Origin of the sequence: Candidatus Kaelpia aquatica (assembly GCA_030765335.1) — a bacterium.
GTDB classification, from domain to species: Bacteria; Omnitrophota; Gorgyraeia; order Kaelpiales; family Kaelpiaceae; genus Kaelpia; species Kaelpia aquatica.
In genome coordinates this window covers 1-53,877 of the sequence record JAVCCU010000038.1, presented here as the reverse complement: position 1 = coordinate 53,877, position 53,877 = coordinate 1, and the positions used below count along the sequence as shown (strand labels likewise).

At 37.2% G+C, this 53,877-nt stretch carries 51 protein-coding genes and 2 tRNA genes; 50 read left to right on the top strand and 3 right to left on the bottom strand.

All coding sequences use genetic code 11. The annotated features are described in order from the left end of the window. From P9X27_06545 to accD, 10 genes are all read left to right on the top strand, one after another. On the top strand, nucleotides 1-440 hold a 440-nt coding region (locus P9X27_06545; GenBank protein ID MDP8254035.1), incomplete at its 5' end, for an ABC transporter ATP-binding protein. A 35-nt stretch (nucleotides 441-475) separates the two neighbouring features. After that, the gene (locus P9X27_06540; protein ID MDP8254034.1) at nucleotides 476-1,591 is read left to right on the top strand and encodes an NAD-dependent epimerase/dehydratase family protein; all 1,116 of its coding nucleotides are present in this window, start codon (nucleotides 476-478) and stop codon (nucleotides 1,589-1,591) included. 11 nt (nucleotides 1,592-1,602) lie between these two features. After that, on the top strand, nucleotides 1,603-2,547 hold the full coding sequence (rfbB, locus tag P9X27_06535) for a dTDP-glucose 4,6-dehydratase (GenBank protein ID MDP8254033.1): 945 nt from the start codon (nucleotides 1,603-1,605) through the stop codon (nucleotides 2,545-2,547). Next, nucleotides 2,519-3,199, top strand: a complete 681-nt coding sequence (locus tag P9X27_06530; protein MDP8254032.1) for an HAD-IA family hydrolase — start codon at nucleotides 2,519-2,521, stop codon at nucleotides 3,197-3,199. The genes rfbB and P9X27_06530 overlap by 29 nt, the downstream gene beginning before the upstream one ends. Nucleotides 3,200-3,263: 64 nt before the next feature. Beyond that, the gene (hrcA, locus tag P9X27_06525) at nucleotides 3,264-4,310 is read left to right on the top strand and encodes a heat-inducible transcriptional repressor HrcA (protein MDP8254031.1); all 1,047 of its coding nucleotides are present in this window, start codon (nucleotides 3,264-3,266) and stop codon (nucleotides 4,308-4,310) included. Nucleotides 4,311-4,324: 14 nt separating this feature from the next. Further along, nucleotides 4,325-4,891 (top strand): nucleotide exchange factor GrpE, encoded by a 567-nt coding sequence (locus tag P9X27_06520; protein ID MDP8254030.1) that lies wholly within the window; start codon nucleotides 4,325-4,327, stop codon nucleotides 4,889-4,891. Continuing rightward, the gene (dnaK, locus tag P9X27_06515; GenBank protein MDP8254029.1) at nucleotides 4,884-6,803 is read left to right on the top strand and encodes a molecular chaperone DnaK; all 1,920 of its coding nucleotides are present in this window, start codon (nucleotides 4,884-4,886) and stop codon (nucleotides 6,801-6,803) included. The genes P9X27_06520 and dnaK overlap by 8 nt, the downstream gene beginning before the upstream one ends. A 97-nt stretch (nucleotides 6,804-6,900) precedes the next feature. Beyond that, complete coding sequence (gene dnaJ / locus P9X27_06510; protein ID MDP8254028.1) at nucleotides 6,901-8,043, top strand: molecular chaperone DnaJ; 1,143 nt, start codon at nucleotides 6,901-6,903, stop codon at nucleotides 8,041-8,043. Nucleotides 8,044-8,168: 125 nt separating this feature from the next. Continuing rightward, nucleotides 8,169-9,392, top strand: coding sequence for a DUF1015 domain-containing protein (locus P9X27_06505; protein ID MDP8254027.1), 1,224 nt, complete (start codon nucleotides 8,169-8,171; stop codon nucleotides 9,390-9,392). Nucleotides 9,393-9,472: 80 nt separating this feature from the next. Further along, a complete protein-coding gene (gene accD, locus P9X27_06500) occupies nucleotides 9,473-10,321 on the top strand; it encodes an acetyl-CoA carboxylase, carboxyltransferase subunit beta (protein MDP8254026.1) in 849 nt (282 codons plus the stop codon). Here accD and thpR read toward each other — a convergent pair. Both thpR and P9X27_06490 read right to left on the bottom strand, forming a co-directional pair. Continuing rightward, entirely contained in the window at nucleotides 10,308-10,883 is a 576-nt protein-coding gene (thpR, locus tag P9X27_06495) for an RNA 2',3'-cyclic phosphodiesterase (GenBank protein MDP8254025.1), read from the bottom strand. The two genes, accD and thpR, sit on opposite strands and share 14 nt — an antisense overlap. Next, a complete protein-coding gene (locus P9X27_06490) occupies nucleotides 10,871-11,404 on the bottom strand; it encodes a nicotinamide-nucleotide amidohydrolase family protein (GenBank protein ID MDP8254024.1) in 534 nt (177 codons plus the stop codon). Before P9X27_06490 ends, thpR begins: the two co-directional genes overlap by 13 nt. Before the next feature lie 16 nt (nucleotides 11,405-11,420). Between P9X27_06490 and P9X27_06485 the strand changes: the two genes are divergently transcribed. The 35 genes from P9X27_06485 (at nucleotide 11,421) to P9X27_06315 (ending at nucleotide 47,724) form a co-directional block, all read left to right on the top strand. Beyond that, complete coding sequence (locus P9X27_06485; GenBank protein ID MDP8254023.1) at nucleotides 11,421-11,903, top strand: 3-isopropylmalate dehydratase small subunit; 483 nt, start codon at nucleotides 11,421-11,423, stop codon at nucleotides 11,901-11,903. After that, entirely contained in the window at nucleotides 11,885-12,973 is a 1,089-nt protein-coding gene (locus tag P9X27_06480; GenBank protein MDP8254022.1) for a 3-isopropylmalate dehydrogenase, read from the top strand. Before P9X27_06485 ends, P9X27_06480 begins: the two co-directional genes overlap by 19 nt. A 12-nt stretch (nucleotides 12,974-12,985) precedes the next feature. Beyond that, on the top strand, nucleotides 12,986-14,005 hold the full coding sequence (locus tag P9X27_06475; protein MDP8254021.1) for an aspartate-semialdehyde dehydrogenase: 1,020 nt from the start codon (nucleotides 12,986-12,988) through the stop codon (nucleotides 14,003-14,005). Between the two features lie 26 nt (nucleotides 14,006-14,031). Continuing rightward, nucleotides 14,032-15,543: a sodium-dependent transporter gene (locus P9X27_06470; GenBank protein MDP8254020.1), complete on the top strand. Its 1,512-nt coding sequence runs from the start codon at nucleotides 14,032-14,034 to the stop codon at nucleotides 15,541-15,543. A 17-nt stretch (nucleotides 15,544-15,560) separates the two neighbouring features. Further along, the gene (truA, locus tag P9X27_06465; GenBank protein MDP8254019.1) at nucleotides 15,561-16,280 is read left to right on the top strand and encodes a tRNA pseudouridine(38-40) synthase TruA; all 720 of its coding nucleotides are present in this window, start codon (nucleotides 15,561-15,563) and stop codon (nucleotides 16,278-16,280) included. Further along, nucleotides 16,277-17,062, top strand: a complete 786-nt coding sequence (locus P9X27_06460) for a methyltransferase domain-containing protein (protein MDP8254018.1) — start codon at nucleotides 16,277-16,279, stop codon at nucleotides 17,060-17,062. Before truA ends, P9X27_06460 begins: the two co-directional genes overlap by 4 nt. After that, nucleotides 17,059-18,000 (top strand): glycosyltransferase family 2 protein, encoded by a 942-nt coding sequence (locus P9X27_06455; protein ID MDP8254017.1) that lies wholly within the window; start codon nucleotides 17,059-17,061, stop codon nucleotides 17,998-18,000. The genes P9X27_06460 and P9X27_06455 overlap by 4 nt, the downstream gene beginning before the upstream one ends. A gap of 2 nt (nucleotides 18,001-18,002) precedes the next feature. Next, nucleotides 18,003-19,868 (top strand): asparagine synthase (glutamine-hydrolyzing), encoded by a 1,866-nt coding sequence (gene asnB / locus P9X27_06450; protein MDP8254016.1) that lies wholly within the window; start codon nucleotides 18,003-18,005, stop codon nucleotides 19,866-19,868. After that, nucleotides 19,855-21,579, top strand: coding sequence for a glycosyltransferase family 39 protein (locus P9X27_06445; GenBank protein MDP8254015.1), 1,725 nt, complete (start codon nucleotides 19,855-19,857; stop codon nucleotides 21,577-21,579). The genes asnB and P9X27_06445 overlap by 14 nt, the downstream gene beginning before the upstream one ends. Beyond that, entirely contained in the window at nucleotides 21,554-24,481 is a 2,928-nt protein-coding gene (locus P9X27_06440; protein ID MDP8254014.1) for a radical SAM protein, read from the top strand. Before P9X27_06445 ends, P9X27_06440 begins: the two co-directional genes overlap by 26 nt. Further along, nucleotides 24,478-25,635, top strand: a complete 1,158-nt coding sequence (locus tag P9X27_06435) for a glycosyltransferase family 87 protein (protein MDP8254013.1) — start codon at nucleotides 24,478-24,480, stop codon at nucleotides 25,633-25,635. The genes P9X27_06440 and P9X27_06435 overlap by 4 nt, the downstream gene beginning before the upstream one ends. A 111-nt stretch (nucleotides 25,636-25,746) precedes the next feature. Then, nucleotides 25,747-25,820 (top strand) — tRNA-Arg (locus tag P9X27_06430). 15 nt (nucleotides 25,821-25,835) lie between these two features. Then, entirely contained in the window at nucleotides 25,836-26,291 is a 456-nt protein-coding gene (tadA, locus tag P9X27_06425) for a tRNA adenosine(34) deaminase TadA (GenBank protein ID MDP8254012.1), read from the top strand. 7 nt (nucleotides 26,292-26,298) lie between these two features. Continuing rightward, nucleotides 26,299-26,390 (top strand) — tRNA-Ser (locus tag P9X27_06420). A 48-nt stretch (nucleotides 26,391-26,438) separates the two neighbouring features. Beyond that, complete coding sequence (gene dnaX, locus P9X27_06415) at nucleotides 26,439-28,100, top strand: DNA polymerase III subunit gamma/tau (protein MDP8254011.1); 1,662 nt, start codon at nucleotides 26,439-26,441, stop codon at nucleotides 28,098-28,100. Then, nucleotides 28,090-28,689 carry a recombination mediator RecR gene (gene recR / locus P9X27_06410; GenBank protein ID MDP8254010.1) on the top strand — a complete coding sequence of 200 codons (600 nt, stop codon included), beginning with the start codon at nucleotides 28,090-28,092 and terminating at the stop codon, nucleotides 28,687-28,689. The genes dnaX and recR overlap by 11 nt, the downstream gene beginning before the upstream one ends. 189 nt (nucleotides 28,690-28,878) lie before the next feature. Then, a complete protein-coding gene (locus P9X27_06405) occupies nucleotides 28,879-29,181 on the top strand; it encodes a hypothetical protein (GenBank protein MDP8254009.1) in 303 nt (100 codons plus the stop codon). A gap of 3 nt (nucleotides 29,182-29,184) precedes the next feature. Beyond that, entirely contained in the window at nucleotides 29,185-29,511 is a 327-nt protein-coding gene (locus P9X27_06400; GenBank protein ID MDP8254008.1) for a hypothetical protein, read from the top strand. 89 nt (nucleotides 29,512-29,600) lie between these two features. Next, the gene (locus P9X27_06395) at nucleotides 29,601-30,788 is read left to right on the top strand and encodes an aspartate aminotransferase family protein (protein ID MDP8254007.1); all 1,188 of its coding nucleotides are present in this window, start codon (nucleotides 29,601-29,603) and stop codon (nucleotides 30,786-30,788) included. Continuing rightward, on the top strand, nucleotides 30,785-31,699 hold the full coding sequence (gene argF / locus P9X27_06390; protein ID MDP8254006.1) for an ornithine carbamoyltransferase: 915 nt from the start codon (nucleotides 30,785-30,787) through the stop codon (nucleotides 31,697-31,699). Before P9X27_06395 ends, argF begins: the two co-directional genes overlap by 4 nt. Nucleotides 31,700-32,239: 540 nt before the next feature. Further along, entirely contained in the window at nucleotides 32,240-33,412 is a 1,173-nt protein-coding gene (locus tag P9X27_06385; protein ID MDP8254005.1) for an argininosuccinate synthase, read from the top strand. 4 nt (nucleotides 33,413-33,416) lie between these two features. Beyond that, nucleotides 33,417-34,802 carry an argininosuccinate lyase gene (argH, locus tag P9X27_06380; GenBank protein ID MDP8254004.1) on the top strand — a complete coding sequence of 462 codons (1,386 nt, stop codon included), beginning with the start codon at nucleotides 33,417-33,419 and terminating at the stop codon, nucleotides 34,800-34,802. Between the two features lie 3 nt (nucleotides 34,803-34,805). Beyond that, entirely contained in the window at nucleotides 34,806-36,053 is a 1,248-nt protein-coding gene (gene lysA, locus P9X27_06375) for a diaminopimelate decarboxylase (GenBank protein ID MDP8254003.1), read from the top strand. Beyond that, nucleotides 36,050-36,862: a diaminopimelate epimerase gene (dapF, locus tag P9X27_06370; protein ID MDP8254002.1), complete on the top strand. Its 813-nt coding sequence runs from the start codon at nucleotides 36,050-36,052 to the stop codon at nucleotides 36,860-36,862. The genes lysA and dapF overlap by 4 nt, the downstream gene beginning before the upstream one ends. Nucleotides 36,863-36,874: 12 nt before the next feature. Continuing rightward, on the top strand, nucleotides 36,875-37,750 hold the full coding sequence (gene dapA, locus P9X27_06365; protein ID MDP8254001.1) for a 4-hydroxy-tetrahydrodipicolinate synthase: 876 nt from the start codon (nucleotides 36,875-36,877) through the stop codon (nucleotides 37,748-37,750). After that, a complete protein-coding gene (dapB, locus tag P9X27_06360) occupies nucleotides 37,750-38,556 on the top strand; it encodes a 4-hydroxy-tetrahydrodipicolinate reductase (GenBank protein MDP8254000.1) in 807 nt (268 codons plus the stop codon). The genes dapA and dapB overlap by 1 nt, the downstream gene beginning before the upstream one ends. Next, the gene (locus P9X27_06355) at nucleotides 38,556-40,238 is read left to right on the top strand and encodes a PP2C family protein-serine/threonine phosphatase (protein ID MDP8253999.1); all 1,683 of its coding nucleotides are present in this window, start codon (nucleotides 38,556-38,558) and stop codon (nucleotides 40,236-40,238) included. Before dapB ends, P9X27_06355 begins: the two co-directional genes overlap by 1 nt. Continuing rightward, nucleotides 40,205-41,029, top strand: a complete 825-nt coding sequence (locus tag P9X27_06350; protein MDP8253998.1) for a hypothetical protein — start codon at nucleotides 40,205-40,207, stop codon at nucleotides 41,027-41,029. The genes P9X27_06355 and P9X27_06350 overlap by 34 nt, the downstream gene beginning before the upstream one ends. Nucleotides 41,030-41,032: 3 nt before the next feature. Beyond that, the gene (locus P9X27_06345; GenBank protein ID MDP8253997.1) at nucleotides 41,033-42,199 is read left to right on the top strand and encodes an LL-diaminopimelate aminotransferase; all 1,167 of its coding nucleotides are present in this window, start codon (nucleotides 41,033-41,035) and stop codon (nucleotides 42,197-42,199) included. After that, nucleotides 42,196-42,717 (top strand): 2-amino-4-hydroxy-6-hydroxymethyldihydropteridine diphosphokinase, encoded by a 522-nt coding sequence (gene folK, locus P9X27_06340; protein ID MDP8253996.1) that lies wholly within the window; start codon nucleotides 42,196-42,198, stop codon nucleotides 42,715-42,717. Before P9X27_06345 ends, folK begins: the two co-directional genes overlap by 4 nt. Further along, nucleotides 42,704-43,543 carry a pantoate--beta-alanine ligase gene (panC, locus tag P9X27_06335; GenBank protein MDP8253995.1) on the top strand — a complete coding sequence of 280 codons (840 nt, stop codon included), beginning with the start codon at nucleotides 42,704-42,706 and terminating at the stop codon, nucleotides 43,541-43,543. The genes folK and panC overlap by 14 nt, the downstream gene beginning before the upstream one ends. 2 nt (nucleotides 43,544-43,545) lie before the next feature. Then, nucleotides 43,546-44,337: a DUF108 domain-containing protein gene (locus P9X27_06330; protein ID MDP8253994.1), complete on the top strand. Its 792-nt coding sequence runs from the start codon at nucleotides 43,546-43,548 to the stop codon at nucleotides 44,335-44,337. Nucleotides 44,338-44,460: 123 nt separating this feature from the next. Continuing rightward, nucleotides 44,461-45,471: a type I glyceraldehyde-3-phosphate dehydrogenase gene (gap, locus tag P9X27_06325; protein ID MDP8253993.1), complete on the top strand. Its 1,011-nt coding sequence runs from the start codon at nucleotides 44,461-44,463 to the stop codon at nucleotides 45,469-45,471. Between the two features lie 74 nt (nucleotides 45,472-45,545). Continuing rightward, nucleotides 45,546-46,631, top strand: coding sequence for a glycosyltransferase family 9 protein (locus P9X27_06320; GenBank protein MDP8253992.1), 1,086 nt, complete (start codon nucleotides 45,546-45,548; stop codon nucleotides 46,629-46,631). Continuing rightward, complete coding sequence (locus tag P9X27_06315) at nucleotides 46,612-47,724, top strand: DegT/DnrJ/EryC1/StrS family aminotransferase (protein MDP8253991.1); 1,113 nt, start codon at nucleotides 46,612-46,614, stop codon at nucleotides 47,722-47,724. The genes P9X27_06320 and P9X27_06315 overlap by 20 nt, the downstream gene beginning before the upstream one ends. Here P9X27_06315 and mgtE read toward each other — a convergent pair. Next, the gene (gene mgtE / locus P9X27_06310; GenBank protein MDP8253990.1) at nucleotides 47,718-49,073 is read right to left on the bottom strand and encodes a magnesium transporter; all 1,356 of its coding nucleotides are present in this window, start codon (nucleotides 49,071-49,073) and stop codon (nucleotides 47,718-47,720) included. The genes P9X27_06315 and mgtE overlap by 7 nt on opposite strands. Before the next feature lie 141 nt (nucleotides 49,074-49,214). Here mgtE and P9X27_06305 point away from each other — a divergent pair, with 141 nt between their 5' ends. The 5 genes from P9X27_06305 to P9X27_06285 form a co-directional block, all read left to right on the top strand. Then, nucleotides 49,215-52,154, top strand: a complete 2,940-nt coding sequence (locus P9X27_06305; protein ID MDP8253989.1) for an ATP-dependent DNA helicase — start codon at nucleotides 49,215-49,217, stop codon at nucleotides 52,152-52,154. A 2-nt stretch (nucleotides 52,155-52,156) separates the two neighbouring features. Further along, nucleotides 52,157-52,636, top strand: coding sequence for an NYN domain-containing protein (locus tag P9X27_06300; GenBank protein ID MDP8253988.1), 480 nt, complete (start codon nucleotides 52,157-52,159; stop codon nucleotides 52,634-52,636). Continuing rightward, nucleotides 52,606-53,151 carry a signal peptidase I gene (gene lepB, locus P9X27_06295; protein MDP8253987.1) on the top strand — a complete coding sequence of 182 codons (546 nt, stop codon included), beginning with the start codon at nucleotides 52,606-52,608 and terminating at the stop codon, nucleotides 53,149-53,151. The genes P9X27_06300 and lepB overlap by 31 nt, the downstream gene beginning before the upstream one ends. A 52-nt stretch (nucleotides 53,152-53,203) precedes the next feature. Next, nucleotides 53,204-53,503, top strand: a complete 300-nt coding sequence (locus P9X27_06290) for a glycine zipper domain-containing protein (GenBank protein MDP8253986.1) — start codon at nucleotides 53,204-53,206, stop codon at nucleotides 53,501-53,503. A gap of 13 nt (nucleotides 53,504-53,516) precedes the next feature. After that, nucleotides 53,517-53,877 (top strand): CDP-alcohol phosphatidyltransferase family protein (locus P9X27_06285; GenBank protein MDP8253985.1); only part of this gene is annotated, 361 nt, incomplete at its 3' end.

The window sequence follows — 53,877 nt, the reverse complement described above, 5'->3', positions numbered from 1 at the left end:
GAGATTTAGAGAGAGTTAAAGATGTTATTGAGAGATTCTCATTGACTGAAATACAGGGCCGCAGGATAGATGAGATCTCAGGCGGTGAACTTCAAAGGGTGTTATTTGCTCAGAGTATTGCCCAGGATCCGGAATTATTGCTTTTGGATGAACCTACAACCCATCTTGATATAGGACATCAGCTTGATATTATGAATGCTCTAAGCGATCTTAACAGAGAAGGTCTTACTGTGATTACAATATTACATGATTTAAATATCTCTGCAGAGTTTTGCGATCGACTTATTCTTATGGATAAAGGTAGGGTAGTCAGAGACGGAGAACCATCTTCTGTTATGGACTACAGTATAATAGAAGAGGTCTACAATGCAAAAGTTGTGATAAAAGAGAATCCTTATTCCGGGAAACCATTTTTAATATTGTATCGAAATAAAGCATAGGTTAAGATGTCTTTTTATTATAAAGGAGGCAGTCGATGAAAGCAGTTATTAGCGGTGGATGCGGTTTTATAGGTTCTCATTTAGTGGATGCTCTTCTTAGAGAAGGGTATGAGGTCCTAGTTTACGATAATCTAGAAGAACAGGTTCATCAAGGCAAGAAGCCTTCTTATTTAAATGATGCTGCTGAGTATATATATGGAGATATCAGAGACTATGATTCTTTTAAGAGTGTTCTTATGGATTGTGACTATCTTTTTCATTTTGCTTCTATGGTAGGTGTAGGGCAGTCTCAGTATCAAGTTAGGAAGTATATGGAGGTTAATGACCTTGGAGCAGCAAACCTTTGGGATATTTTAGTAAATAGTAAAAATAGAGTTAAGAAGGTTATAGTCAGCGCTTCAATGTCGAGCTATGGAGAGGGGCTGTATAATTGCGATAGCTGTGGTAAGGTAAAACCATCTTTAAGAGAAGAGTCTCAGCTTCAAGATAAAGATTGGCAGCTGCGCTGCCCCAATTGTTCATCCAGTCTGACTCCTATAGCTACAACAGAAGATACCTCTTTAGTTCCTAATTCTATCTATGCCTTAGGTAAGAAAGTTCAGGAAGAGATGTCTCTTATAGTGGGTAAGACCTATGGCATACCAGTTACATCTCTCAGGTTCTTCAATGTCTATGGTTCCAGGCAATCGTTGTCCAATCCTTATACAGGTGTCTGTGCTATATTTATGTCCCGAATTAAAAATGATAAATCTCCTTTTGTTTTTGAGGATGGCAAGCAGAGCAGAGATTTTATATCGGTTAAGGATGTAGTGAGAGCGGCTATTAGAGCGATTGAAAAGAGTGAGTCAGATTATAAGATTTGTAACCTTGGCAATGGAAAGCCTTATAGTATAGAATCTGTTGCGCTTGAGCTTGCTAAATTGTTTGGCAAAAATATAACACCCCATATACCTGGTGGTTACAGGAAGGGCGATGTAAGGCATTGTTATGCAAGTATAGAGAATGCTAAAGAGTATCTTGATTGGGAGCCTGAGATTGATTTTGTAACTGGGTTGGGGGAGTTGATTGAATGGGCTAAAAATGAACCTGCTTTCGATAGGTTTGATAAAGCATTTGATGAGCTTATAAAGAAAAATCTAATTAAAGAGTGATTCATAAGAAGATGCAGAGGGTTTTGGTAACCGGCGGCGCTGGTTTTATCGGGTCAAATTTCGTACGCTTTTTAATTAAAAAAGGATATTGCGTAACTGTTCTGGATAATTTAAGCTATGCTGGCCGTAGAGAAAATCTAGGAGAAGTTATCTCAGATATTGATTTTATAAAAGGGGATATAACTGAAGCGAGAGATGTTAGAAAGGCTATTAAAGGGGTTAGAGTAATTGTTAACTTTGCAGCTCATACTCATGTCGATAGAAGTATAGATGATGCTGCCCCCTTCTTTAAGACAAACTTTTACGGGACATATAATTTGTTAAACCTGGCTCTTAAAAGTAGAGTAGAATTGTTTCTGCAAATATCAACCGATGAGGTTTATGGCAGCATCTTACGGGGAAGTTGCGGGGAAGATGCATGCTTAAATCCCAGCTCTCCATATGCAGTTACAAAGGCTTTAGCCGATAGGGCGGTAGAGGAGTTTCATGGGAGCCATAATTTCCCGGTTATCATAGTGAGGTCTTGCAACAATTATGGGCCTTACCAATATCCTGAGAAATTTATACCCCTAGCTATAACCAGCTTACTTAGAGGCGGTGAGATACCTATGTATGGAGAAGGATTTAATGTAAGAGACTGGATCTATGTCGATGATACTTGCTTTGCAATTGAATTGATCTTGAGAAAAGGTAGAGCGGGATCTGTGTATAATATCTCTGCTGGAGTCAGGAGGAGGAACATTGAGCTGGCAAAAATAATCTTAAAAAAGATGGGCAAGACCTCCAGCTCCATTAAGTATGTTAAGGATAGAGCTGATCATGATTTTAGATATGCTATGGACAGCTCTAAACTCTTAAGTCTTGGCTGGAAAGATAGTTTTAGTTTGAGCAGAGGTTTAGATAACACAATAGATTGGTATCGTAAGAATGAAAAATGGTGGCAGAAAATTGTCTAATATTAAGCTTGTAATGTTTGATCTCGACGGCACTCTCTTAGACGCATATCTTGCAATTGAAAAAGCCCTAAATGCAGTAAGGGCAAAGTTTAATTTAGAGGCTCTATCTCTTGCTGAGGTCAAAAGAGCTGTAGGTAAAGGGGATAAGAGTCTTATGGAGGATTATTTTTCAGACGATATTGCTATAGAAGCTCTAACGCTTTATCGCCAAATGCATAGAGATACACTCCTTAAATATGCAAAACTTTTGCCTCATGCAAAGGAGATATTAAGTTATCTTAAAGAGAGAGATTATTTCTTAGCCCTTGGAACCAATAGGCCGGCTATATTTACCAGGCTTATCATAGAGCATCTTGATATTGATAGATTCTTCGATTATATAATTTGCGGGGATGAGCTGGATGCTTTTAAGCCGAAGCCGGACATGATTTTAGAGGCTATGAAGAAGTTTGATTTAAAGCCCGAAGAGGTTGTGTATGTAGGTGATATGGTTATCGACGTTGAAACTGCAAATAACGCTGGAGTAAGATCAATTGCCCTTACAACAGGCTCTAGCAGCAGAGAAGAGTTGATTATTAGGAATCCTTTTGCGATTATAGGTAGCCTAGGTCAGCTCAAAGATTTTTTTAAACTTCTTAATATTATTCCTTGACAAGGGCTATCTTGTATTGTAATATTTAGCACTCAGTGTTAAAGAGTGCTAAAGAGGTAAGAATATGGTAAGAAATAATAAAGAAGAGAGAATGGATAGGATATTTACAGGTATAGTTAAAACTTACATAGAGACCGCTATGCCTGTTGCATCCAAAGCCCTTGTCTGTAAATACAGGCTTAAGATTTCTGCTGCTACTGTCAGAAATATTATGGTTGAATTGGAAGAGTTGGGATATCTCAAAAATCTTCACACTTCTTCAGGCAGAGTTCCTACAGATAAAGGGTATAGATATTATGTAAATATGGTAATGGACGAAGAACAACTAACCCCCTCTGAGAAAAAGAAGATCTTAATGCATATTATTAATACTCAATGGGATGAGGTTGAGAGATTATTTACACATGCCCTTCAGGTGGTGACAAAGTATACAAACCAAGTCTCTGTTTTGTTATACCATCGTGTTCGCAATGTCTATGTGGAGAAAATAGATCTAGTTTATATTAACAAGTTTAAAGTTCTGTTTATAATAATAGCTGACAACGGAGACGTGCTACATCTCTTTATAGAAAATGAGAACATCCCCTCCATAGATGAGCTTAGGAGTTTTCTTAAGTTTGTAAATAGAGAACTGCAAGGGCAATCTCTTTATGAGGTAAAGAATTATATAAAGAGAAAACTGGTCTCCTTAGATGATTCTTTTTATCACTTATTTTCTTCACTATTCAATCTCTTAATTAAATCACTGGAGAATATGGATGAGAAAATATTTATGTACTTTGGGGCCAATAGAATAATCCAATATCCGGAATTTAGAAATGTAGATGTTCTGGAGAGAGTTATAAAGCTGCTTGAAGAAGAGTCGGGTTTAACTAAAATTATGGAGAGTGATATCGGAGGTTCAGATGTCAATATTCATATAGGCGGAGAGAGTCTCTCTATGGATATAGAAAATTGCTGCATCTTAACTTCAAAGTATAAAGTTAAAAATAGAGCTTTGGGAACAATAGGTATACTTGGTCCTACCAGGATTCCTTATGCTAGATCTATATCAGTTGTGAAATATGTATCTGATGTTTTAACGCAGGCACTAGATAGTGCTGTATTTTAAAGGGGTAAGTAGATATGAAGAAGAAAAAGGATAGAGAGCTTGAAACTGAAGAGCCTAAGACTGAGGAGCTTGAACTAGAAGAGGTTCTAGAAGACGTGGTTTTGGTTAAGGTAAAGGAAGAGTTAAGTGAAACTAAAGATAGTTGGTTAAGAGCTGTTGCAGAGTTGGATAATGCCAGAAAGAAGTGGGCAAAAGAGAGGCAGGATTTGTTTTCTTATGCTCAGATAGATTTAATTAGAGGTATCATACCTGTTTTAGACCATTTTGAGCATGCTATGCAGTTGTTGCCAGATGTAAAAGATGAGTTTGAACAGGGCATTGAGATGATATATAAAGAGATGAACAATACTCTTGAGAAATACGGTTTGGTGAAAATAAATGATCTTAAGGACAAAGACTTTGATCCTTTTGAGCAGGAAGCTGCATCTCATGAAGAGGATGAAGATGTAGCCGAAGATAAAGTAATAGAGGTATTAAGGTCGGGTTATAAATTTAAAGATGTTTTGATAAGACCGGCTATGGTCAAGGTTTCTAAAGGTAAATTCGAGCAGGATAAAACAGGAGGTGAAGGAAATGGCTAAAGCTATAGGAATTGATTTAGGTACAACAAATTCAGTAATTGCAGTCTACGATGCAGGAGAACCGCAGGTTATTACCAATAAAGAGGGAACGCGTACTACTCCCTCGGTTGTTGCATTCACCAAGACTGGTGAGATTCTTGCTGGAGGTCCGGCTAAGAGGCAAGCGGTTACGAATGCCGAGAACACAGTATTCTCTATCAAGAGGCTTATGGGCAGAAGATACAATGAAGTCAATGAAGAGATGAAGATGGTTCCTTATAAAGTTGTAAAGGAAGCCAATAATGATGCCAGGGTGAAGATAAACGATAAGGTTTACTCTCCGCCTGAGATATCGGCTATGATTTTAAGAAAGTTAAAACAAGATGCAGAAGAGTATTTAGGAGAGAAGATTACTCAGGCGGTAATAACAGTCCCTGCTTATTTTAATGATTCTCAGCGCCAGGCTACAAAAGACGCTGGTTCCATTGCAGGCCTTGAGGTTTTAAGAATTATAAATGAGCCTACAGCCGCGGCCTTAGCATATGGTTTAGATAAGAAGCAGGGCGGTAAGGTTGTTATATATGATTTTGGCGGCGGTACTTTTGATATCTCTATTTTAGAGATTGGAGACGGAGTCTTTGAAGTCAAGTCTACTTCAGGCGATACGCATCTAGGCGGAGATAATATTGACCATAAGATTATTGACTGGATAGCAGATGAATTTAAAAAAGAGCAAGGGATAGATTTAAGAGAGGATAGAATGGCTCTTCAAAGACTTAAGGAAGCTGCAGAAAAGGCTAAATGCGAATTATCTTTTAGTCTTCAGACAGAGATTAATCTTCCCTTTGTTACAGCTGACAGTTCCGGGCCTAAGCATCTCACAATGAATTTAACTAGAGCAAAGTTAGAGGCTATCTGTGAAGACCTTCTAAATAGAACCGTAGGTCCTTGTAAGCAGGCGCTCTCTGATGCAAAACTAAGCCCAGAGGATATAGACGAGGTTATACTTGTAGGTGGTCAGACAAGGATGCCTAAGGTACAAGAGATGGTTAAAGAGATCTTCTCTAAAGAGCCTCATAAGGGTATAAACCCCGATGAGGTTGTTGCTTTAGGGGCTGCTATTCAGGCAGGAGTTTTATTGGGAGATGTCACAGATCTATTACTCTTAGATGTTACGCCTCTCTCTTTTGGGATTGAGACTTTAGGCGGGGTTATGACTACTCTTATTCCAAGAAATACTACTATACCAACAAAGAAGAGCGAGACTTTTACAACAGCGGCGGATAGCCAGACAAACGTTGAGGTGCACGTGCTTCAGGGTGAAAGATCTATGGCTTCTGATAACAGAAGTTTAGGCAAGTTTATTTTGGAAGGTATTCCGGCAGCTCCGCGCGGTGTTCCGCAAATTGAAGTTTCATTTGATATTGATGCCAATGGTATCCTTCATGTTGCCGCAAAGGATAAAGGGACAGGGAAAGAGCGTAAGATAAGGATTGAATCCTCTTCTGGACTTGAAAAGGATGAGGTTGAAAATTTGGTTAAAAATGCAGAGTCCCATGTTGAGGAGGATAAGAAAAAGAAAGAGTTAATAGAGGCTAAGAATGAGCTCGACGGCTTGATCTATTCAACAGAGAAGTCGCTTAAAGAGCATGGAGATAAAGTATCTGAAGAGGAGAGAAAAACGCTTCAGGAGTCTTTAGATGCAGCTAAGGTAAAGATGAACTCTGAAGATGCAGCTGAGATTAAGGAAATAAAAGAGAGCCTGTTAAAATCATCTCATAAATTGGCTGAAGAGATTTATAAAAAGACAACTCAGGATGCAGCTGGAAGTCAGGCTTCTCCTGAAGGCGCATCAGAACCTAATCCGGGAGAGGGAGAAGATAGCCCTAAGAGTAGCGGTGATGATGTTATAGATGCGGAGTATAAAGAATAAGAATAATATAGTATAATTAGACAGGGATTATAATAGAGATAAATATAATCCCTGTCTTTAACCACTCTACTTATCTCTAGATGGATATGTTATTAATATGAAAAGAGATTATTACGAAATATTAGGTCTTACCAAAGGGGTTTCAAAGGATGAGATTAAGAAAACCTATAGGAAGCTTGCTATGGAGCATCATCCTGACAGGGTATCTGCCGATAAAAAAGCAGAGGCTGAGGAGAGATTTAAAGAGATCTCAGAAGCATATGCTGTTCTCTCCGATGATGAGAAAAAATCTCAATATGATGTCTATGGTCATGCTGGGATAAACTCTCATTATTCACAGGAGGATCTGTTTAGAAATGTAGATTTCTCCAGCGTATTTTCAGATCTAGGTTTTGGCGGCTCTATATTCGAAAATCTTTTTGGAGGTTTTGGTTCATCTAGTCATGGTAATCGTTCTGGAGGTGTTAAGAAGGGAAGAGATCTAGAGTTTAAGATGTCTTTGACTTTTCAGGAAGCTGTTAAAGGTGCCGACAAAGAGCTTAGCTTTCCGTCTTATGCAAAATGTTCTAAATGTTCAGGGAGTGGTTCTGTTTCAGGCAATTTAGAAGATTGCCGTCAATGTGGCGGAGCTGGGCGAGTATCGCAGCAAAGAGGTTTTTTTGCAGTGACTACAGCATGTCCTTCTTGTAAAGGTGAGGGCAGGATTGTAAAAGACCCTTGCCCTGATTGTCGCGGTAGAGGAAAGATAAACGAGACAAAAAAACTGGAAGTAAAGATACCCTCTGGAGTTGATAATGGTAGTATTTTACGTCTTTCAGGTAAGGGGGAGATCGGAGATAAGGGAGGCCCTGCTGGAGACCTCTATTTGCATATTGCGGTTAAGCCTCATGAAATATTCAGGAGAGAGGGGAGGGATATTGGAATAGAGCTTCCTATTACTCCTTCAGAGGCTGCTTTGGGTGTAGAGATTCAGGTGCCTACCATTGATGGTGTAGTTAAGATGAAGATTCCAGCCGGAACTCAGAGCGAGAGAGTCTTTAGGCTTAGAGGCAAAGGGGTAGCAGATCCTAGAATCGGCGTTAGAGGGGATGAGCTTGTTAAGGTACTCATAGATACCCCAACAGGGTTAAATAGAAAACAGAGAAAACTTCTAGAGAGTCTTAATAAGGAGATCCCTGACGACTATTATCCTCAGAAGAAGAGGTTCTCTCAGTTAGTAAAAAACATTTTAGTTAAGTAGAGAGATTTTATTTTTTTCGTTTATTTTTTATTCTATTTATGTTATATCAGGTAGAACAATCTTGGTCTTTTTTGTGGCATTTATATCTAATATCTATTATTGAAGGATAAGCATTTATTCAAGAAATGGCAAAGATAAAACCTTTTAAAGGTCTCCTATACAATAGTGACAAAGTAGATCCTGTTAACGTTGTTGCTCCCCCTTACGACGTAATAATGCCGCAGGGGCGAGATGATTATTATGAATCATCTCCCTACAATGTTATTCGCCTGATATTAAATAAATCATCTCAACCTTATAGAGAAGCTGGATTAGTGTTAAATAAATGGATAGAGGAGAATGTTTTAGTCTTTGACAGCAATGATTCAATCTATCTCTATCGTCAGAAGTATAACTATCGCGGAAATAGTTGCTCTCGCTATGGGTTTATCTCTTTACTTAAATTAGAGTCTCCAGGATCTGATGTTCTTCCCCATGAGAAAACCTATGAAGGTCCTAAAAAAGATAGGTTTAGCTTATTGGAGGAGGTTGAGGCGAACCTCTCACCTATATTTGCTACTTTTTCAGATAAAGATAGAGAGTTGTTGAAAATATTTAAAGATATAGAAAAGAGGGCCCCAATCTTTAGTTTCGATTTTGAAGGTGTAGACCATGCTCTTTGGGGAATATCTGAAAAAGAGTCTCTTGATAAGATAGTCTTACTGATGAGCTCAAAATCGATATTGATAGCAGATGGTCATCATAGATATGAGGTTGCTTTAAATTATAGAAACATGAGACACTTAAAGTCTCAATCTTCTAGCGAAGAGAGCTACGATTATCTTATGAGTTATTTTGCTCCAATAGAACAGGACGGTCTAATCGTTCTGCCTACTCACAGGCTGGTGAAATTAGGTCTCTCAGAGGATAATTTTAAAGCCAAACTGTCGGATTACTTTGAAATTGAAGATTTTATAGATTTAGAAGTCATGCTTGCTGCTTTAGAAAAATTGCAGATTCTCGGGTTCGGAGTCTCTACTCAATCTGGGTTTTCTCTATTAAAAATAAGACCCAACACTAAAGAGAGGTTTCAGAAAGAGAATAACCAGCTTTTTAAGTTTGATGTTACTGTGCTCCATGATTTTATACTGGGTGAGATCTTTGATTACAAGGGAGCTATTGTATATAAAAAAGATGAAGAAGAGGCTGTAAGAGAGTTAAAAGAGAGCGGGCTTGACACCGCGTTCTTTCTTAAGCCTATTCCAATAGAGCATATCATAGATGTAGCCGAAAAAAAGCTTCTGATGCCTCAGAAGTCGACCTACTTTTACCCTAAAATATTAACAGGTTTACTCTTCCATAAATTTTAAATTGATAAATATAGCTTGCTGCTGTATAATTTAAAATTACCTATAAATACTTTTAAAAAACAGATTTTGAGGTTAAATTTATGTCATTTTGGGGTAAGCCTAAATATACTTTAGTAAGAATAGCCAGAAAGAAAGATATTCCGGCAGGATTGTGGAGTAAGTGTCCTTCTTGTGGAGAGATCCTGTTTAAAAAAAAGATAGAGGATAATTTAAAAGTCTGCATTCGCTGCGATTACCATTTTACACTCAATGCTGATGAGAGGATAAAACTTATAGCCGACAAGGGAAGCTTTAAAGAGATAGATAGGGCTATCTTTTCAACCGATATTTTAAATTTTCAGGGCCCTAAGTCTTACGAAGATAAATTAAAGAGAGAGAGAGAGAAGACTGGGCTATGCGATGCTGCTGTTACAGGCAGAGCTAAAATTGATGGAATAGATATAATGTTAGGAGTTACCGATTCTCGTTTTATGATGGGCTCCATGGGCTGCGTTTTAGGAGAAAAAATTACTCGCCTTGTTGAAGAGGCTCTGGATTCTAAGATCCCGGCTATTATTATATCAGGTTCCGGCGGAGGGGCCAGGATGCAGGAAGGGCTGTTTTCTTTGATGCAGATGGCTAAGACATCAGCAGCCCTATCGAGATTAAAAGAGTCAAATATTCCCTATATTTCTATTTTGACCAATCCTACTATGGCTGGTGTCCTTGCTAGCTTTGCAACTTTGGGAGACATTTTGATTGCTGAGCCTAAAGCTTTAATAGGTTTTACAGGCCCAAGGGTTATTGAGCAGACCATTAGGCAGAAGCTGCCTGCCGGTTTTCAGACTTCAGAGTTTCTCCTTGAACACGGCTTGATAGATTCAATAGTTCATAGAAAAGATCTGAAGCATACCCTGAGCACTATTCTGGATTATTTTACTTATTCTTAGATAGCTCCCATCTTGTTATTGTTTTATATTGAGGGCCGGCTGGGGTAAGATTACTTTTGATAAGAGAGATCCTCTCTACGGCTATCTGCTGGAAACTTTGTTCGGAAAAATTCAACAGCGTCGCTTTTAAAGCATCTATATTATTGGATGATTTTACTCGTCCGATAGTTATATGAGGGTGAAAATCTCTGTCATCCGTTGTAATTTTGCAGCCATCAAGCAGTAATTTTATTTTTTTGTTTAGTTCTATTAGTTTTTCTGCTCCATCTTTTATACCTATCCATAGTATCTTGGGATTTTTTGTGTTTGGAAAGCACCCTATGTCCTTGGGTAATATTTTAAAAACTTTAGTACTTGAGATAAGATTTTGAAGCTCTTTTCTTATTTCGTCAACCTTGGTTGCTTCGATATTACCTATAAAGATTAGTGTTATATGAATGTTGTCTGGAGCTATGAGCCTAATGTCTGCTTTGGATTTTTTAAAGCTGTTTTGGATATTAGATATTATAGTTCGAGTTTTATCGTCTATCTCAATGGCTATAAAAGTTCTTAAAGCTGACATAGCTCTTGGTATAACAGTTGCAGTGCCTGGGTTACTGCCTCTTTTTTAATTGTAATTCTACTGCCATTTAATCTCAATTTTTTAACGGTGGATTTATTCGGCAGTGATAGCGCTATATATACTTCTCCTTTAGATCTATTTTCCATTGTTTTGGGGCCCAGTATTCCGGTTGTAGCTATGCCTATCTCACTATTCGTCAAAGACTTTACATTATCTGCCATCTCTTTAGCGCATTCCTTACTTACAGATCCGTAGCTGCTGATCGTATTTTTATCTATCTTCAGATATTTTAATTTTGATTCTATATTATAAGTAATAAATCCTGTTTTAAAATAAGAAGAACTGCCGGCTATATTAGTAAGTCTACTTGCTAGAAGACCGCCTGTGCATGATTCAGCAGATGATATAGTAAGATTATTTTTTTTAAGCAGAGAGGATATCTTATGATTTATTCTAACTGTATTGGCCATGTTTTTTATTGTAGCTGTTCTTTTAACTATTGAAAATAAGTTTTTTTTCATTTAGAATAGGCCAATCATGAAGATAAAAGGTCGAGTTTGGAGATTTGGTAACGATATTGATACGGATTTAATAATCCCTGCAAGATATCTTGTTACAACAGATGCAAAAGAGCTAGGGTTGAACTGTCTTGGGGGTATTAAGAAAGGCTTTCCCTCTGAGGTTAAGAGTGGAGATATTATAGTGGGGGGCAAGAACTTTGGTTCTGGGTCATCTCGCGAACACGCACCTCTGGCTATTAAAGGTGCAGGTGTAGCTGCTGTGATTGCCTCTTCTTTTGCCAGAATATTTTATAGGAACTCGATAAATATAGGATTGCCTATAATAGAGATTGATTCTGTAAATAGATTTAAAGACAAAGATTTAATAGAGATAGATTTTTTAGGCGGCAGTATAAGCAATTTAACTACAAGAGAGGATCTCTCTTTTCAGAGTTATCCTGAATTTTTACAGAGAATTATAAAAGCAGGAGGTTTGATGAGATGGGCAGAGAAGATTTAAAGTCATATAATATTGCTGTTATAGCTGGTGATGGAACGGGACCTGAGGTTGTAAGAGAGGGGTTGAAGGTTTTAAAGGCGGTAGGTTCAAAGTATGATATCAAATTCAATTTTAATGATTATGATTTTGGAGGAGATAGGTACTTAAAGACCGGAGAGATACTTCCAGACTCTGCAATTGAAGAGCTGAAAGGCTATGATGCAATCTATTTAGGCGCGATTGGCCATCCTGATGTTGCTCCTGGAATTCTTGAAAAGGGAATTCTATTAAAAGCTAGATTTGCGTTGGATCAATATATTAACTTAAGACCTGTGAAGCTATATCCTGGTGTCTGGACTCCAATTAAAGATAAAGGCCCAGAGGAGATAGACTTTGTTGTTGTGCGGGAGAATACCGAAGGGCTCTATACCGGCTGCGGTGGCTTCTTAAAGAAAGGCACGGATAAAGAGGTAGCAATTCAAGAGTCTGTAAATACTAGATTTGGAGTCGAGAGATGCCTTAGGTATGCATTTGAATATACCAAGAAGAGAAATAAGAATAAAAAGCTTACTCTCTGTGGAAAAACCAATGTTTTAACTTATGCTTTTGATCTCTGGGAGAGAGCTTTTAATGAAGTAGCTAAAGAGTATACTGATATTACTACTGATTATGCTCATGTAGATGCAACTTGCATGTGGATGATCAAGAACCCAGAATGGTTTGATGTCATTGTAACTGATAATATGTTTGGAGATATTATCACTGATTTAGGGGCTATGATTCAGGGTGGTATGGGTATTGCAGCTGGAGGCAATATCAATCCGGAAGGGGTTTCAATGTTTGAACCAATCGGTGGCTCTGCCCCCAAGTATACAGGTCAAAATGTTATTAATCCTCTTGCTGCTATCTCTGCAGGGGCTATGATGCTGGATACCATTGGAGAGGAAGACGCAGCTTTAAAGATTGAAGATGCGGTTATGGATATTACAGCTAACAAATTAAAAAGCCTCTCAGCCGGTAGAATGGGTTACTCTACTACTGAAGTAGGCGATATGGTAGCTGAGCGTATCTTAAACGATAAAATAAGTTAATAAAATTCTATTATGAAAGAATATAATGTAGCTGTATGCGGGGCGACTGGAGTAGTTGGCAGGGAGATGCTTAAAGTCTTAGAGGAGAGGGATTTTCCGATTAAGAAGCTGCTTCCTCTGGCCTCTGAGCGTTCTATTGGTAAAGAGATTGAATTTAAAGGTAGAAAAATAAAAGTCGAGCTTCTTGAACCCGATGTTTTCTCAGATATAGATTATGCTCTCTTCTCTGCTGGTTCATCCGTTAGCTTAGAGATTGCACCTGAAGCTGCTAAGAGGGGAGCGGTTGTTATAGATAATTCCTCAGCTTTTAGAATGGATGACGAGGTTCCTCTAGTTGTGCCCGAGGTAAATCCAGAAGATGCTTTTAGGCATAAAGGTATAATTGCTAACCCTAACTGCTCTACTATACAGATGGTTGTAGTACTTAAGCCAATACACGATAATTTTAAGATTAAAAGAGTTGTTGTCTCTACTTATCAGTCTGTATCTGGATGGGGTAAGGAGGCAGTAGATCAACTCTGGAAAGAGATGGCTAAGATTGCAGAGAGTGGTGAGACCAAGGTGGATTTAGAGAATAGGGTTTTGCCTTCTCAGATTGCATTTAACCTCTTTCCTCATATAGATACTTTCTCAGAAAATGGATATACCAAAGAAGAGCTGAAGATGGTTAATGAGACAAATAAGATTATGCATGGAGATCTCTCTGTAACTGCAACATGCGTAAGAGTCCCTATCTTAATATCTCATAGTGAGGCGATAAATATTGAGTTGGAGAAAAAAGCAGACCCTGATGCGATAAGAGAATTGCTAAGTAATGCTCCAGGGGTAAAGGTTATCGACGATGTATCTAATAATAGCTACCCAATGCCTCTTTATGCAGCGGGTTCAGATGATACCTTTGTAGGTAGGATAAGAAAAGATTCTACAGTTGAGAGCGGAATCTGGCTTTGGGTTGTATCCGACAACCTAAAAAAAGGAGCTGCTTTAAATGCAGTTCAGATCGCTGAGCTTCTTGCGCAAAAGAGTTGCTAGTCATTGCATGATCTTATTTTTTTGGAATGGAAAATGAATATATGCAACCCCATCGCCCTCAGTGGAAGAGCAGAACAGGTTTTCTACTTGCAGCCCTAGGTTCAGCAGTAGGTCTTGGTAATATCTGGAGGTTCTCCTATCTCTGCTACAAGAACGGCGGCGGAGCATTTTTAGTCCCTTACTTCATAGCTCTTTTAGTTGTAGGTATACCGTTGATGATTCTTGAGATTGGGGTCGGGCATAAGATGAGAGGCTCAGCTCCGATGAGCTTGGCAAAGATAAATCGCAGATGGGAATGGTTAGGATGGTGGTCGGTAATATTTGTAATGTTTGGAATAGTTCTCTACTATTCTGTGATAATCTCCTGGTGCTTTAATTATCTTTTGTATTCTTTAGATCTAAAGTGGGGCTCAGATCCTAATAGCTTCTTTTTCAAACAGTTTCTAGGTGTTACCAAAGGTCCGTTTCAGATAGGTAATATCAGATTCGGGATATTGATAGCGCTTGCTTTTGTGTGGTTTATAAATTGGATAATTGTTTTTTTAGGTATCGAGAAGGGAATAGAGAGGGCGAACAAGATATTTATGCCTCTACTATTCTTCTTAACAGCTGTTCTTGTTTTTTGGAGTATAAAGCTGCCCGGTGCTTTAGAAGGTTTAAGGGTATACCTTAAGCCAGATTTCTCTCTTCTTGGAGAACCTCGGGTCTGGATAGAGGCTTTCTCGCAGATATTCTTCACCTTAAGTCTCGGTTTTGGAATAATGATAACGTATGGGTCTTATCTGTCCAAAAAATCTGACATAGTATTAAACTCTTATTGCATAGCCGGATTAAATTCTATCTTTTCTTTTTTTGCTGGTCTCGCTGTTTTTGCCACTATAGGCTATATGGCCAATCAAACCGGAGTAGGATTTAATGAGGTCGTAAAAGAGTCTATAGGGCTGGCATTTGTAGTGTACCCTCAAGCTATAAGTCTATTGCCGTTTCTACCTCAACTATTTGGTTTTCTATTTTTCTTAACACTTTGTGTTGCCGGAATATCGTCTTCTATATCAATTGTTGAGGCTTTTAACTCTGCATTGATAGATAAGTTTCATTTTAATAGAAAGACTGTTACGAGCGTAGTCTGTATTCTAGGTTTTTTCGGTTCTATGATATTTGCCACTGGAGGAGGGTTATTTTGGATAGATATAGTCGATCATTTTCTCTCTCACTATGGGCTGATAATGGTTGGAATACTTCAGACTATTTTAGTAGCTTGGGTGTATAAGGCTAGTAAATTAAGAGAGCATATCAATAATGTGTCCGATCTTAAGATAGGAGCGTGGTGGGATGGAGCAGTAAAATATGTTGTTCCAGGTGTGCTTTTGATTCTCTTCTTCAATGATTTAAGCTATGAAATTTTAAATCCCTATGAAGGCTATTCTTCCGTTGCATTGCTTCTCATAGGCAGGGATTGGCTTCTCTATACTCTATTTGCTGCTCTGATTTTTGCTATGCGGCCCTGGAGAAGAGATATTCATTTTGATAAGGAGTAAGAATTATAAATATTAAATTGGTTCTAGAGTATGACGGTAGTTGTTTTTCTGGTTGGCAGAGACAGAGAGAGGGGACTACTATTCAGGGCGAGGTTGAATCAGGGCTATCTAAGATTCTGTCGAAGGATGTGAATCTAATATCTTCAGGCAGGACAGATGCTGGAGTTCACGCAAGATATCAAGTAGCTAATTTTAAAACAGATAAGACTGTATCTCCTGCTGATATCAAAAAGGCTTTGAACTCGATCTTATCTTCAGATATTAGAATTAAATCTGCACAGAGAGTCAGCTTGGATTTTCATGCACGTTACTCTGTTAAAAGCAAGGTGTATAGGTATAATATATTTACAGGAGAGTTCATCTCTCCGTTTAAAGCTAGATATTTCTGGCATCTGCCTTTAGATTTAGATTTCTATAAGATGAATAAAGAGTTAAAATATATCTTAGGTAAACATGATTTTATAAATTTTCAGGCTAAAGGAAGTAGCGTTAAGGGTACAGAAAGAACAGTCTCTAAAGCTTTTTTAAAAAAAGATGGTAATTATTGCAGTGTTTTTATAGAGGCAGATGGATTTCTTTATAAGATGGTAAGATTCCTGATAGGGACTCTTGTTGAGGTTGGCAGAGGTAAGTTTGAGCCTAAAAGATTAAAAGCTCTCCTTCAATCTGAGAGCGGGTTAAGAAGAGGGCCTACTGCTCCAGCTAGAGGTCTTTTTCTCTGGGAGGTGAAATATTGAATAAGATAGGCATGAAAGAGCTGCAGGATTTTTTGAAGATTTTAGGAGAAGACCATTATAAGGAAGGTCTTTATTACTATAAGCTTTTAGAATACCCTTTGGTTTTAAAAGAGATAGGTTTTGAAAAAGCTGGAAAGATTCTTGATATAGGTTGTGGTAAAAGCTTCTTGCCTCTATATTACCTTTATAGAGGACTTGAAACCTGGATAGTAGATAATGGTGAATTTTATAGTGATTTCGATAGTTTTTATAGGCAAATTCTGGACTCAAGGCATTTTATGGATGATGAGAATATGAATATTATTTGGGGGAATTTTCAGGATATAGATTTTCCTACAGACTATTTTGATTTTATTACAGCTGTTTCAACATTAGAGCATTTCAAGTTTGGCGGTGATATGGAGGCGGTAGCAAAAGCAAGTGTCTTACTTAAAAAAGGTGGACGGCTTATTGTGACTCTGCCTTTCTCTCAGGCTGGTACAAAAGAGAGGTTGCTTGACAATAATGGTCATGCGTATTTTCAGCGTGATTATGAGTTAAATTGTATTTTTAAAAGGATAGTTGAGCCTTCTAAGTTAAGATTGAAATATTTCTATGTTATTGGTGAGAGATGTCCTTCTTTAGGAAAGTTTTTTTTCTTTAAGATGCCTTTTGCAAAACATAAAAATACCTGGGCACGCCTCTTCTCTAAGTTATTTTGGGAGACCTACTATAAGGGAGAGGATGAAGAGCTGCCGCAATTTAAATATCCTGGGGTAATAATTGTAGTATTAGAGAAATGAATTTATATAAGATTTCCGTTGTAATACCGGTTTACGATGAAAAAGAGAGTCTCTCTCAGTTATTTGAGGAGCTGAGGAATGTCTTAATTGAGATGCCTTATGATTACGAGATAGTGGTTGTAGATGATGGTAGTAAGGATGGAAGTTGGGAATTAATATTGAATGCTTCTAGCTCAGATGAAAAAATAAAAGCCATCAGGCTCCTTAAGAACTACGGGCAGACAGCGGCAATTCAGGTTGGTTTTGAGAATATTAGCGGTGATCTTGTCCTGGTTATAGATGGTGATGGACAGAATGATCCTGCTGATATTCCTAAATTAATATCCAAAATTGACGAAGGTTATGACGTTGTAAGCGGTTTTAGATCTAGAAGGAAGGATTCGTTAGTAAGAAGATTCTTTTCTTATTTTGGCAATCTTTTGATTAGAAAAACGACAGGACTTAAGATCCATGATGTAGGCTGTAGTTTGAAAATATACAGAAAGGAATGGATTGAAAATCCCAAGCTCTTAGGTGAGATGCATAGGATATTTGTTGTATATCTTGCTGAGATGGGGGCTAAGGTTGCTGAGATTAAGGTCAATCATCGTAAAAGAATAGGAGGGTATTCTAAATATGGCTTAACTAGGGTTATAAAACTGATAATGGATTTAATATTATATAAGTTTTTTACGAGCTTTGCTTCCAGGCCTATATATGTATTTGGAGGCACAGGATTTGTAAGCATCAGCACCTCTTTCTTTATATTTTTGCTTGTTGTTTATAGAAAGATTGTTTTTGAGGGCCTGTGGTTAAGCCCCCTGTTTTTTATAGCTGTAACATTGCTAACTGTAGGTATTCTTTTTATCATGATTGGTATATTAGCTGAGATTATTGTGCGCATATATTATCAGACTAAGTACGGCTTCCCCTATAAAATCAAAGAAAGGCATAATTAAATATGTGTGGAATTCTTGGCTCACTAGGTTGCGACATCGGTGATAACGGGGAGAGGTTTAAAAGAGCTCTTAGCACTCTTTATAGTCGTGGTCCTGATGAGCTCGGATTTTCTTTAGCAGGAGAGGTTAAGCTAGGCTGCCGTAGACTCAAGATTATAGGGTTAGAAGACGGAAGCCAGCCTATATGCAACGAAGACGGTACTTTAAGCATAGTATTTAACGGGGAGATATATAATTACAGGAATCTAAAAGCCCAGCTTAAATCAAAGGGCCATCTATTTAAAACAGATACTGATACAGAGGTCATTCTTCATTTGTATGAAGATAGAGGTATTGATTGTTTGGGCTATCTTGACGGCATGTTTGCATTCGCTATCTATGATAGTAGGGACAAGAGCTTATTTATTGCAAGAGATAGATTTGGAATTAAACCGCTTTTTTATTTTAATAGCGGTGATGGATTTATATTCTCATCTTCGATTAAAGCTATTGTAAAATTATTAGGATATAGACCTGACATATCCAACAAAGCTTTAAATCTATATTTTTGGTTAGATTATATACCGTCACCCCATACGATATATCAGAGCATATCTTCGCTCTTGCCGGCACACTATCTTACTTTTTCAAAAAGTAAAGGACTTAAATTAAAGAAGTATTATACTTTGAGTATATCTGACTATAGTGTTAAGAGAAAAGGTGATTTAGTCTCTGACATTAAAGATAAGATATCAGAATCGGTTAAAAAACATCTTGTGTCTGACGTTGAGCCGGGCCTTTTATTAAGCGGGGGCCTTGATTCAAGCATCGTAGCCTATCATATGAAAGATCATATAGGAGCTTTTAATACATTTAATATTGGTTTTCAAGATAGTAGTTTTGATGAATCAAAATATGCAGCTTCGGTTACAGGGGAGCTGGGATTGAAAAACAATTTTAAGGAGTTTCATCTAGATTCTTTATTCAGCTATTTAGAGAATATTGTTTCTGAACTAGATCAGCCATTTGCTGATCACTCTCTCTTGCCAACGTATTTTTTATCGGAGTTTACTTCTAAATATTTAAAAGTCTCTCTCTCTGGAGATGGTGGAGATGAATTATTCTGCGGTTATCAGACCTATATTGCCCACAGGATATTCTCTATTTATAAGACCGTACCTTTAAAATTAAGAGAGGGGATATTAAGAACAATGCTGCTTTTTACTCCTGCCTCAGATAGATACTTTAGTTTAAATTTTTGCTTAGATAGATTTAGTCGGTCTCAGAGTATAAACGATTTAATAAGGCATGCTGCTTGGATGGAGAGTTTTGGAAAAGAGAGAAAGCGTCTTCTGTCTGAGCGCCATGAAGATGTAGAGAATGAATATATAGATTTTATTCAGGATAATTTTATTACAAAATCCGAAGGATTGCAGAGAATTCAGCAGTTCGATATCTATAGCTACCTTAGTAATGATATTCTGTATAAGACTGATTTTGCAAGTATGCGTAATTCATTAGAAGTTAGGGTGCCTTATTTGGACAGAGAGTTAGTTGAATTTGCTCTTTCGATTCCTGAAAATTTAAAGCTGCGTAATCTAAAAAACACAAAATATATATTAAGGCATGCTTATGGCGATATGCTTCCTCCTGAGATTATCAAAAAAAGGAAAGCAGGGTTCAGTATACCTGTTGCAAGCATGTTGAGGTTTGATCTGAAAGATGTGCTAAATGATTTTATTCAAAATGATAGCAGCTTAGAATATCTAAATAGAAGTTATATTAAGAGCGTATTGTCAGAACATTTGCAATATAAGAAGAATAATCGTAAAATACTTTGGAATATTTTAATTTTCTTTATATGGTCTATGAAAAATGAAGCAGAATAAATGGTTTGTAATACTGCTCTTTGTTGTCTTAATTTACTCTATTGCAGCTATCTGTATTATTGCCTCTAATCCAAGGTTCTCTACTATAGATGCCCCCAACCATGCTATGTTCTGTGTTCAGTTTTATGGCAATACAATAGATTTATTACATAATTCTGAGTTGTCTATTTTAGATAAAATATTTGAATTTAAGAATGTTTTCTCTGAAGGAACAGTCTATTGGCCTAAGCTGCTTAATTTAAGCTCACTACCTTTCGTGTTTATCTTTGGGTTGTCCGCTTTTAGCATAAAAATGGCAAATATATTGTACTTGATAATTTTTATGGTTTTTAGTTTTCTACTGGCTTTAAAACTTGGAGCTAATAATAGAGAAGCTCTTTTTGTCACACTTGTTCTTCCGCTTTACCCTATCATTATAAGAGCTATGCAGAGCTATGGCTTAGATATTCCGCTCATGAGCATAGTTGTTCTGTTTTTCTTCTTACTTTTAAAGACAGATGGATTTAAGAAGACTGTTTATTCAATATTAGCAGGTTCTGCACTTGGAATTGGCTTATTGATCAAGGGGCAGGTTGTGATTTTTGTTTTATTACCTCTATCTATATATTTGTTTAGTTCGTTGTCGAAAGAGATTAGGCGCGACGGTAACTATGTGCCGCTCTTTAAGCTGCTTGCCAATTTTTCTCTATTCTTGATCTTTACTTTTCAAGTAGGCGGCTTATGGTGGAAAGGGAAGTATGACGACCTATTAGTGGCTTTAAGGACGCATACAGCATCTGATTACAAGCATTTCGAGAGTGCTCCTTATGAAGATTTAGGATCTTTAAGTTATTACCTTTTTTATTTTAAATATCTTTATCTAAGTGGTTTTGGACTTCTGATTAGTTGTTTTTCAGTATTTTCGGTTTTTAGATATATTTTTAATAGATCTATACCCAATAAAAAAATTGCGTTATCCTGGTTGTTCTTTCCGCTCCTAGCATTATCTTGCTTGTTTAGAGTTCATCAGATTAGATATGTTCTTCCTCTTATTCCGGTTATTGCTATTATGACTGTAATAGGGTTAAGGTTTAAAAAACCGTTTTGGACTATCTTTTTTAGATCATTATTTTTAATTATATTAGTTTTTCGGGTCTATCTATTGGCGTTCTCTGAGGGAGAGAAGCCTCTCTATGATAAGCTATTTGCCATTAGTAGCGGTGATAATATTCTAAGAGACTTTGAAGCGAACAATTCTGATATAGCCGATTCTTTTTATGAAAATTTAGAAAACTATTTAGCCCCTGGTCAGTATAATTGCTTGATTGTCCGTTCAGCTGGCATTAAGAATGGTCCTGTCGGGATGCAATTCTGGATTGAGATAAAAGCGCATAGCAAGGGCTATAGAATTTTAACCCATGATTTATATGATCAATGGGTCTCGGCTTATCATTGGTGGACAGATACCCATGGTAAATATATAATTTTATTTATTGAATATAGAAATCGAGAGCCTGGAGGAGATACACTTTTTGATAAAGATTGGATATTTAAAAAACGTGAAGGGCTGTTTTTAAGAAAAGATGATTTTGAAGATCACCCTATAACGGCTGAGCTTTTAGATGAATTTTCTCAGCTTTTAAAAGAGAGAGCTAAAAAAATGTTTGATTTTGATGTAGCTGCATATCACTGCAAAGTATATGAATATGAAAATGTTTCAGCCGCTTATTGACGGCACTAAATCGGATCTGCTGCTTTTAATGGTCCACACTTGGCATCCTTGGATGCCTCCTCTGGGTATATCTTATATATCAAGCTATATGGAATCTAAGGGATATAAGACGTTGCTCTTTGATTTTAATGCTAAACTATACAATAATGTCTCTGATGAGAAGAAGAAGTTTTGGGATATAAGCATTACAAGCAGTCTGCCGCAGCTAGATATAGTAGGTCTTTTGATAAGTAGTTTTTCCAAAGAGATTGATGAATTAATCGATATAATTCTTAAGCGCCCAGAACCTATTATAGGGTTCTCTGCCAATTACTTAAGCATCTACGTTGTGAATCACATTGCTAAAATTATTAAGAGTAAAAATAGCGATAAGTTATTAGTTGCAGGTGGTCCAGGCTGTTTTTGGGATTTTGATCGTAGCGTTATTGATCCTGGGGTGATAGATATCTTTGTTTTAGGAGAAGGGGAGGGCCCATTCTATAAAATAGTAGAAAGTTTTTATAAGAAATCTAGTCTAGAAAATATTCCAGGCACTATATTTGTAAAAGATAAAAAAGAGATTGACAATAGTCCGGCTGATCCAATATCTGATTTAAATACCATTCCTTATCCAGATTTTAAAAATCTAGATTTAAATGACTATGGATTTGGTGAAAAACAGACTAGAACTCTACCTCTGTTGACTAGCCGCGGCTGCATCTCTAAGTGTACTTTTTGTGTAGATCATTTTATGTGCGCCCCTTTTAGGATGAGAGATCCAAAGAATATAGTCGATGAGATAAAGTTCCATATAAAAGAAAATGGTGTAAGGAATTTCTCCTTCAATGACTTGCTTTGTAATGGAAATCTAAAAAAACTTAGAGAGCTTGCTGAGCTTATCAAAAAAGAGTCTCTTAGTATACAATGGGGCAGTTATGCTGTTGCCAGAGGGGATATGGATTTAGAGTTATTAAAGAGCCTTAAAGATGCAGGCTGCGTATCTCTGTGTTATGGAATAGAGAGTGGGTCAGATAAGGTTTTAAAGGTGATGAGAAAAATCTATAATACTTCTGATGCTGAGCGAGTCTTAAGATTGACAAAGGAAGCAGGTATGAAGGCTACTTTTAACATAATTATAGGTTATCCTGGGGAAGGCAGAAGAGAGTTCCAGCAGACTCTCCGCTTTGTAAAGAGAAATAGAGCTTATATAGAAAATATCATCAATGTCTCTACTCTATTTATTAATCCTACGGCAGCGCTTGGAATGGAGCCTGAAAAATTTAATATTTATTTTCCAAAATTCCCTCAGAGTTTTAAGTTTATTTCATTAAAAAAGGCTTTTATTCCTAGGTACTATAATATTTTTGGCATAAGTTCAGCCGTAAAAGATATGAAAGGAGTGGATATTTCAGAATTTGTTGATAAAAGCGGAAACACAAAACCAGTAAGACTCAAGAGGCTAGTAAAGACGCTTTATTTCTTGCAGAGACTTGGACTATTCAGGAGTGAGCCGATTATAAATGTTTATGCCACTAAGGACAAGAAAGTAAAGAAGGCTATTGAATATATAAGGAGCAGACAGATCCTTACTTTCGGGGATCTTAGCGTTAAATGCAGCAGGGAAGGTTTTGTAAAGATATTTTTAAAGCATAAGTGTATTACTGCAGGCCCAGGATTAAATGTTGCTTTTTTGATTAAAGATCATTGGTACGATACATCTAGATATGTATGGGATATTAAGAAGATAGGTTTAAATAGGATTGAGATTATGATCAATATGGGTGATGTAGCCATAGAACATAAGTGGATCTTAGAGCTTAAACCCGAAGGATTGCATTGGCATATTAAGGTTTGTTTTAAGGCTAAAAACTATACTATTAACGATGCTAAGATGGGGCTGATGCTCTCAGAGTTTTATAAATATTGGTATTCCAAATCTTATCAGGGAGAATTTCCTATTTTAGATGATAATTGGAAGAGCTTAGATCTAGGTGATGTTCAGAGTGTTTGGGCTATGACAGAAGGAGAGTCTCCTTTTGGGGTTGAGATGAGCAAGATTGAAAGCTCTATACCTTTAAGTCTGAGGATGGAGAGTTCTCTTACAAAGTATAGCTTTAGATTCCTAGCCTTTAGAAATAAAATTATTAGGACCTGCAGCAATAATAAGCTTGATGTTAAACTTTTTCTTGGTTTTAGAGAAATGTCCAAATCTTATTTGAAGATAAAAGAAGATAAGGAGATATTGGAGAAAAAGGAGTTTCAAATTGTTGGAGCTGGGGATGAGCTTAATGAAGAGAAGGAGCCTCTATCTCTTAAGAGATCCAGTTTTTTGGATCTGATTATAGATAAAGGTGTAAAGTTGTACTATAAGCAAAGTGAAATAACATCTGAATGCGGGGTTGTTGTAACATGCCACCATAATGACAGGATATTGGACAGTAGAGATGCTATTTGGAGCTCTGTAGGTGATAAAAATTGCGATATATTTGATCTCTATTGGGAGAATATATGTTTTCAAATAGAGTTGAAGATAAGAGTTAAGAGAAACAATATTCTATGGAGTTTTAGAGTTTACTCCTTAGAGAATACAGAGTTAAAAGAATTGAAGATTGGTATTTTTTTAAATAAAAAATATGACTCTTGGTCTTTGGGGCCATTTAAGGGCGGTTTGCCGGACAATGTTAAAGATAGATGGGGCTATCTTCCTCTTACAAAAAGTAATGATAATAAAATATTGTTAAACTCTAGCCAGAACAGTCTTCCTGCTCTTGCATTCTCTAAATCTAAGCAGGGATTTTTTCAAATAGAAGTTCCTGATTTAAATATTGCAGAAGGCAAGATTGTCTGTGTTGTTTTTAATAACCTGTTTCTTAAAAGTGGAAAACCGTTAGACTTTAATTATAAGATTGGTTTAGAAGAATGAAAAACAAGATACTGTTAATCTTAATCGTTCTTTTAATGGTTGTTTCGGTATTTCGTTATATACACAGAGCCCCTAAGAGGAATTATTCTGATTTTCATGTTCTTCATACAACTGCTGAAAGATTTAAGTCTGGAGAGGAGCTCTATACTTATGAAGGTGAGGTTTCGTATTTTAAGTATCCTCCTTTCTACGCTTTTCTAATATCTCCATTATCTTTTCTCAGTGAGTATCAAGCAGCTTTGCTCTGGCACCTTATTAATTGGGTTTTTATGGTTTTGATTTTTTATTGTTTGGTAAGAATCTTAAATTCAAAACGTTATATCTTGATTGTGTTATTAGGATTCATATACAGCTTCCGCTTTATACTGGAGAATTTAGACCAAGGACAAGCCAATATATCTTTTTTAGCTTTTACTGTTTTTGCTCTTTATTTTTATCTTAAAGATAGAAAGATAGCCTCGTCTTTTTTTCTTGTTGCATCTATTTTGTTCAAGTATCTCTCGCTTCTATTCTTGCCGTTATTTATTTTGAAAAAAGATTATAAGTATATAATGCGTGTAATCTTTTTTGCTCCATTGCTCTATTTTTCTCCGATTATAATTACTGGTTTTAGAAGAATGGTACAGCTTAGTCAGGGAAATATTGTTTTTTTATTTCAGAGCTCATTGGATAAATATTCTATAACTTGTTATCCTAATCAGTCTTTATTGGCAGCGTTTAGAAGGCTCTTTTCTCAAAACCAATGGTATTCAACGCAGTTATTTCAATTATCTGATAAGGCAATATCGATTGTATTCATAGCCGTGTCTTTAATGCTTTTAATCATTGCCGTATTACCTAAAAGAGATTTGCGGATAAACTTTGGTCTTATTGCAATATTGGTGGCCCTTCTTAATCCTAATGGTTGGAAGAACTCTTTCGTCTGGCTTCTTATCCCAGCTATGACCATGTTTTATTTTATTTTTGAAAAGAAGATTAAAGACAGAGTATCTTTAATCATGCTTATCTTATCATTTGTTTTTTGCTCTTTAACAAGCGAGTTTGTAGTTTATAGCTGGGCAGGTGATCTTTTTGAAATATATTCATTCATTACCTGGGGAGCATTGATGTTATTCTTTGGACTCCTGAGGATAAATAGGGCGATAGACACCTGAACTAAGCCCATTTCTCTATTTTAAAAATAGTTTTCGTATTTACTCCATTGTGGTTTTCTGCTAATCTTTATCTATATTTTGCAGATTTTTCTAACGATAATTAAACTTTATGCGCCTGTGGCTCAATTGGATAGAGCGGCTGGCTACGAACCAGTAGACTGGGGGTTCGAGTCCCTCCAGGCGTATATGTCTTCTATATGATGAATGACAGTTTTTATATGCAGGAGGCTTTAAAAGAAGCCTTTAAAGCGCGGAATAAAGACGAGGTGCCCATTGGGGCGGTTATAGTATATCAAAACAAGATAATAGCCCGGGCACATAATCAGGTAAGAATGCTCAAGGATCCTACTGCTCACGCAGAGATTCTTGCTATAACACAAGCAGCGGATTACTTAAAGTACGAAAGATTGAATGGATGCAATATCTATGTTACAATCGAACCTTGTATAATGTGTGCTGGTGCGTTAATACTGGCGCGGGTAGATAAATTGATATACGGAGCTTCAGATAATAGGCAAGGAGCTTTTGGTTCCCTGTTGGATATTACAAAATATAAAGATACGCATCATAAGGTAAAAGTAGAGAGCGGTCTTTTTAAAGAAGATTGCGCTTTTTTGGTTCAGAAGTTCTTTAAAGAAAAAAGAGTTACAATTTAAAATAGACGGAGAGGTGGCTGAGCGGCCGAAAGCAGCCGCCTGCTAAGCGGTTGACCCTGTAAAAAGGGTCCCCGGGTTCAAATCCCGGCCTCTCCGCCATATTAGTAATAAATTTGCAAAAAGTTTTTATATAGAGAGGGAGATACTTTGAGTTATTTAGCCTTAGCAAGAAAGTGGCGTCCTCAGAATTTCGATGATATAGCTGCTCAAGACCATATTGTTGAAATATTAAAGAATGCAATTAAGCTTGATAGAGTTTCTCATGCCTATCTTTTTGCAGGTCCTCGAGGGGTAGGTAAGACTACGACAGCCCGTGTTTTGGCAAAAGCATTAAACTGCAAAGAATCTCTCCTTCCAAACCCTTGTCTTAAATGCGGCAATTGTCTTCAGATAAAAGAAGGGAGCAGCCTTGATGTTTTAGAGATTGACGGGGCTTCCAACAGGGGGATAGACCAGGTTCGTGATCTGCGTGAAAATGTTAAATTAAAGCCGGCTCAATCTAAATTTAAAATATATATAATAGATGAGGTCCATATGTTGACAGAGGCTGCTTTCAATGCTCTTCTTAAGACATTAGAAGAGCCACCAGAGCATGTTAAGTTTATCTTTGCAACGACCCAGCCTAATAAGGTTCCAGTTACTATCATTTCGCGTTGCCAGAGATTTGATTTTAAACCGTTCTCTGTAACTGCAATAAAAGATAAACTTATTGATATATTGACTCAAGAGAAGATAGGATTTGAGCCCGAAGCTGTTCTTGTGATAGCAGGATCTGCCGGAGGTAGCTTGCGAGACGGGGAATCTTTATTAGATCAGCTTATATGTGTTGCAAAAGGGCAGAAGCTTAAAATAGAGATGGTCAAAGATTTTTTGGGAGTCATTGAAACGGCTATATTGTATGATTTTATACAGAGTTTAATAAGATCCGATGTCAGTGATAGCTTTACAATATTAGATAGGTTGCTCTCTGAAGGTAGAGAGATCCCCACTATAATCGAAAGCCTGCTCTCTTATTTTAGAGCTATACTCCATTGCAAAATCCTAGGCTCTACTGATTTTACGGTTGGAGCTATAGCTGTAGATTTAGATAAAGCCAAAGAGCAATCTGAGCAGCTAAGTAAAGAGGAATTAATTTTTATATTAGAGTTGCTCAGTGAGCTTCAAAATAGAGCAAAGATTGTTTCATCTCCAAGAGTCTTGGTCGAAGTAGGTCTTTTAAAGATATGCAGTAGATCTAAATATCAAATAGTTTTTAATCAGATTTTAGATAATGATTTAAAAGAGAGGCGGAGTGTCAAAGAGCAAACATTGCCTCCGGTTAAACCCAAACTGCAGTTAAATATCCCGGTTAAAAAAAAAGTAATTGAAGCATCGCTCTCTCAGGATGATAGCAGTTTTAAAAAAAATGATTCTGAATCGAAAAATAATAGTGAAGCATTAAGTTTTCAGAAGATTGAAGAGATCTGGCGAGATGTAATTAAAGGCTTAAAAGATACAAAGCTCTACCTCGCTTCCTACTTAGAAGGTTCTGAGGTTAAATCTTTTGAATCTGACAATATTATTGTTGAGGTTAAAATTGATTCTGATTTCCAGTGTGAACTAATAGATGAGAACAGGAGAATTATTGAAGATTCAATCTCTTTAAAGTCGGGTAGAAAGATCAGATTGAAATATCTTTATAATAAGGTAGTTGTTGTTGATAATAAAAAGAAAATTCAGGAGATATTAAAAAATCCAAATATAAAAAAGATCTCCAAATTATTTAATGCCAAAGTCCTTAAAGTGATACCCAGGAATAATGAAGTTTGAACTGCTTAATAGCTTAATCGAAAAATTTGTTAAATTTCCCGGCGTGGGTAGAAAGACTGCAGAGCGCTATGCTTTTCATGTATTAGATATGAAGTCTAACGAAGTAGATGACTTAGTGGATTCTATGAAGTATCTTAAGGAGAGGGTGTCTAACTGCAAGCAGTGTAATAACCTTACTGAGGATAATCTCTGTGATATCTGCAAGAATGGAAGCAGAGACAGTTCTCTTCTTTGCGTTGTTGAGGAGCCAAAAGATTTGATGTCTATTGAGAAGGCAGGGTGTTTTAAGGGTAAATACTTTGTTCTTCTGGGTGCGCTTTCGCCTTTGGACGGCGTAGGAATTGAAGATATAAAACTGAATGAACTTTTCTGTTATGTTAAGTCCAACTTTGCTATAAAAGAGATTATTATATCGACCGATGCTGATGCAGAAGGTGAATCCACAGCCCATTACATCATGAAACTGCTTAAGCCTTTAGGTAGGAAAGTTTCACGTATCGGCATGGGCTTACCGGTTGGAGCAGATTTGGAATTCATAGATAGGAATACGCTGCAGGAAGCTTTTAAAGGGCGAAGAGAGATTCTCTGATTTCTTCACTCTTTTTATTATTTTAACAAAAGTTGCATTTTTTTGTTAATTATCCCCTTTTTTTTAATATCATACAATAGGTATTTTCTGTTTCCTCTTTTGTTTCAATTAGTTAGAGATATTTGTTTTTATATCTTCTTCTTGGCATGAAATTTGTTTAATACAAGGTGTAAACTAAGGAGGTATAAGATGAAAGTAAAATTTTACAAGATTCAGAAAGAGAGACTGGGGAAGGACGATGTAGTCGTAATATATACTAAGGGAGGTTTCAGCGGTACGCTGGAGATAAAAGAGAAAGAGATGTCTTTTAAAGGTAAAAAAGATGGAGATCTTATGGATATTCTCTTTAGTCCTTATCGTGTGAGTATTCCTGACAGAGCTGGTAAAGGATTAAAGGAAAAAGTGTTTATACCTGGTTCTCCGCAGCATCTTGAGGCTGTACGCAGAAGCTGCTGGTCTCATGGTTACATATCAGAGATGGAGGAGAGTTAGAAAATGCATAGTATAACATTTGCAAAACAGACTCAGCCTAAGACCGACAATAGGAAGGTCAGAGTTACAGAGAAAGTATCTGAAGATGGAGTCTGGGTCTATTCTCGCAGGAGTAGTTCTTACAATGTGCTTTTAAGCCACGAAGATAGAGAGCCTGTATATGAGTACAGCTTTAAACCTCAAATGTATGTCTATAAGAATATTCAGAGCAAAAGAAAACTTTTCAAGTGGAAGATTGTTGGAATATTAAAGATTCCTCAGCAAGATAATAAATATTCGCTCATATCCTATCAGCATTCTTTCTGGATGCTGATTAAAGATAAGTATTAATATCTGCTTATCTCTACACTGTTTAAGTTATGGTTTGCCATTTTAGTATATCTTACGTATAATAAATCTCTTAAGAAAGAGAGGTTTTTATGAAGAATAAAGATGTTGAACGATTATATTCTAAGTATATCATGAACACATATACTCATCTTCCCATCTCTCTTGTAAAGGGAAGAGGGTCTCGGGTATGGGATTTAGAGCAGAACGAGTATTTAGATTTATTCCCAGGCTGGGGTGTCTCTATTTTGGGGCATTCTCCTTCCAAGGTTGTATCTCATGTTAGAAATCAAGCTGGGAAGATAATGCATATATCCAACAATTATTACAATCATCTTCAAGCTAAACTTGCTCAAAAGATAGTTAAGATAGCGCAGATTGATGCCAAGGTTTTTTTCTGCAATTCAGGAGCAGAAGCTAATGAAGGAGCTTTTAAGCTAGCTAGACTATATGGATCAGGTAAGAGGTATAAGATCATTACGATGAACGGCTCTTTTCATGGCAGAACTTTGGCCACTCTCTCTGCTACAGGGCAGGGAAAATATAAAAAAGGCTTTGAGCCTATGCTTACAGGTTTTACTCATGTTCCTTTTAATGATTTTGAGGTTCTCAAAAGCAGTGTCGACGATGAGACCGTAGCGATTATGTTAGAGCTAGTTCAAGGTGAAGGCGGTGTAAATGTTGCCGATTACGACTATATTCAGAGAATAAAAAAGTTTTGCAATGAGCGGGATGTACTATTTATTGCTGATGAGGTTCAGACAGGAATGGGCAGAACCGGAAAATGGTTTGCATATCAGAATTTTGACATTGAGCCTGATATAGTTACTTTAGCAAAAGGTATTGGCGGGGGAGTTCCTATGGGTGTTGTTTTTGCCAAAGATAAGGTTGCTGATTGTATTAAGCCTGGAATGCATGCTTCTACTTTTGGCGGAAGTCCTATCGTGTGTAAAGCGGCTCTAGCCGTTATAGATACTATAATGAGCAAAAAACTGCTTAATAATGTAAACAATATAAGTAAATACTTTAAAGATAGACTGCTAGATTTAAAGGAGAAATATGATTTAATAGATAATGTTAGAGGTTTAGGTTTTATGGTAGCTATGGAGGTTAAAGATAAAGGCAAGGAGATTTTTGAGGGCTGCCTTGCCAATAGGCTCTTGATTAATTTAACCCAGGGTAATATCCTAAGGTTTTTGCCGGCTCTGAATATCAGTAAAAAGGAGATAGATAAGGCTATTGCAATATTAGATGAAGCGTTAGAAGGAGTGCAGCAATGAACCATCTTTTAAGCATCAATGATTTAAACAAGGAAGATATAATAGAGTTTATCAGTATTGCAAAAACTCTTAAAAAGAATAGAAGGCAGGAGAATATACTTAGAGGTAAGAGCGCCGTTCTTTTATTTGATAAGCCTTCTCTGAGAACAAAGGTTAGCTTTGAAGTTGCCATAGCAGAACTAGGGGGCAGTTATTCATATTTAGGAGATAGTTCAGTCGGGTTCGGTAAGCGCGAATCTCTCAAAGACATGGCGGAGGTGCTTTCAAGGTATGTCCATTGTTCTATTATAAGAACTTTTAAACAAAAAGATCTTTTAAGGTTTGCACAGTTTTCTTCAGTACCTGTCGTTAATGCTCTAACTGATACAGAACACCCTTGTCAAATTTTAAGCGATCTTCTGACTATAACTGAAAGAGTCGGAAGTCTGGATAATTTTAAAATTGCTTTCATCGGTGACGGTAATAATGTGTGTAATTCACTTATACAGGCAGCGGCAGCTTTGAAGTTCAAACTGTCTATTGCAACACCTCTCGGTTATGAGCCTAAGAAGAAAGACTACAGAGTTGAATTGGAAGAGTTAAATAAAGATAATTTAAGGGTGGAGATACTTAATTCACCTCAAGATGCTGTGAGAGATGCAGATTTTATATACACAGATGCTTGGACTTCTATGGGCTGGGAAGAAGAGCAGTTAGATAGAAAAAAGGTTTTTGAATCCTATCAAATCAATAAGGATTTACTTAAAAACTCAGGAAAGAAGTGCTGCGTGATGCATTGCTTGCCTGCGCATAGAGGGGAGGAGATAACAGATGATGTCATTGACTCTGAAAACTCCATAGTATTTGATCAAGCTGAAAACAGACTCCATATGCATAAGGCTATTTTGATTAAGATTTTATCTAAAATGTGAATTTTCTTTAATGTCCGGGAAAACAGTTTTTTTAATCCTCTTTCTCATAGTTACGTTTCACCTACTGAATAACTTTATTATTCTCACAATAGATGATATCCCTCCGGTAGGACGCTACGGGCTCTACTTTTCACACAGCTTGTATCTTTTTGAGCAGTCTAAAAATCTATTACCTGAGTTTATGACTGAGCTATTTAACGTCAATAATGTATACCCACTCCTGTGCTATTTAACACTTATACCTCTTTATTATATTTTAAGATAACTATAGATGTTAGTAATCTCTCCGATATGCCCTATCTCTTCTATCATCTCAAGGTAGGTGTTAGCATTAATCCATATAATGTTTGTGCATAGATGGAAGAGTATAATCACTAAGAGAAATAATTTGTACTTATGTTCTTTGATTTTGGGAATACAGCTGAGCATTTTAATATTATATATGGTAGTATGATTATAGCATGGGAAAAATATTGTTTTTGGAATAGAAAAAGGGTTGTTTTTCAGGTATTATGTTGTTCTAAATAATTGGAGGATATTGTGGCTAAAAAAATAGTTCTGGCATATTCAGGGGGTCTTGATACATCTGTTGCTATTCCTTGGTTGATAGATAAAGGATATGAAGTAATTACCTTTAGTGCTGATGTTGGTCAGGGAAAGAAAAATTTTGATTCTGTCCTTAGGAGAGCCAAGAAGGCAGGAGCTAAAAAGGTTATATTCAGGGATTTAAAAAAAGAGTTTATCGAAAACTATGCCTTTAGTGCTCTTAAGGCTGAGGCCTTATATGAAAATAGATATTATCTGGCTACTGCTCTATCCAGGCCGCTTATTGCTGAGCATCTTGTGGATATTGCAAAACAAGAGAAGGCTCAGGCTATAGCCCATGGTTGTACCGGGAAGGGTAATGATCAGGTTAGGTTTGAAGTTGCCGTAAAGGTTTTGGCTCCAAAAATTGAGATAGTCGCTCCCTTAAGAATTTGGGAGCTTAAGAGCAGAGAAGATGAGATTGAATATGCAAAGCTAAAGAGAATTCCGATAGAGATTAAAGAATCCACTTATAGCATTGATAGAAACCTCTGGGGCTTAAGTATTGAGTGTGGGGTGCTTGAAGAGATAGATAAGGAAGCTCCGGAGGATATATTTATGCTTACAAATTCTCTGGATAAGACTCCCGGTAAGGCAGAGCATATAGAGATTGAGTTTAAAAAAGGAAGACCTGTAGGCTTAAACTCTAAGAAGCTGTCTGCGGTTGAGATAGTCGGTGCACTTAATAAGATAGCCGGCAGGCATGGCATAGGTAGAGTGGATATGGTAGAGAATAGATTAGTTGGAATAAAAAGCAGAGAGGTATATGAGTCTCCCGCTGCTACGGTGTTATACTTTGCTCACAGAGAGCTGGAATCTCTGGTTCTAGATAGAGAGCTCTCCCATTTTAAGAGCTCTATCTCTAGTAAATATGCAGAGTTGATCTATTATGGCCTCTGGTTTACACCTTTGAGAGAGGCTCTAGATAGCTTTGTTGATTTTACGCAAAACTCCGTCAATGGAAAGATAAAGTTAAAGTTGTATAAGGGTAATATTAAAGTTACAGGGAGAGAGTCTAAGAATTCAAAATACAGCTATAGTATGGCTACGTATACCGATAAAGATAAATTTGAACACAAGGCAGCTGAGGGTTTTATAAAAATATGGTCTCAATCCTACATGAGGTAATGATATGAAAGAGAAATTATGGGGCGGAAGATTTAAAGAAGGCCTAGATCCTGTTATTCTAGATTTTACTAAGAGCATTGATTATGATTGGTTTTTATTCGAATATGAGGCTTATTCTAATATTGCCTGGGTAGATGAACTACAGAGTCTTAAAGTGATAACTCAAAAAGAGAAGGGCTCTATCAAGAAGGCTATAAAAGAGCTCTTAAAAGAGTATTCTGATGGAAAGATAGAGATAGATTTTAAAGAAGAGGATATACACTCTTTCTTTTATTCTTTGTTGAGGGGAAAGGTCTCTTCTCTAGTAGATAAGATTCATGCTGGTAAAAGCAGGAATGAACAGGTTGTTACTGTCATGAGGATGTTTTCACTCGATGCTATACATGAAGAGATTGAACTTATTACTAAACTACAAAAGAGTTTTCTAAAGAAAATAAGGAAGTATAGCGGCTCAGCTATTCCGGGGTTTACTCATCTTCAATATGCTCAGCCAGTATTGTTTGGACATTGGTTGCTATCTTTTGTGGAGCAGCTTCAAAGAGATAAGAAAAGGTTGATTAATTGCCTTGATGGTGTAAGTCTATTGCCTTTGGGCAGCGGTGCTCTTGCTGGCAGCAATTTTAAATTAAATAGAGATAAGCTAAGAAAAGAGCTTGGATTTAAAAATGTAGGTAAGAACAGCATCGATATGGTTTCAGATAGAGACTTTATCTTGGAGTATCTTAATGCTAATCTCACCCTTCTCCTGCATTTGAGCAGGCTTGCAGAAGATCTGATAATATACAATAGCCCAGGATATGGGATAGTATATTTTTCGGATAAGGTCACTACTGGCTCAAGCTTGATGCCGCAGAAGAAAAACCCTGATCCGGTAGAGCTGATAAGGTCTTACTCCTCTGAAGCTTTAGCAGCTTATGTCTCTATGGCTGGTATATTAAAAGGTCTTCCAACATCCTATAATCGCGATTTACAGCTAGATAAAAAGGCGCTTTTATCATCATATCTTACGACCACAGCTGTTTTAGATGCTATTGACATAGTTATCTTGAATACATATTTAGATAAAGAGAGGGCTTTAGAGCTGTTAAAAGACGAGAAGTTTTATTTGACAGATATTTCGGACGAACTTATTAAATGTGGCCTCTCTCATAAAGAGGCTCATCAGAGGGTAGGTAGCCTTTTGAAGAAGGCGGAAGAAAGCAAAAGTAATATAGCTGACTTAGAGAGAGAGGAAGTAGCTAAAATATTAGGCCAGGATGTAAAGATAGATAATTTTTTTAATGTCAATAAGTCTCTAAAGAGAAAAGAGACCAACTGTTCTACTAACCCGAGGTATCTTTTAAAGAGGTTAAAGGAGTGGGAGATTCTGCTAGAGTCTTCCGATCTATAAATTATGCATAGATTTAAATATCGGGGTAATTACCTTTATGCAGAGGATATTAAGGTCTCTTCTCTTCTAGAGAAGTTTGGGACTCCGCTCTACATCTATAGCGCTAATACTTTTCTGGACCACTTTTTAAAACTTAAAAGTGCGTTTAAAGAGCTGTCTCCGCTTATATGTTTTAGTGTTAAATCAAATTCTAATCTAGCTGTTTTAAGGTTGCTATCTAAAGCTGGCGCAGGCATGGATGTTGTTTCTGGCGGAGAGCTTTTTCGAGCTCTTAAGGCTGGCTCTTCTGCATCTAAAGTTGTCTATGCCGGGGTTGGTAAAAGAGAGGACGAGATAATCTATGCAATCAAAAAAGGTATAAAATTTTTCAATGTTGAGTCTATCTCTGAGCTTGAAAGAATCAATAAAGCTGCCAAGAGCCTGGGTAAGAAGCAGGGTGTCTGTCTAAGATTGAATCCCGACGTAGACCCTAAGACGCATAAGTTCATTACAACAGGCAAGAAAGAGACAAAGTTCGGACTCTCTTATGGTGTTATAAAAAATATTCTACAAAATAGAAATAATTATAAGAATCTATTGATCTCAGGACTACATTTACATATTGGATCTCAAATTATTTATAATGAGCCGTTTTTAAAAGCTATAAAGGTTGCTTTAAAGCTAAAGTCTGAGAAATATTGCGATTTTCAATATTTAAATATCGGTGGTGGCTTAGGAATTATTTATAAAGATGAAAAAGCTTTGACTGCTCAAAAATATGCATCTGAGATAAAAGGTTTGATAAAAAAAGCCGGACTTAAGCTTATTCTGGAACCGGGCAGATTTATTGCTGGTAATTCTGGAATATTGGTTACTACGGTCCAATATATTAAGGATGGTATAGATAAAAAATTTGCTATAGTTGATGGAGGTATGAATCTTTTAATAAGACCGGCTCTATACTCTGCTTATCATGAGGCAGGATTGGCTGAAAAGAGGGCTGGGAGAAAAGAGCTATACGATGTTGTAGGTCCAATTTGTGAGAGCTCAGATTTCCTAGCTTTATCTAGGAGCTTTCCTAAATTGAAGAGTAAAGACAAGATAGTTTTATTTAGCGCAGGGGCTTATGGGTTTACAATGGCATCAAACTACAATAGTCATCCCAGATGCGGTGAGGTCATGGTCAAAGACAGCAGCTCTTATCTTATTAAAGATCCTGAAGGTTATAAGGATTTGATAAGAGGAGAGAGCATGCCGGGATTTTTAAAATGAAGATCATCTCTTTTCATAAGGCCGTTGCCAGCGGAAATGACTTTGTCATAATCAAAAACAGAACTTTTTCTAAATCTGAATTAAGAAACATAGCCGTTAAGCTATGTATTCGAAAGTACGGGGTTGGCGCAGATGGGCTTCTGGTTGCAGAAAGCTCAAAGAGAGCAGACCTTAAAATGAGAATATTTAATTCCGATGGAACTGAAGCTGAGATGTGCGGTAATGGAATGAGGTCTTTTATTCTCTGGGCTTACAGCAAGAAGCTAATAACTAGAAATTCTTGCATTGAGACTAAGGCTGGCATTATAAAAGGAGAGGTCAAAAAAGATGATTTTATCAGAATTAAGATGATGGCCTCTTTTGAATATAGGCCGAACTTAAAAGTAAAGATAGACAGGAAGACTATAGAGGGCGATTATCTGGATACCGGAGTTCCTCATTTTGTTGTTGAGGTAGGTGCTCTTTGCGATTATGATGTCTTTAATATAGGTTCAAAGATAAGGCACCACTCTCTTTTTAAGCCTCGGGGAACCAATGTAGATTTTATGCGTTGGGAGAGAGGATATCTTGCTGTTAGAACTTACGAGAGAGGGGTGGAGGTTGAGACTTTGGCTTGCGGAACTGGCTGTGTAGCCTCTGCTTTGATATATGGATTGAAGAAAGGTTATAGCTCTAAGGATTTAATAGTTCTTCCTTTAAGCGGTAAAAGATTGAAGATCTCATATTCTTATCAAAAGGGAATATTTAGCGATGTCTACCTTGAAGGTAGAGCGGAGCTTCTCTTTGAATCAAAATTTAAAATTAAATAGGAGGTAGGGCACATGTTTAGAGGTTCTATGGTGGCACTTGTTACGCCTTTTAAAGATGGTAAGGTGGATAAAATAGGATTAAAGAAGCTTGTAAGATACCATATTAAGAACGGTACTTCGGCTCTTGTTCCATGCGGAACTACGGGAGAGTCTGCAACTCTGACTGAGAGAGAGCATGAGAGAGTCGTAGAGACCGTTATAGAGGAGGCTGCTGGGCGTATCCCAGTCATTGCTGGGACGGGTTCTAACTCTACAGAAGAGGCTATCAGGTATACTAAATTTGCTCAGAAGAGAGGAGCTAGCGGGTCTTTACTTATATGTCCTTATTACAACAAGCCTACTCAAGAAGGTCTTTATCAGCATTTTAAAGCTATAGCAGAAGAGGTAAGAATACCGCTAATACTCTATAATATCCCATCACGTACAGGTGTTAATATGGCCCCTGAGACTATAGCGCGCCTTGGAAGGCGATATAAGAATATAGTCGGAGTAAAGGAAGCAACTGGCAGCTTGGATCAGATGCTGGCTATCAAGAGTCTATGCCCTAAAGATTTTCTTCTGATATCAGGAGATGATGCCCTAACGCTTCCGATTTTGTCTATTGGAGGAGCTGGTGTTATATCTGTTTTGGCCAATATTATGCCTAGAGAGGTTGAGGATGTAGTCAGGAAATTTGAGAACGGAGATCTAGCAGCTGCAAGAAAACTGCATATAGATTTATATCCGTTGGTCAAGGCGCTATTCTTAGAGACCAATCCTGCCCCTGTTAAAGCAGCTATGGGTATGATAGGTATTATATCGGATGAACTAAGGCTTCCTTTGGTAAAATTATTACCTGTGAATAGAGTGAAGATAAGATCAATAATAAAAAAGTACGGGCTGATATAATGAATACAAAATTGATAGTCTCGGGCTGCCTAGGAAGGATGGGTAAAATGATATCTAGGCTTGTTCTTCTGGATTCTGAGTTAGAGCTTATTGTAGGGGTTGAGCAGTCTGCTTTTCCCGGGCTTAAAGATGATCTGGGGAGTACTATCTTAGGCGAAAAGAGAGGCATTTTAATAGTTGAGGATATAAGAGAACATATAAAGAATGCAGATTTGGTCATAGAGTTCAGCACTCCTGATGCTACTTTGAGACATTTGAGAGTAGTCTCTGAATTTGGCAAAGGTATGGTAATCGGAACTACCGGTTTTAATGCGGAACAGCTTAAAGAGTTAGAGAACCTTTCAGAGAGAGCTGCAGTTTTGATTTCGCCTAACATGAGTATAGGTATTAATGTGCTGTTTAAGATTATACCGCAGTTGACTGAATTATTGGGCGAGGATTATGATATAGAGGTTGTTGAGGCACATCATAATAAGAAGAAAGATGCACCGTCCGGTACTGCAAAGAGAATTGCTGAACTGATAAAAAGTGTTAGAAGAGATTTAGTACTTACTTATGGCAGAGAAGGGTCTAGTGCTCAGCGGAAGAAGAACGATCTTACTATGCATGCTCTCCGCTTAGGCGAAATAGTTGGAGAACATAAGATCATATTTGCGGGCAATAATGAAGTCATAGAGTTAAGTCATTCTGCTATTTCACGCGATATATTTGCTAGAGGGGCAATTCTGGGGGTTAAATATATCAAGGATAAAAAAGCGGGGCTCTACACTATGCAGGATGTGCTATCTGCTAAGCTGGGCGGGTAATGAAAAAATTAAAAATATACCTTGTAGTATCTGCTATTCTAGCAGGTGTTATCCTATCACTTTCAGGTTTTTTTTGGAGATTTGAGAAGCCGGTTCTTTCAAAGTTTCTGAAAGATGAAGATATCTCTGCCAGGCAGATTGTGGTAGTCACTATAGCTGAGGAGAGCTTTAGAGAACAGGAGCTTTGGCCTTGGGGTGGTGATTGGCTGGACTATCTTATTACTTATATTTTGGATTTTAAGCCTGATAAGTTAGTCTTGAGCCCTGATTTCATTGAGAGCGCTAAAGATATAAAAGGGTTTAATAAATTTTTACAGAATGATAAGGTCATTGTTCCGTTTGCAGAGAATATCAAAGATTTAAAAGTGGGATTCAAGACCCATATGGTATATGGCAAGGAGAGAGGGCTGCTCTATTCGTTTGCCAACTACAAAGATATGCCTAGCGTAGGCTTTACTCTTGGGGGGGATGCTGAGAGAGCAGCGTTGAGTAAGAGAGAGAAGTTTTATTTTCTTCTCCAAGAGAATATTAAAGTTCTTCCTGCATCTAATATTGCCCTTTTCGGTATGCTGAAAAAAGAGGGTTACCGTGATAGTTATATAACCGATCTTAGTGATAACATAGTACTATTAAGTAAAGAAGGGGGCTCTTTGTCAGAGTCGTATTCATTGTTATATACCCTGCTGAACCGTAAAGTCTTCTCTGTTTTTCCTGTAGAGTTTACAATATATATCGGAATATTCATATTTTCTATTATCTATATCATGCTGAAATCGCTTAAGTTTAATCGTCTTTTCATCGTCTTTTCATTAATATTTTTTGCTTGGATTGCGTTCCATAGATTTTATTTTACTATTAGTAGGAATTATATTGAACTGATGCCAGTCTCTATATTTGCGTTGCTGGCTCTTGCAGTTGTTGTTTTTGAAAAGGAGTATGATAGTAAGGTTTACAAAAAAGAGAGGAAAGATACTCAGTTGGCACGGCTTCTTAAAGAGAGAGAGGTTTTGCCCAATGCAGTCCTAAGCTCTAACGGTGCTTTAGTTAGTGTCAATCGCTATAAGATGGATTCTGTCGGGGGGGATTTTTATCAATTTTTGGAATTTTCTAAAGGTGAATTAGGAGTTGTTATAGGCTGGGTTCCGGGCAGCGGAATAGAGCGGGTGGAGTATATTATGGAGATAGTGCATAGTTGGAGAGATTTTGCTTCTATCTATAAAGAGCCAAGCAAGGTCGTACAGGTTTTAAATAACACTGTGTTTAGATATGCAGAGCAGGCTAAGTATGTAACATTGGCATATGTTCTATATGATGCAAAGAAGAGCAGTTTAAGGTATGTTAATGCTGGGCATGATCCTTTAATATTTGTTAATGGAGATGGAGTTGTAAATATTCTTGCTGCAGAAGAGCCTACTCCTCTAGGAATAGCCAGGGATGTTCCTTTTAAGGAGGAAGAGGTGATCATAAAAGACAATGCCATGCTTATTGGATATAGCGGTGGTATTGCAAAGATGCTCTCTAGCAACGGCGGTATAACCGATGAGTTTTTAGGGCACCTTAAGAATTGCTTAAAAGATAAGGAAGAGAGAGTTGCAGATGGTATATTTAAAGAGTTTCTCAAGTGCTGTCCTAAGAAGCCGGAGGAAGAATGGTCTTTACTCACCTTAAAAATAACGGAGTAAGTAGTTCTAAAAAAAACAACGCTGCTGAAGAAGATAGATTAAATAATATCTCCGGGATAGCAGAGCTTCTCTTTGAAGGGCTCAGCAGCCTAGAGAGGGGGATGTTTGGTTTAGATAGGGATATCTCTACGCCTGTGGGTAAGATAGATATCATGGCGGTGGATATGATTGGAAGATTTGTCATTATTGAAGTCGGGGAAGGGGATGTTGACGGCCTAATATTTAAGTCTATCGATCATTTTGATTGGGCGCTTACGAATATAAAGAGTCTTCAAGAGAGATATAAATCTTACAATACAGATCCTACTCTTGCTCCCAGGATTATCATACTTGCGCCTTCCTATTCAGAAAAATTTGTAAAGAGAGCCCATTATCTTAATCCTACTTTTATTGATATTTATGAATATCAGATTAACGAAAATTTGGGTACAAAGAAGATTTATTTCAGACCGTTCTCTTTTATAAATCACAAAAAATGGGTCATCTCTTTAAGAACAAAATCGGTAAACGATCATCTTGATTATATAGAGAATGAATTTTTAAAGAGTATGCTTAAGAATTTTTTTATTGAACTGCAGTCTATAAGAAGTGATACTACCCTAGATACATCTTTGGGTTATGTAAGACTTAAAGATAAGAGTGATAAGACCCTTCTAGGGATATATATATTGAAGAATGCTTTTTGGATTAATTGGATTAGGGATAGATGGGATGGTTGTTTTATCTCCAGTAAAGAAAAATTTCAGGCAGTAAAGCGCGATATTTTGGAAGCTATAAGAAAGGAGGCTTAAGGTATGGTTAAACATGAGATTGCCCAGCGACTTAAAGAGCTGCCGCCTTATCTTTTTGTTGAGATAGATAAGATCAAAAAGAGATTAAAGAGCGAAGGTAGAGATCTTATAGACCTAGGTATTGGAGATCCAGATCTTCCTACACCTCAGGAGGTAAGGGAAGTCTTAAAAGAGAAACTCAAAGACCAGGTTAATCATCAGTATCCTTTGGATTTGGGATTAAGCATCTTCAGAGCAGAGGTCTCCAGATGGTTTTTAAAGAGGTTTAATGTTCAGATAGATCCTGAAAGCGAGATTCTGCCTTTGATAGGATCTAAAGAAGGGATTGCCCATTTTCCGCTCTCTGTTATTAATCCCGGCGATTTAGTGTTAATACCGGAACCGCTCTATCCTCCCTACCGTAGCGGAGCGATATTTGCAGGTGCTCAAATACAATACCTTCCGCTTAAAGAGGAGAATAATTTTATACCAGATCTTGAAGGTTTGAGCAGGGATGTTTTAAAAAAAACTAAACTGCTCTATTTGAATTATCCTAATAATCCCACTGCAGAAATTATTAAAAAAGAAGATCTTAAGAGAATAGTTGATCTGGCCCGAGAATTTGAGTTTATCGTGCTCTATGATGCTGCTTATTCTGAATTGACTTACGATTCTTCTGAAGCTTGCAGTATCTTAGAAGTTGAAGGTGCATCTGAGGTTGCTATCGAGTTTCACTCTTTTTCTAAGACCTACAATATGACTGGATGGCGTGTTGGTTGGGCATGTGGAAATAAGAGCCTCATTGAGTGTTTAAGAAAAGTAAAATCTAACATAGATTCCGGAGTATTTAACCCTGTGCAGTATGCAGCCATAGAGGCGCTTAAGATATATGATACTCATATCGTAGAGCTTAGAAGCATATATAGAGAGAGAAGAGATATCTTTATTCAAACTTTATCTGAATCCGGTTGGAATATCAAAGTTCCAGAAGCTACTTTTTATGTTTGGGCGAAAATTCCTTCTAAAATGAGCTCTGCCGATTTCTCTAAGTTATTGCTCAAGGAATGCTTTATTATTGCTACCCCTGGCTCTGGATTCGGACCTTCTGGAGAAGGTTATTTAAGGTTCTCCTTAGTTAATGATAAGAGCCGCATTAAAGAGGCTGCTGAGAGGATTGCTAAATTATTGTGAGTAGAGCTTTTATCTCTTTGGGCTCAAATCTGGGTGATAGAAAAAAGATTTTAGAGCTATCTTTAGCTAAATTGAAGGACCTTTTTGAGTTAAAAGCTGTATCTTCGTTATTTGAATCAGAACCATGGGGATATAAAGAACAGAGTTATTTTCTAAATGCTGTTGTTGAAATAGAGGTGGTTGCCTCACCTTATGAGCTTCTAGAGTTACTTAAAAACATAGAGATAGATTTTGGCAGAAAAGGTGATGGGGTAAGATGGGGGCCTAGAACTTTAGACTTAGATATCCTGCTTTACGATTCAGATATTATTGATGAAGAGGACTTAAAAATACCCCATCCGGGGTTGAAGAATAGAGTCTTTCAGCTTCTTCCACTCCTTGAGTTAACTTCAACTGTCAAAGATCCTCTAAATGGTGAAAATTTAAAATCAAGACTTGAAGATATTAAAAAAGATATTAATATGAAAAAGATAGCTGTTTTTAATGGAGATAATCTTTGTTGGGATGAAGATATTTAAGGCTGTAAAATCATTGCAGGATAACAGTCTAAGATTAAAGCTAGAAGGGAAGAGCATAGGTTTTGTTCCTACTATGGGCTATCTCCATCAAGGTCATATCAGCTTGATAAGGGCGGCAAGAAAAGAGAGCAATGTAGTTGTGCTAAGCATCTTTGTGAACCCTGTTCAATTTTCACCCGGAGAAGATTGTAGGAGATATCCAAGGGATTTTAAAAGAGATTGCAGTATTGCCAGAAATGAGAACGTGGATATTGTTTTCTATCCTTCCAGCGGTCAGATTTATCCTCAAGAATATTCAAGCTATGTTGAAGTTAATGGATTATCGTCTCTTCTCTGCGGAAAGAGCAGACCTAATCATTTTAGGGGTGTTGCTACGGTATGTACTAAACTCTTCAATATAGTGCAGCCAGATTTTGTTTATTTTGGCCAAAAAGATTACCAGCAGGCTATCATTATCAGGCGTATGATAAAAGATTTAAATATGCCTTTTAAAATCAGAGTCTTACCGCTGTTAAGGGAAGAGAGTGGGCTGGCTATGAGTTCTAGGAATAGATATTTGAGTAAAACTGCAAGAGAGAATGCAGCCGCTATATATAAAGGTTTAAAGGAGGCGAAAGATCTTTTTAAGAATGGGCAAAGAGATGCAGCTAAGATAAAAGCTATGCTTAAGAAGAAGATTAAAGAGATACCGAATGTTAGAATAGATTATGTGGATATTGTAGATAGTAAATCGCTAAAATCTTTGAGCCAAGTCAAAAAACAATCTATTTTAGCTGTTGCGATATGGATTGACAAAATAAGATTAATAGATAATATAGTCTTTTAATTATGAAAGTTGGAATTGTAGGTCTAGGTACAATAGGGAGCTCTGTTGTAGAGCAGGCCATATCTGATTATAGCCTGTCTTTAGATCAGGTCTATATCTACGATGTTGAGAAAAGCAGTGTTGATTTAATTTTAAATAAGTATGATTGGATTAAGAGTTTAGATAGCATAGAAGAGGTTGTCTGCAATTCTGATTTTATAATAGAGACAGCTTCAGGTTCTTGTGTTAAAGATCTAATGCCTTTAATTGTTAAATATAGAAAAGATATTTTGGTCATGAGTACAGGAGGGCTTCTTAGGGTTAAAGAGCTGCTTTCTCAAGCAAGAGATAGAGGTGTAGATGTTGTAATACCTCATGGAGCTGTTGCAGGTTTAGACGCAATAGAGGCAATAAAAGATGAAGGCATAGATAAGATTAGGCTCTCTAGCTATAAACCTATTAAGGCTCTTAAAGGGTCGCCTTATATCATCAGCAATAATATTGATTTAGACAATTTATCTGGGCAATCTGTTTTTAAAGGCAGCGTTTCGGAGGCAACAGAGGGTTTTCCTAAAAGTATAAATGTCTCTGCTACACTCCTGCTCCTTTCTGGCTTAGATGATATAGAGGTTAACATCTATATCTCTAGTGATAATGATACTATAACCCATATAATCGAAGTTGAATCGAAGATATCTAGGCTAAAGATTGAATGCAGGAATTATCCCTCTAGCAGTAACCCTAAGACTTCAGCTTTAGCTATTTGCTCAGCTGTTACAGAAGCAAAGAGATATATAGGCAGGCATTTAAGATAATCTACCAAAAGTGTTAGTATTTTCTATAACATGACAAATATTAGTGCTTGCAAAAAGGTCTCTTTGTTGTTAGAATTCTTTCTCAAATCGACTATAAAATAATAATCTTTAAGGAGGTGCAGGATGGCAGTTAAAGTAGCTATTAATGGTTTTGGAAGAATAGGAAGACTTGTCTTTAGGGCTGGACTTAAATCCAGTGAGTTTGAGGTTGTAGCAATCAATGATCTACCGGTACCTGTTGAGACGCTTGCCCATCTTTTAAAATATGATTCAACCTTTGGCGAGCTGGATTACAGTGTATCTACAAAGGACGGATCTCTGGTAGTTGACGGCAAAGAGATTAAGATATTGAGCTATAGAGATCCAGCAGAGCTGCCATGGGCAGATATGGGAGTAGATATAGTTATTGAATCAACTGGTGTTTTCGTAGATAGAGAGGGAGCTTCAAAACATATTAAGGCAGGAGCTAAGAAGGTGATTATATCAGCACCGGCAAAGGGTGAGGATATAACAGTTGTCTTAGGTGTGAATGAAAGTAAGTATAATCCTAAGGAGCATAATATAATATCCAATGCATCCTGTACTACTAATTGCGTTGCTCCTGTTGCCAAGGTGCTGCATGAGGCTTTTGGTATAAAGCACGGCTTAATGACAACAATCCATTCTTATACTAATGATCAGAAGATACTTGATTTTCCGCATAAGGATCTGCGTCGTGCCCGTGCAGCAGCAGTATCTATGATTCCTACTACAACTGGAGCCGCTAAGGCGACAGCCCTTGTAATTCCGGAGTTGAAAGGAAAACTTGATGGTATGGCTATAAGAGTTCCTACTCCTAATGTATCGGTTGTTGACCTTGTGGTTGAAGTTGAGAAAGATGTTGATAAAGATTCTGTCAATGAAATTTTAAAGAAGGCTTCTGAAGGTGATCTTAAAGGTATTTTAAGATATATGGACCTTCCTCTTGTATCTAAAGATTTTAACGGAGATAGTCATTCATCTATACTTGATGCTGCAATGACGATGGTAATAGACAAGAATCTTGTTAAGATCTTAAGCTGGTATGATAATGAATGGGGTTATTCTTCAAGAGTCATCGATCTTATTGAGTATTTAATTGCGCAGGGATTGTAATTTAAGGCAGCTAATTTGAGAAATAGATAAATAAAAGGTATGGGGTCTTAAAACCCCATACCTTGCTTTGTTTTATGCATATTTTAATAACGAATCCTTTTGGAATCGGCGATGTTTTGTTCAGCCTCCCTATGGTCTATGCTCTTAAGGAGCAGTATCCCAACAGCAGAATAGATTATCTCTGCAATAGGAGGGTAGCTGATATTCTAAAGACGCAAGAAGATATAGGAAGAGTATATGTGTATGAAAAAGATGAATGGCGTGCTAAGTTTGCACGGTCAAAGTTAAGAGCAGCTAAAGATTTTAGAGGTTTTCTTAAAGCGATAAAGAGGGAGAGGTACGATGTTGCTTTTGATCTCTCCTTATCTCGAGAGTTTGGTTTTATCCTTTGGTTTTTAGGAATAAAATTAAGAGTAGGTTACAATTATAAGAATAGAGGTATATTTTTAAACAAAAATACTGTATTTGAAGGTTTTATAAGTAAACATGTAGTTCAATATCACCTCCAGTTTCTATCTACCCTAGGTATAGGCGCTAAGTATCCAGAGAAAAAGCTTTCTGTTCCGGTTGACTATATGGAGCGAGCTAAGAGTAGAATTAGTAGTATTAACAAGGGAGGCAATCTTTTGGTAGCGGTTATTCCCGGAGGTGGAGCTAGCTGGGGCGGAGATGCTTATAAGAAACGTTGGGCGGATGAAAGATACTCCAGGCTTAGTCATTTAATAGCAGGAGAAAAAACGACTGTTTTAGTTATGGGCGATGAGAGCGATAGCCTGAAATTTGCTGCCCCCGAAAATTGTAAAAATATTTATAACTACATGGGCCAGACTAAGATACTTGAGCTTATAGCTCTTACCTCTCAAGTCGATCTGGTTATAACAAATGATGGCGGTCCACTGCATATTGCAGCGGCTTTAGGAGTTCCAACTATATCTATCTTTGGTCCAGTGCCAGAGAGTGTTTATGGCCCTTATCCTGCGAATATAAAGCATAGAGTGATAACGGCTGATTTAGGTTGCAGGCCTTGTTATTATAAGTTTAAAGTTTCTGAGTGCAATGATTATAAATGTTTAAATGATATAAGCGTAGATTATCTCTTTGATGAATTCAAAAAACATGTTAAATTATTAGGATTACAATATGAAGATAAAATTTCTTGATTTTGAAAGAGAGTATGATTTATTAGGGAGAGAGGTGGAGAGCCTTACCTCGTCTATTATAAAAAAAGGTAGCTTTATCTTAGGCAGTGAACTTAAAGAGTTTGAAGAGCAGTTTGCTTCATACTGCGGTGTTAAATATGCTGTAGGTGTGAACTCCGGAACCGATGCGCTGTATCTGTCTTTGCTGTCTCTGGGCATCAAAGAGGGTGATGAGGTAATTGTCCCCGCCTTTACTTATATAGCTACCGCCATGGCGGTTTCTTATACTGGAGCAAAGCCCATATTTTGTGATATCGATGAGATTGATTTTAATATAGATATCGAGGATATAAAGAGAAAGCTTACCCCGCGTACAAAAGCTATTATACCGGTCCATCTCTACGGTCAGCCTGCTAATATGTCAGCAATATTAGATTTTGCTTCTGAAAACAATATCAGAGTGGTTGAAGATGCTGCTCAGGCTCATGGCGGAGCAATATCTGTTAAAGGAGATCTAAGGAAGGTTGGATCTCTTTCGGATTTAGGATGCTTCAGTTTTTATCCCACCAAAAATCTCGGCTGTTATGGAGATGGCGGTATAGCAGTTACAGGGAGCGATATTCTGTATGAGAAACTCTTAAAATTACGTGATTACGGAAGAGAGTCTAAATATAGTCATCTTATGCTTGGCTATAACTCTAGATTAGATACTCTCCAAGCAGCTGTATTGAGTATCAAGCTGAAATATTTGGATCAGTGGAACGATAGAAGAAGAGAGCTTGGTCATTACTACAATGAAGCCCTTAAAGGTGTTACTGAGGTAATTACCCCCTTTGAAAAGGACGGCCTAAAGCATGTTTATCACGTATATGTTCTTAGAGTTAAAGAGCGGGAGAAACTTATAGAGCATCTCTCTTCAAATGGTATTCCATCCATCATACATTATCCTATACCCTGTCATCTGCAGAGAGTCTATAAGAGTTCCATTAACTCTAGAGGCCTTGCTCCGGTATCAGAAAGATTGTCTCATGAGGTGCTTTCTCTTCCTCTAAATCCTTTCTTAGGAGAAGCCGAGATAGATTATATAGTTTCTAAGATAAAGGACTTCTACTGAACGAGGTTCAAAAGAACCTTTGCTATTTGAAAGTATATCAATATTGATGTTATATCTAGTATGGTGGTTAGAAATGGTCCTGCGGATATTGCGGGGTCTATTCCTGCTTTATGAAGAATTAGAGGCAGGATGCTTCCTATGAAAGTTGCAATCGTTATAACAAGAGCCAGAGAGTAACCTACTGTAAGCCCTAAGAAGGGGTTGCCCTGCATGAGATATGCTCTTAAGAATCCCAAAGCTCCTAATATTGTTCCCAGCGTAAGACCCATAAATATCTCCCGTCTCATGATTTTAAAGATATCTTTAAAGTTTATCTCTCCGGTTGCCAATCCTCTTATAATAAGCGTGGCTGATTGAGTCCCGGCATTACCGGCAGAGCCTGAGAGCATAGGTATGAAGAATGCCAGGGCTATGACTGATTCTAAGGCAAATGAGTAGTGTTTTATAAGTTGAGTAGATATGGAGTACGTTATCAACAATAAGAGCAGCCATCCTATTCTCTTTTTTGCAACAATATGGAATGGTGTTTTAAGGTAGGCTTCAGGTATTGTTTCGATTGCTGCCATCTTATGGAAATCTTCTGTATCTTCTTGTTCGATAACATCCACTATATCGTCGACTGTTATAATGCCGTGAATGTTGTCCAAACTATCAACGACCGGCAATGCCAGTAGATCGTATTTTTTAAATAGTAATGCTACTTCCTCTTGGTCGTCGTTAAGCTGGATTTTTATAAAGTTGGTATTCATTATTTCGCTTGCTGCTCTCTCTGCCGGTGCCATAATGAGGTCTTTTAGAGAGAAAACCCCCAGGAGTTTGTCTTTTTCATCAGTTACATATATGTAGTATATAGTCTCTCTCTTTAGCGCTGTTTTTCTTAGGATCTCAATTGCTTCTCCAATGCTTATTTCGGGGCTAATCTTGGCAAACTCTGTTGTCATTAATGCTCCAGCAGTGTTCTCCTTGTATTGGATTAACTCTTCGACATCTTTTCTCTCTTCCTCTGACATAATAGAGAATAGCTGCTTTTTGAGTTTAGGTGTAATTCTAAGGAAGAGATCTGCTCTTTCATCGGACGGCATCTCATTAAGAACATTTTTTAGTCTGCCTATGGTTAAATCCTGCAGGATAAGGATCTGACTGTCGTTGTCCAGATAACTAAATATCTCCGGAAATTTGTCTAATGATATTAGCTTAACTATCTCTACTGCTTCTTCGTGTTCTAAGGATTGCAATAGTTCTGCGATGTCTGGGGAGAGCAGCTCTGCCACTATATCTCTTATAGCAGAGTAGTTTTTATCATTCAGAAGCCTTTGTATTCCAGGGGTTATTAGATGTTCTTTTTTCATTTTTTTAGACAGAGTTTTAATAAGCTTTAAAAAATATGGTATGAAAATTGAATAATTTAATCAAGTGAAATCTATTATATTATGATATATTGTTCCATTATAAGTTGTTCGGTGTGATATATTAATGAGATTGGTATAATTATGAATATAGAAACGATTGAAACAAAGATTGCCGAGGGTCTCAATGCTCAGCAGAAGAAGGCTGTTCAACATGGAGATGGGCCGCTTCTGATCGTAGCAGGTGCCGGAACAGGCAAGACTCTGGTATTAACAAGAAGAATAATAGATCTCATCTCTTCTAAAAAAGCATACCCTAAGGATATTTTGGCACTGACTTTTACAGAGAAGGCTACTGAGGAGATGGAAGAGAGGGTGGATATTCTAATGCCCTATGGTTATACCGATATGACGATATCTACATTTCATGCTTTTGGAGACAGAGTCTTAAAAGAGAATGCTCTTGAGCTTGGATTGTCTCCTGATCTATATGTTTTATCCCGCGCTGAGCAGATTATATTTTTTAGAGAACATCTTTTTGAGTTCCCTCTGAATTATTTTAGACCTCTAGGTGATCCCACCAAGTATGTTGAATCTATCTTGGCTCTGATATCGCGCGCTAAAGACGAAGATCTATCCCCTGAAGAATATCTTAACTACGTTGATAATTTAAAAAGAGAGTTAAAAAATAATCCTGATGATAAGATTTTAAGTGAGAGAATCAAAAAAGATGAAGAGGTAGCGTTGTCCTACCAGAGATATCAGGAGATTTTACAGAGAGAGTCCAAGATTGATTTTGGTGACCAGGTTTACTTGTCTTTAAAGCTGCTTAGAGAGCATCCAGCTATTCTTAAAGAGTATCAGGATAGATTTAAATATATTCTCGTAGATGAGTTTCAGGATACAAACCATTCTCAATTTGAACTACTTAAGCTTTTGGTTGGCGATAGAGGCAATATTACTGTCTGTGGCGATGATGATCAATCAGTATATAAGTTTAGAGGGGCGGCCTTGAGCAATATTATGGAGTTCATGGATATATACCCAAATGCAGAGAAGATAATATTAAAAGATAATTATCGTTCCAACCAAAAGATACTCGATTTTGCTTATCGTTCCATATCTTACAATAATCCCGACAGGCTTGAAGTTAAGGAGAATTTAGATAAGAGGCTGAAGGCCCACCTTAAAGAAGGTGACGGGGTTAAATATTACAATTTCGATACTCTATTTGATGAATCTGATTGGGTCTCTGGAAGAATAGATAAAATGGTAAAAGAGGAGGGGTATTCCTATAAAGATTTTGCAATTTTAGTACGTTCCAATAGAGATGCAGACCCATTCATAAGATCGTTGAATATGAGGTCTATTCCGCTAAGGTTTTCCGGCAGCGAGGGTCTCTATTCTCAGGAGGAGATACGATTTTTTATCTCTTGGCTTAAATTTTTAACAAATCCAGAAGATAGTCTTAGCCTATATTATATTCTATCTTCCAAGCTTTATAGTTTTAAAATAGAGGTTCTATCTTTGATGATGAGCAGAGCAAAGCTTCTTAGCCGGTCTCTCTATTATTTGATTACCCATTATAAAGAAGACGGTATAGCAGAAGTTTTTATAGACAACGAGACTTCTAGAGAAATAGGCTCTTTCTTAGAGATTCTAAATGATTTCTTTCGCCTCTCTTTGAATCTGAATACAGGACAGCTTCTATTTGGAATTTTAAACCAGAGCGGCTATCTTAAAATTCTAACTGCAGGAGGTCTAGAGGCAGAGTCTGAGATAAAAAATATTGCCAGGTTTTTTGAGATAGTCAGAAGTACCTCCCGCGTTTTAACCAATGATGATATTTATAACTTTGCTCCTTATTTAAATGCTCTGATAGAGGCTGGAGACGATCCTTCTCTGCCTGGACCTGATTACGATACTGATTCTGTAAATGTTTTAACAATACATAAGGCTAAAGGATTAGAGTTTAGAGTAGTCTTTTTGGTTAGTCTTGTCTCGGATAGATTTCCAGTAAGAAAGAGAAAGGAGGCGATAGCCTTAGCTGATGATCTGCTAAGAATGAAGGAGCATTGGCTTCCCGAGGGCGATCCTCATATTCAAGAGGAGCGAAGGCTTTTTTATGTGGGGACGACAAGAGCTAGAGAGTCACTTTTTTTAAGCTCAGCCCATGATTATGGTACAAAGAGAGCAAAGAAAGTATCTGTATTTGTAATGGAAGCACTGGACTTACCTAAACAACCGGGGGTCTCTCTCAAGTCTTCAGCCTGGGAAGTTATTCAGCGTTCTAGGGCTCGAGAATTTGGAAAGATAGAAGAGCCTAAATCACTTAGGAGCGATGAGTTGCTGAACTTAAGCCATCTGCAGGTTGATGACTATTTTACCTGTCCGCTTAAATATAAATACATTCATATTCTTAGAGTCCCTGTTATTCAACACCATAGCGTTATCTATGGCAAAGCAATACACGATGCTATTCAGATATACCTTAGAGAAAAGATAAAGGATAGAAGCGTATCTTTGGATCTAATGCTGGATGTTTTTAAGAGTTCCTGGATATCTGAAGGTTTCTTAACGCGAGAGCATGAGGATATGAGATTTGAAGAGGGGCAAGAGTTATTAAAGAGGTTCTATGAGAACGAAGAGTTATCTAAGTCAAAGCCTGCTTATGTCGAAAAAGAGTTCGTGTTCTTAATCGATTACAATCGGATTTCAGGACGCTTTGATAGGGTGGATATAGTTGATAATGAGGTAAGCATAGTGGATTATAAGACTTCAAAAGTAGATGATTACAGTAAAGCTCAAAAGAAAGCAAAAGAGAGCTTGCAGCTTGGGATATACGCCTTGGCTTACAAGAAAATATTTGGCTGTATTCCTAGTTCTCTAGAGCTCCACTTTATAGATTCTGGAATTGTAGGCAGAGTTAGTTTTAGAGAACAGGATTTAAAAGATGTAGAAGAGAAGATATCTATTGCTTCTGGAGGGATCAGAAATAGAGATTTCAATCCCAAGCCAAGTTATTTTGCCTGTGCTTATTGTGTCTTTAAAAATATATGTCCTTTTACACTTAAGGGAGCCTAGTTATGTTCTATCTTTTAGATGGTTATAATATTTTAAGAAGAATGCAGGACCTGTACCCTGGTGTTGTAGGAGAGAGCAGAGAGTCTCTAGCTGGTTTTCTATCTCGCTATAAACCTCAGGGCAAGAATGGCGCCATTGTTTTTTTTGATGGTTATGGAAATATGTCTAATAGTTATGGTAAAATTGAAATCCTCTTTAGTAAGGATATTTCAGCTGATGAGCATATCCTTGAATTTCTAAAGAAGAATCAGAAGCAGAAAGATTATTATCTTGTAACTGATGATAGAGATCTGGGTTTTAAAGCCAGAAATTTTGATGCCAGAGTTATATCGGTTGCTGATTTTGTAGGAACTATCTTTAAGAAAAAGAGAAAGACAAGAGAAGAGAGCGGTGATAAGATCAGCCCGTTTTCATCTCAGGCTTATGAGATAAATAAAGAATTGGAGGATCTATGGTTGAAAAGAAAAAGAAACACTGGTTAAGAGAGTGGATAGAATCTATTGCTATAGCTTTGGTCGTAGCTCTTTTTATACGGACTTTTATAGTTGAAGCGTTTAAAATTCCTTCCGGTTCAATGAAGCCCACGTTGGAAATTAAAGACAGGATATTTGTTAACAAGATGACATATAAGTTTGACGATATAAAGGCAGGAGATATTGTGGTGTTCAGGTATCCTAAAGAACCAAAAAGGTATTTTGTAAAAAGACTTGTTGCTTGTGGTAATGATAGAGTCCAGATAAAGGACGGCAACATTATAATAAACGGTGAGATTCTTAGAGAGCCGGATATTTTTAAAAACAATTATTACTACAATGCTGAAGAGTATGGCCCTCAGGGTCGGGCTATCACTGTGCCTGAGAATCAATACTATGTTTTAGGTGACAATTCAGCCTTTTCAAAAGATTCTCGCTATTGGGGTTTTGTGCCCAGGAAGAATATAGTGGGTAAAGTATTTCTGCGTTTTTGGCCTCTTTGGCGGGTAGGCTTGGTTAGGTGATTGACTTTCTGAAGAAGATGGATATAATTGTTTCTATTAAGGAGGTGTAATAATGTTAAGAATTTCACTCGCATTAATTTTATCGGCAGTTTTAATCTCAGGTTGTACTACAACTCAAAAGGGTGCTGCTACTGGTTCTGCTATAGGAGCCGGTATAGGCGCTATCATAGGGCATCAATCCGGAGATACAGCTGAAGGCGCTGCTATTGGTGCTGCAGCCGGCGGTCTTACCGGAGCTCTTATTGGTGAGCAGATGGATACTCTCTATTGTCCTGTATGCGGTAGAAGACTTACCAGCGGTAATCAATATTGCCCCTACGATGGCAGTGAGTTAAAGCCTCTTCAAAAATAGTAGCTTTTTTATTGTGAATATTGCTAATCTCATCAGTCTATTAAGGTTGGTTATACTCCCTTTTTTCATAATAGTAGGCTGTTCTTATTCTGACGGGAAGGAAGTATTAAGATATACAGCTCTAGGGCTGTTGCTATTCTCTTTTCTTACCGATGCTTTAGATGGTTTTATTGCTAGAGCAAAAGGGATAACAACTGAGATTGGAGCTTTTCTTGATCCCCTAGGTGATAAGCTTTTAATCAATGCGTCGTTTCTTATACTTATATTTAAGCCGGAGTTTAAAGAAGCTATAGGTCTTCCTTTCTGGGTGGTTGTAGTGGTATTCTCAAGAGATTTTTTTATAGCACTAGGAAGCCTCATACTACACTTAGAGG

Coding starts and splice junctions, on each gene's coding strand:
- P9X27_06540 (MDP8254034.1), top strand. CDS start 476: ATGAAAGCAGTTATTAGCGGTGGATGCGGTTTTATAGGTTCTCATTTA.
- rfbB (MDP8254033.1), top strand. CDS start 1,603: ATGCAGAGGGTTTTGGTAACCGGCGGCGCTGGTTTTATCGGGTCAAAT.
- P9X27_06530 (MDP8254032.1), top strand. CDS start 2,519: ATGAAAAATGGTGGCAGAAAATTGTCTAATATTAAGCTTGTAATGTTT.
- hrcA (MDP8254031.1), top strand. CDS start 3,264: ATGGTAAGAAATAATAAAGAAGAGAGAATGGATAGGATATTTACAGGT.
- P9X27_06520 (MDP8254030.1), top strand. CDS start 4,325: ATGAAGAAGAAAAAGGATAGAGAGCTTGAAACTGAAGAGCCTAAGACT.
- dnaK (MDP8254029.1), top strand. CDS start 4,884: ATGGCTAAAGCTATAGGAATTGATTTAGGTACAACAAATTCAGTAATT.
- dnaJ (MDP8254028.1), top strand. CDS start 6,901: ATGAAAAGAGATTATTACGAAATATTAGGTCTTACCAAAGGGGTTTCA.
- P9X27_06505 (MDP8254027.1), top strand. CDS start 8,169: ATGGCAAAGATAAAACCTTTTAAAGGTCTCCTATACAATAGTGACAAA.
- accD (MDP8254026.1), top strand. CDS start 9,473: ATGTCATTTTGGGGTAAGCCTAAATATACTTTAGTAAGAATAGCCAGA.
- thpR (MDP8254025.1), bottom strand. CDS start 10,883: ATGTCAGCTTTAAGAACTTTTATAGCCATTGAGATAGACGATAAAACT.
- P9X27_06490 (MDP8254024.1), bottom strand. CDS start 11,404: ATGAAAAAAAACTTATTTTCAATAGTTAAAAGAACAGCTACAATAAAA.
- P9X27_06485 (MDP8254023.1), top strand. CDS start 11,421: ATGAAGATAAAAGGTCGAGTTTGGAGATTTGGTAACGATATTGATACG.
- P9X27_06480 (MDP8254022.1), top strand. CDS start 11,885: ATGGGCAGAGAAGATTTAAAGTCATATAATATTGCTGTTATAGCTGGT.
- P9X27_06475 (MDP8254021.1), top strand. CDS start 12,986: ATGAAAGAATATAATGTAGCTGTATGCGGGGCGACTGGAGTAGTTGGC.
- P9X27_06470 (MDP8254020.1), top strand. CDS start 14,032: ATGGAAAATGAATATATGCAACCCCATCGCCCTCAGTGGAAGAGCAGA.
- P9X27_06455 (MDP8254017.1), top strand. CDS start 17,059: ATGAATTTATATAAGATTTCCGTTGTAATACCGGTTTACGATGAAAAA.
- asnB (MDP8254016.1), top strand. CDS start 18,003: ATGTGTGGAATTCTTGGCTCACTAGGTTGCGACATCGGTGATAACGGG.
- P9X27_06445 (MDP8254015.1), top strand. CDS start 19,855: ATGAAGCAGAATAAATGGTTTGTAATACTGCTCTTTGTTGTCTTAATT.
- P9X27_06440 (MDP8254014.1), top strand. CDS start 21,554: ATGAAAATGTTTCAGCCGCTTATTGACGGCACTAAATCGGATCTGCTG.
- P9X27_06435 (MDP8254013.1), top strand. CDS start 24,478: ATGAAAAACAAGATACTGTTAATCTTAATCGTTCTTTTAATGGTTGTT.
- tadA (MDP8254012.1), top strand. CDS start 25,836: ATGAATGACAGTTTTTATATGCAGGAGGCTTTAAAAGAAGCCTTTAAA.
- recR (MDP8254010.1), top strand. CDS start 28,090: ATGAAGTTTGAACTGCTTAATAGCTTAATCGAAAAATTTGTTAAATTT.
- P9X27_06405 (MDP8254009.1), top strand. CDS start 28,879: ATGAAAGTAAAATTTTACAAGATTCAGAAAGAGAGACTGGGGAAGGAC.
- P9X27_06400 (MDP8254008.1), top strand. CDS start 29,185: ATGCATAGTATAACATTTGCAAAACAGACTCAGCCTAAGACCGACAAT.
- P9X27_06395 (MDP8254007.1), top strand. CDS start 29,601: ATGAAGAATAAAGATGTTGAACGATTATATTCTAAGTATATCATGAAC.
- argF (MDP8254006.1), top strand. CDS start 30,785: ATGAACCATCTTTTAAGCATCAATGATTTAAACAAGGAAGATATAATA.
- argH (MDP8254004.1), top strand. CDS start 33,417: ATGAAAGAGAAATTATGGGGCGGAAGATTTAAAGAAGGCCTAGATCCT.
- lysA (MDP8254003.1), top strand. CDS start 34,806: ATGCATAGATTTAAATATCGGGGTAATTACCTTTATGCAGAGGATATT.
- dapF (MDP8254002.1), top strand. CDS start 36,050: ATGAAGATCATCTCTTTTCATAAGGCCGTTGCCAGCGGAAATGACTTT.
- dapA (MDP8254001.1), top strand. CDS start 36,875: ATGTTTAGAGGTTCTATGGTGGCACTTGTTACGCCTTTTAAAGATGGT.
- dapB (MDP8254000.1), top strand. CDS start 37,750: ATGAATACAAAATTGATAGTCTCGGGCTGCCTAGGAAGGATGGGTAAA.
- P9X27_06355 (MDP8253999.1), top strand. CDS start 38,556: ATGAAAAAATTAAAAATATACCTTGTAGTATCTGCTATTCTAGCAGGT.
- P9X27_06350 (MDP8253998.1), top strand. CDS start 40,205: ATGGTCTTTACTCACCTTAAAAATAACGGAGTAAGTAGTTCTAAAAAA.
- P9X27_06345 (MDP8253997.1), top strand. CDS start 41,033: ATGGTTAAACATGAGATTGCCCAGCGACTTAAAGAGCTGCCGCCTTAT.
- panC (MDP8253995.1), top strand. CDS start 42,704: ATGAAGATATTTAAGGCTGTAAAATCATTGCAGGATAACAGTCTAAGA.
- P9X27_06330 (MDP8253994.1), top strand. CDS start 43,546: ATGAAAGTTGGAATTGTAGGTCTAGGTACAATAGGGAGCTCTGTTGTA.
- gap (MDP8253993.1), top strand. CDS start 44,461: ATGGCAGTTAAAGTAGCTATTAATGGTTTTGGAAGAATAGGAAGACTT.
- P9X27_06320 (MDP8253992.1), top strand. CDS start 45,546: ATGCATATTTTAATAACGAATCCTTTTGGAATCGGCGATGTTTTGTTC.
- P9X27_06315 (MDP8253991.1), top strand. CDS start 46,612: ATGAAGATAAAATTTCTTGATTTTGAAAGAGAGTATGATTTATTAGGG.
- mgtE (MDP8253990.1), bottom strand. CDS start 49,073: ATGAAAAAAGAACATCTAATAACCCCTGGAATACAAAGGCTTCTGAAT.
- P9X27_06305 (MDP8253989.1), top strand. CDS start 49,215: ATGAATATAGAAACGATTGAAACAAAGATTGCCGAGGGTCTCAATGCT.
- P9X27_06300 (MDP8253988.1), top strand. CDS start 52,157: ATGTTCTATCTTTTAGATGGTTATAATATTTTAAGAAGAATGCAGGAC.
- lepB (MDP8253987.1), top strand. CDS start 52,606: ATGGTTGAAAAGAAAAAGAAACACTGGTTAAGAGAGTGGATAGAATCT.
- P9X27_06290 (MDP8253986.1), top strand. CDS start 53,204: ATGTTAAGAATTTCACTCGCATTAATTTTATCGGCAGTTTTAATCTCA.